The organism is Paenibacillus amylolyticus (assembly GCF_003719335.1).
Classification (GTDB): domain Bacteria; phylum Bacillota; class Bacilli; order Paenibacillales; family Paenibacillaceae; genus Paenibacillus; species Paenibacillus amylolyticus_D.
The window spans coordinates 1-49,343 of record NZ_RIAS01000026.1 but is presented as its reverse complement, the minus strand read 5'-3'; the positions used below and the strand labels follow the sequence as shown (position 1 = coordinate 49,343).

At 45.4% G+C, this 49,343-nt stretch carries 64 protein-coding genes, 1 pseudogene and 1 other annotated feature; of the genes and pseudogenes, 2 read left to right on the top strand and 63 right to left on the bottom strand.

The window, feature by feature from the left end:
* Positions 1-450: 450 nt before the first annotated feature.
* Both EC604_RS28120 and EC604_RS28115 read right to left on the bottom strand, forming a co-directional pair.
* Positions 451-681 (bottom strand): hypothetical protein, encoded by a 231-nt coding sequence (locus EC604_RS28120; RefSeq protein WP_090924652.1) that lies wholly within the window; start codon positions 679-681, stop codon positions 451-453.
* 172 nt (positions 682-853) lie between these two features.
* Positions 854-1,471 carry a stage II sporulation protein M gene (locus tag EC604_RS28115; protein WP_123067267.1) on the bottom strand — a complete coding sequence of 206 codons (618 nt, stop codon included), beginning with the start codon at positions 1,469-1,471 and terminating at the stop codon, positions 854-856.
* A 122-nt stretch (positions 1,472-1,593) separates the two neighbouring features.
* Between EC604_RS28115 and pdaB the strand changes: the two genes are divergently transcribed.
* Complete coding sequence (gene pdaB, locus EC604_RS28110) at positions 1,594-2,370, top strand: polysaccharide deacetylase family sporulation protein PdaB (RefSeq protein WP_123067266.1); 777 nt, start codon at positions 1,594-1,596, stop codon at positions 2,368-2,370.
* Positions 2,371-2,491: 121 nt separating this feature from the next.
* Here the strand turns inward: pdaB and EC604_RS28105 are convergent, their stop codons facing one another.
* Positions 2,492-3,106 (bottom strand): KinB-signaling pathway activation protein, encoded by a 615-nt coding sequence (locus EC604_RS28105; protein ID WP_123067265.1) that lies wholly within the window; start codon positions 3,104-3,106, stop codon positions 2,492-2,494.
* Between the two features lie 125 nt (positions 3,107-3,231).
* On the opposite strand from EC604_RS28105, the gene gerD reads away from it, so the two are divergent.
* On the top strand, positions 3,232-3,969 hold the full coding sequence (gerD, locus tag EC604_RS28100; RefSeq protein ID WP_123067264.1) for a spore germination lipoprotein GerD: 738 nt from the start codon (positions 3,232-3,234) through the stop codon (positions 3,967-3,969).
* Between the two features lie 149 nt (positions 3,970-4,118).
* On the opposite strand, the gene EC604_RS28095 is transcribed toward gerD, so the two are convergent.
* From EC604_RS28095 to EC604_RS27800, 60 genes and pseudogenes are all read right to left on the bottom strand, one after another.
* Positions 4,119-5,222, bottom strand: a complete 1,104-nt coding sequence (locus EC604_RS28095; RefSeq protein WP_123067263.1) for an Mrp/NBP35 family ATP-binding protein — start codon at positions 5,220-5,222, stop codon at positions 4,119-4,121.
* A 78-nt stretch (positions 5,223-5,300) separates the two neighbouring features.
* Complete coding sequence (gene cwlD, locus EC604_RS28090; RefSeq protein ID WP_123067262.1) at positions 5,301-6,056, bottom strand: N-acetylmuramoyl-L-alanine amidase CwlD; 756 nt, start codon at positions 6,054-6,056, stop codon at positions 5,301-5,303.
* Between the two features lie 68 nt (positions 6,057-6,124).
* The gene (sat, locus tag EC604_RS28085; RefSeq protein WP_123067261.1) at positions 6,125-7,294 is read right to left on the bottom strand and encodes a sulfate adenylyltransferase; all 1,170 of its coding nucleotides are present in this window, start codon (positions 7,292-7,294) and stop codon (positions 6,125-6,127) included.
* Between the two features lie 111 nt (positions 7,295-7,405).
* Positions 7,406-8,098 (bottom strand): phosphoadenylyl-sulfate reductase, encoded by a 693-nt coding sequence (locus tag EC604_RS28080; RefSeq protein ID WP_123067260.1) that lies wholly within the window; start codon positions 8,096-8,098, stop codon positions 7,406-7,408.
* A 790-nt stretch (positions 8,099-8,888) separates the two neighbouring features.
* The gene (gene rpsI, locus EC604_RS28075; protein WP_090924661.1) at positions 8,889-9,281 is read right to left on the bottom strand and encodes a 30S ribosomal protein S9; all 393 of its coding nucleotides are present in this window, start codon (positions 9,279-9,281) and stop codon (positions 8,889-8,891) included.
* A gap of 19 nt (positions 9,282-9,300) precedes the next feature.
* A complete protein-coding gene (gene rplM, locus EC604_RS28070; RefSeq protein ID WP_024633564.1) occupies positions 9,301-9,738 on the bottom strand; it encodes a 50S ribosomal protein L13 in 438 nt (145 codons plus the stop codon).
* A 204-nt stretch (positions 9,739-9,942) separates the two neighbouring features.
* On the bottom strand, positions 9,943-10,716 hold the full coding sequence (gene truA, locus EC604_RS28065) for a tRNA pseudouridine(38-40) synthase TruA (protein WP_123067259.1): 774 nt from the start codon (positions 10,714-10,716) through the stop codon (positions 9,943-9,945).
* A gap of 160 nt (positions 10,717-10,876) precedes the next feature.
* On the bottom strand, positions 10,877-11,242 hold the full coding sequence (gene rplQ / locus EC604_RS28060) for a 50S ribosomal protein L17 (RefSeq protein WP_017692102.1): 366 nt from the start codon (positions 11,240-11,242) through the stop codon (positions 10,877-10,879).
* A gap of 34 nt (positions 11,243-11,276) precedes the next feature.
* The gene (locus EC604_RS28055; RefSeq protein WP_024633566.1) at positions 11,277-12,221 is read right to left on the bottom strand and encodes a DNA-directed RNA polymerase subunit alpha; all 945 of its coding nucleotides are present in this window, start codon (positions 12,219-12,221) and stop codon (positions 11,277-11,279) included.
* A gap of 136 nt (positions 12,222-12,357) precedes the next feature.
* Positions 12,358-12,753, bottom strand: coding sequence for a 30S ribosomal protein S11 (gene rpsK, locus EC604_RS28050; protein WP_123067258.1), 396 nt, complete (start codon positions 12,751-12,753; stop codon positions 12,358-12,360).
* A gap of 19 nt (positions 12,754-12,772) precedes the next feature.
* Positions 12,773-13,141, bottom strand: coding sequence for a 30S ribosomal protein S13 (rpsM, locus tag EC604_RS28045; RefSeq protein ID WP_095293406.1), 369 nt, complete (start codon positions 13,139-13,141; stop codon positions 12,773-12,775).
* 20 nt (positions 13,142-13,161) lie between these two features.
* Complete coding sequence (gene rpmJ / locus EC604_RS28040) at positions 13,162-13,275, bottom strand: 50S ribosomal protein L36 (RefSeq protein ID WP_003333770.1); 114 nt, start codon at positions 13,273-13,275, stop codon at positions 13,162-13,164.
* 152 nt (positions 13,276-13,427) lie between these two features.
* Complete coding sequence (gene infA / locus EC604_RS28035) at positions 13,428-13,643, bottom strand: translation initiation factor IF-1 (RefSeq protein WP_017692098.1); 216 nt, start codon at positions 13,641-13,643, stop codon at positions 13,428-13,430.
* A gap of 3 nt (positions 13,644-13,646) precedes the next feature.
* Complete coding sequence (locus tag EC604_RS28030) at positions 13,647-13,955, bottom strand: KOW domain-containing RNA-binding protein (protein WP_123067257.1); 309 nt, start codon at positions 13,953-13,955, stop codon at positions 13,647-13,649.
* Positions 13,956-13,965: 10 nt separating this feature from the next.
* Complete coding sequence (gene map / locus EC604_RS28025; RefSeq protein WP_123067256.1) at positions 13,966-14,718, bottom strand: type I methionyl aminopeptidase; 753 nt, start codon at positions 14,716-14,718, stop codon at positions 13,966-13,968.
* A gap of 3 nt (positions 14,719-14,721) precedes the next feature.
* Positions 14,722-15,366 carry an adenylate kinase gene (locus EC604_RS28020; RefSeq protein WP_090924665.1) on the bottom strand — a complete coding sequence of 215 codons (645 nt, stop codon included), beginning with the start codon at positions 15,364-15,366 and terminating at the stop codon, positions 14,722-14,724.
* Positions 15,367-15,456: 90 nt separating this feature from the next.
* A complete protein-coding gene (secY, locus tag EC604_RS28015) occupies positions 15,457-16,755 on the bottom strand; it encodes a preprotein translocase subunit SecY (protein ID WP_090924666.1) in 1,299 nt (432 codons plus the stop codon).
* On the bottom strand, positions 16,755-17,195 hold the full coding sequence (gene rplO / locus EC604_RS28010; RefSeq protein WP_123067255.1) for a 50S ribosomal protein L15: 441 nt from the start codon (positions 17,193-17,195) through the stop codon (positions 16,755-16,757). The genes secY and rplO overlap by 1 nt, the downstream gene beginning before the upstream one ends.
* 45 nt (positions 17,196-17,240) lie before the next feature.
* A complete protein-coding gene (rpmD, locus tag EC604_RS28005) occupies positions 17,241-17,426 on the bottom strand; it encodes a 50S ribosomal protein L30 (protein WP_090924668.1) in 186 nt (61 codons plus the stop codon).
* Between the two features lie 12 nt (positions 17,427-17,438).
* Positions 17,439-17,936, bottom strand: coding sequence for a 30S ribosomal protein S5 (rpsE, locus tag EC604_RS28000; protein WP_024633574.1), 498 nt, complete (start codon positions 17,934-17,936; stop codon positions 17,439-17,441).
* A gap of 27 nt (positions 17,937-17,963) precedes the next feature.
* Positions 17,964-18,332 carry a 50S ribosomal protein L18 gene (gene rplR / locus EC604_RS27995; protein ID WP_017692090.1) on the bottom strand — a complete coding sequence of 123 codons (369 nt, stop codon included), beginning with the start codon at positions 18,330-18,332 and terminating at the stop codon, positions 17,964-17,966.
* A gap of 117 nt (positions 18,333-18,449) precedes the next feature.
* The gene (gene rplF, locus EC604_RS27990) at positions 18,450-18,992 is read right to left on the bottom strand and encodes a 50S ribosomal protein L6 (protein ID WP_090924669.1); all 543 of its coding nucleotides are present in this window, start codon (positions 18,990-18,992) and stop codon (positions 18,450-18,452) included.
* Between the two features lie 30 nt (positions 18,993-19,022).
* Positions 19,023-19,421, bottom strand: a complete 399-nt coding sequence (gene rpsH, locus EC604_RS27985; RefSeq protein WP_123067254.1) for a 30S ribosomal protein S8 — start codon at positions 19,419-19,421, stop codon at positions 19,023-19,025.
* 32 nt (positions 19,422-19,453) lie between these two features.
* The gene (locus EC604_RS27980) at positions 19,454-19,639 is read right to left on the bottom strand and encodes a type Z 30S ribosomal protein S14 (protein ID WP_013312154.1); all 186 of its coding nucleotides are present in this window, start codon (positions 19,637-19,639) and stop codon (positions 19,454-19,456) included.
* Between the two features lie 74 nt (positions 19,640-19,713).
* On the bottom strand, positions 19,714-20,256 hold the full coding sequence (gene rplE / locus EC604_RS27975; RefSeq protein ID WP_111271027.1) for a 50S ribosomal protein L5: 543 nt from the start codon (positions 20,254-20,256) through the stop codon (positions 19,714-19,716).
* Between the two features lie 32 nt (positions 20,257-20,288).
* Complete coding sequence (gene rplX / locus EC604_RS27970; RefSeq protein WP_017692086.1) at positions 20,289-20,642, bottom strand: 50S ribosomal protein L24; 354 nt, start codon at positions 20,640-20,642, stop codon at positions 20,289-20,291.
* 41 nt (positions 20,643-20,683) lie between these two features.
* Positions 20,684-21,052 carry a 50S ribosomal protein L14 gene (gene rplN, locus EC604_RS27965; protein ID WP_024633579.1) on the bottom strand — a complete coding sequence of 123 codons (369 nt, stop codon included), beginning with the start codon at positions 21,050-21,052 and terminating at the stop codon, positions 20,684-20,686.
* A 36-nt stretch (positions 21,053-21,088) separates the two neighbouring features.
* A complete protein-coding gene (gene rpsQ / locus EC604_RS27960; protein WP_056697701.1) occupies positions 21,089-21,355 on the bottom strand; it encodes a 30S ribosomal protein S17 in 267 nt (88 codons plus the stop codon).
* A 48-nt stretch (positions 21,356-21,403) separates the two neighbouring features.
* Positions 21,404-21,601, bottom strand: coding sequence for a 50S ribosomal protein L29 (gene rpmC, locus EC604_RS27955; protein ID WP_017692083.1), 198 nt, complete (start codon positions 21,599-21,601; stop codon positions 21,404-21,406).
* Entirely contained in the window at positions 21,591-22,025 is a 435-nt protein-coding gene (gene rplP / locus EC604_RS27950) for a 50S ribosomal protein L16 (RefSeq protein ID WP_076292170.1), read from the bottom strand. Before rplP ends, rpmC begins: the two co-directional genes overlap by 11 nt.
* 2 nt (positions 22,026-22,027) lie before the next feature.
* Positions 22,028-22,693: a 30S ribosomal protein S3 gene (gene rpsC, locus EC604_RS27945; protein ID WP_090924673.1), complete on the bottom strand. Its 666-nt coding sequence runs from the start codon at positions 22,691-22,693 to the stop codon at positions 22,028-22,030.
* A 15-nt stretch (positions 22,694-22,708) separates the two neighbouring features.
* Positions 22,709-23,041, bottom strand: coding sequence for a 50S ribosomal protein L22 (gene rplV / locus EC604_RS27940; protein ID WP_090924674.1), 333 nt, complete (start codon positions 23,039-23,041; stop codon positions 22,709-22,711).
* 35 nt (positions 23,042-23,076) lie between these two features.
* Positions 23,077-23,355, bottom strand: a complete 279-nt coding sequence (rpsS, locus tag EC604_RS27935) for a 30S ribosomal protein S19 (RefSeq protein WP_056697694.1) — start codon at positions 23,353-23,355, stop codon at positions 23,077-23,079.
* A gap of 71 nt (positions 23,356-23,426) precedes the next feature.
* Positions 23,427-24,257, bottom strand: a complete 831-nt coding sequence (gene rplB, locus EC604_RS27930) for a 50S ribosomal protein L2 (protein WP_111271026.1) — start codon at positions 24,255-24,257, stop codon at positions 23,427-23,429.
* 31 nt (positions 24,258-24,288) lie between these two features.
* Positions 24,289-24,579 (bottom strand): 50S ribosomal protein L23, encoded by a 291-nt coding sequence (gene rplW / locus EC604_RS27925; RefSeq protein WP_090924675.1) that lies wholly within the window; start codon positions 24,577-24,579, stop codon positions 24,289-24,291.
* The gene (rplD, locus tag EC604_RS27920; protein ID WP_110899280.1) at positions 24,579-25,202 is read right to left on the bottom strand and encodes a 50S ribosomal protein L4; all 624 of its coding nucleotides are present in this window, start codon (positions 25,200-25,202) and stop codon (positions 24,579-24,581) included. The genes rplW and rplD overlap by 1 nt, the downstream gene beginning before the upstream one ends.
* 26 nt (positions 25,203-25,228) lie before the next feature.
* On the bottom strand, positions 25,229-25,852 hold the full coding sequence (gene rplC, locus EC604_RS27915; protein WP_123067253.1) for a 50S ribosomal protein L3: 624 nt from the start codon (positions 25,850-25,852) through the stop codon (positions 25,229-25,231).
* A 48-nt stretch (positions 25,853-25,900) separates the two neighbouring features.
* Complete coding sequence (gene rpsJ, locus EC604_RS27910) at positions 25,901-26,209, bottom strand: 30S ribosomal protein S10 (RefSeq protein WP_017692074.1); 309 nt, start codon at positions 26,207-26,209, stop codon at positions 25,901-25,903.
* Between the two features lie 433 nt (positions 26,210-26,642).
* Positions 26,643-27,833, bottom strand: a complete 1,191-nt coding sequence (gene tuf / locus EC604_RS27905) for an elongation factor Tu (protein WP_123067252.1) — start codon at positions 27,831-27,833, stop codon at positions 26,643-26,645.
* Between the two features lie 95 nt (positions 27,834-27,928).
* Positions 27,929-30,007, bottom strand: coding sequence for an elongation factor G (gene fusA / locus EC604_RS27900; protein ID WP_123067251.1), 2,079 nt, complete (start codon positions 30,005-30,007; stop codon positions 27,929-27,931).
* Positions 30,008-30,055: 48 nt separating this feature from the next.
* Complete coding sequence (gene rpsG, locus EC604_RS27895) at positions 30,056-30,526, bottom strand: 30S ribosomal protein S7 (protein WP_123067250.1); 471 nt, start codon at positions 30,524-30,526, stop codon at positions 30,056-30,058.
* A gap of 86 nt (positions 30,527-30,612) precedes the next feature.
* Positions 30,613-31,035 carry a 30S ribosomal protein S12 gene (rpsL, locus tag EC604_RS27890; RefSeq protein ID WP_017692070.1) on the bottom strand — a complete coding sequence of 141 codons (423 nt, stop codon included), beginning with the start codon at positions 31,033-31,035 and terminating at the stop codon, positions 30,613-30,615.
* A gap of 150 nt (positions 31,036-31,185) precedes the next feature.
* On the bottom strand, positions 31,186-31,434 hold the full coding sequence (locus EC604_RS27885; RefSeq protein ID WP_090924680.1) for a ribosomal L7Ae/L30e/S12e/Gadd45 family protein: 249 nt from the start codon (positions 31,432-31,434) through the stop codon (positions 31,186-31,188).
* Between the two features lie 202 nt (positions 31,435-31,636).
* Complete coding sequence (gene rpoC, locus EC604_RS27880; protein WP_123067249.1) at positions 31,637-35,251, bottom strand: DNA-directed RNA polymerase subunit beta'; 3,615 nt, start codon at positions 35,249-35,251, stop codon at positions 31,637-31,639.
* Positions 35,252-35,364: 113 nt separating this feature from the next.
* Complete coding sequence (gene rpoB, locus EC604_RS27875; protein WP_123067248.1) at positions 35,365-38,910, bottom strand: DNA-directed RNA polymerase subunit beta; 3,546 nt, start codon at positions 38,908-38,910, stop codon at positions 35,365-35,367.
* 413 nt (positions 38,911-39,323) lie between these two features.
* Positions 39,324-39,926 (bottom strand): class I SAM-dependent methyltransferase, encoded by a 603-nt coding sequence (locus EC604_RS27870; protein ID WP_123067247.1) that lies wholly within the window; start codon positions 39,924-39,926, stop codon positions 39,324-39,326.
* A 98-nt stretch (positions 39,927-40,024) separates the two neighbouring features.
* Positions 40,025-40,387 (bottom strand): 50S ribosomal protein L7/L12, encoded by a 363-nt coding sequence (gene rplL / locus EC604_RS27865; RefSeq protein ID WP_090924684.1) that lies wholly within the window; start codon positions 40,385-40,387, stop codon positions 40,025-40,027.
* A gap of 70 nt (positions 40,388-40,457) precedes the next feature.
* Positions 40,458-40,961 carry a 50S ribosomal protein L10 gene (gene rplJ / locus EC604_RS27860; RefSeq protein WP_123067246.1) on the bottom strand — a complete coding sequence of 168 codons (504 nt, stop codon included), beginning with the start codon at positions 40,959-40,961 and terminating at the stop codon, positions 40,458-40,460.
* A gap of 23 nt (positions 40,962-40,984) precedes the next feature.
* Positions 40,985-41,131, bottom strand: a sequence feature (ribosomal protein L10 leader region).
* 68 nt (positions 41,132-41,199) lie between these two features.
* Entirely contained in the window at positions 41,200-41,892 is a 693-nt protein-coding gene (rplA, locus tag EC604_RS27855; protein WP_123067245.1) for a 50S ribosomal protein L1, read from the bottom strand.
* Between the two features lie 94 nt (positions 41,893-41,986).
* Positions 41,987-42,412, bottom strand: coding sequence for a 50S ribosomal protein L11 (gene rplK / locus EC604_RS27850; protein ID WP_017692062.1), 426 nt, complete (start codon positions 42,410-42,412; stop codon positions 41,987-41,989).
* Positions 42,413-42,480: 68 nt separating this feature from the next.
* Positions 42,481-43,014 carry a transcription termination/antitermination protein NusG gene (gene nusG / locus EC604_RS27845; protein ID WP_024633599.1) on the bottom strand — a complete coding sequence of 178 codons (534 nt, stop codon included), beginning with the start codon at positions 43,012-43,014 and terminating at the stop codon, positions 42,481-42,483.
* Positions 43,015-43,036: 22 nt separating this feature from the next.
* Complete coding sequence (secE, locus tag EC604_RS27840) at positions 43,037-43,228, bottom strand: preprotein translocase subunit SecE (protein ID WP_024633600.1); 192 nt, start codon at positions 43,226-43,228, stop codon at positions 43,037-43,039.
* A gap of 21 nt (positions 43,229-43,249) precedes the next feature.
* Positions 43,250-43,399: a 50S ribosomal protein L33 gene (gene rpmG / locus EC604_RS27835; protein ID WP_072735843.1), complete on the bottom strand. Its 150-nt coding sequence runs from the start codon at positions 43,397-43,399 to the stop codon at positions 43,250-43,252.
* A gap of 310 nt (positions 43,400-43,709) precedes the next feature.
* Positions 43,710-44,354: an RNA polymerase sporulation sigma factor SigH gene (sigH, locus tag EC604_RS27830; protein WP_024633601.1), complete on the bottom strand. Its 645-nt coding sequence runs from the start codon at positions 44,352-44,354 to the stop codon at positions 43,710-43,712.
* 172 nt (positions 44,355-44,526) lie between these two features.
* Positions 44,527-45,048, bottom strand: a complete 522-nt coding sequence (locus EC604_RS27825) for an NYN domain-containing protein (RefSeq protein WP_123067244.1) — start codon at positions 45,046-45,048, stop codon at positions 44,527-44,529.
* Positions 45,049-45,053: 5 nt separating this feature from the next.
* Positions 45,054-45,800: a 23S rRNA (guanosine(2251)-2'-O)-methyltransferase RlmB gene (rlmB, locus tag EC604_RS27820; RefSeq protein ID WP_123067243.1), complete on the bottom strand. Its 747-nt coding sequence runs from the start codon at positions 45,798-45,800 to the stop codon at positions 45,054-45,056.
* A 52-nt stretch (positions 45,801-45,852) separates the two neighbouring features.
* Positions 45,853-46,374 carry a Mini-ribonuclease 3 gene (locus tag EC604_RS27815; protein ID WP_240037267.1) on the bottom strand — a complete coding sequence of 174 codons (522 nt, stop codon included), beginning with the start codon at positions 46,372-46,374 and terminating at the stop codon, positions 45,853-45,855.
* Positions 46,371-47,771 (bottom strand): cysteine--tRNA ligase, encoded by a 1,401-nt coding sequence (cysS, locus tag EC604_RS27810; RefSeq protein WP_123067242.1) that lies wholly within the window; start codon positions 47,769-47,771, stop codon positions 46,371-46,373. Before cysS ends, EC604_RS27815 begins: the two co-directional genes overlap by 4 nt.
* A gap of 65 nt (positions 47,772-47,836) precedes the next feature.
* Positions 47,837-48,490, bottom strand: a complete 654-nt coding sequence (gene cysE, locus EC604_RS27805; RefSeq protein ID WP_090924690.1) for a serine O-acetyltransferase — start codon at positions 48,488-48,490, stop codon at positions 47,837-47,839.
* A 529-nt stretch (positions 48,491-49,019) separates the two neighbouring features.
* Positions 49,020-49,343: pseudogene (locus EC604_RS27800) on the bottom strand (glutamate--tRNA ligase); the annotation flags it as partial.

Below are 49,343 nucleotides of genomic sequence, written 5' to 3'. Positions count from 1 at the left end.
AGGATCAAACTCTCCAATAAAGTTATTGAAAAGAGCGATAAGCTCATTTTGAATCTGACGAGATTAAAAATCTCATTTGTTCATTCTGCAAGCAGAATGTTTACTCACTCGTTGTTCAGTTTTCAAAGATCAAACTTAATTGATTTATTATTTTTCATGTTGTCGTCATTTCAGCGGCGACTTTTATAATGTAACACATTCACGTTTTCTTTGCAAGCATTTTTTTAACTGTTTTAAATCAAGTCTTATAAATATGCTTGTTCTTGTCAAACGGCTCCTTAAAACGGAACGAAAATTAATTTACCATATAGAGTCGAAAAGGTCAACCCTATTTCGACAAATAGGTAGATCATTCCCTTTAACAACAGGCGAATACAATTAGAGGTGCACGCTCTATCTAGAGAGTACACCTCTAATCCTAATCTTTAAAAATATATGTTCAGCCCAATTTCATAGCTTGGAGTTCTTTAACTTACCGCCTCTTGCATACTTGGATAACTCTTTAGGGGGGGCGAACCTTGCATACATGCGGAATACTGTTTTATACCGACTCGCTATTGCATACTTAATCTCCTGGTCAAGACGATGGTCACTCAGATCGAACAGCATTTCATCCAACTCTTTGCGTAATACATAGTCCAGTTCCTTGCATTCCTTCTCGTTAAATAGCATACCCAGCATTAAGAGTTCTCCTTTTTGTGCATAGCATCTATAGTCACACTCGTCTTTCAGCATCATCTTTTGTTGAACATATCTCTTTTTTTTTCTGCGCTGCTGAAACCCGTTTTATTGTTATGGTCAAATTATTGGGAAATTATGAATGCTGGGTATCACAAAATTTCCACAAAGAATTTTAACCTCTCACAAGTGCATATGTGAGTGTGCTCTCAATAACCGCTGCAACGAGAAGTAAGATGACTACCCAAAAGCTTGCCGTTAACGTCATATTCATAAACTCTTTCCACCGGGATCCGATCATAGCTCGTTTATCGCTTCCCAGTTGTGCCAAGCTCCGCACTACTAACCCGCCGAACTTCAATCCAAATGCACAGGCAATAATAATAACCGGGATTTCGATAATGCCATGTGGAAGCAGCCCCTTCACGACAATATCAAAAAAGCTTGCCCCATAATTCATCGTGGTGTGCACTACAAAGCCGAGCACCATCCCGTTAATTATCAGAAAGATGATGGGTAATATCCCGAAAATAACTCCTGCATAGATAACCAGCACACTTTTGATCGCATTGTTAAAAAAGATGAACAAAAAGAAATTCCATTGCACATTACCACCTTGCTCCAACTGTTGACTGACTTGGCGAAGCCCTTCAATCTGGCCTAATAATAACTCTTCCAAGGGGCCTGTACTCAACCAACCTGCTCCTATACCCACTGCAAACAACAAGAATGACCAAATTAAAGCTCCTCTAATCTTACCCATATCACTTATAAATGTACTGAATTTTAGCATAACAACCTCCTACAAACCGAAATGATGGACAAACAAAGATGTAAAACGAATAACTGGACGGTACGAGCATACATTGAAAAGTAAACAAGCATTTCTTTATTGGGAGAGGGGCGCTTAACGAAATGAACTCGTTCTATGTATTCAGCGGCAAAAAGATCAAACGTAATCTGATTGTGCTCGTTGCTGCCATTTTTGCGATTGGTATTATTTATTTGGAAAGTGGCAACGTGTCAGTGTTCTCGGAAGAAGCACCTTCCGCCGTCTACAGTGTGCCAACTGACAAGAAGGTCATTGCACTTACCTTTGACATTAGCTGGGGTGATAAACGAACTGAACCGATTCTTAAAGTTCTTCAGGAGAATAAAGTGCAGAAGGCCACCTTCTTTCTCTCCTCGCCATGGAGCAAGACCCATCCGGAAATTGTTAACGCCATTAAAGATGCAGGATATGAGATTGGTAGTCATGGACATCGGCACGAGAACTATACTAGCCTGACTGAAGAGCAAATCCGCAAGGAAATTTCGACAGCTCACAGCATTTTAACCGATTTAACGGGAAAAGAACCTAATTTGCTGCGATTACCTAATGGAGATTTTGATAAACGCGTGCTTCAGGTTGCGAACAGTCTAAACTATCAGGTTGTACAATGGGATACGGATTCTCTGGATTGGAAAAACCCCGGCGTACAGACCATTGTTGATCGTGTCGTCAGCAAAGCACATCCCGGTGACATTGTCCTGCTGCATGCCAGCGACTCATCGAAGCAAACCCATGAGGCACTTCCAGCCATCATCGACAAATTAAAAAATCAGGGCTATGAATTCGTGACCGTATCCGAGTTGCTCAATCATTCCAGTGTAGAGGGTAAGGAAGTCCGCGATCAAGCCAGCGGCCAATAATACGCAAACAGTTGAAAAAGAGCTAACCTAGTTAGCTCTTTTTGTATTTTTCACAGTTATGGAAACCTTGGGAACCTCGTCCATGAGTATGACCCTTAACTCTTTTATGCCCAACGTTCGTTCAACGACTCGGAGCAGGAGTCACAGCCCCTTCTTTTGAACTATCGACCAGTTTGTGCAGGATTAGCATCTGATATGCATTACACAACAGCAAAGGGATAACAATAAAGATCGTGGCTGCATTAACGTCAATACGGAGTACACCGATCGTTTCCACTGCAGTCACGGCGATCATGAAAAAGAGCGTTGGCACCAGCGCAGAGATATGTGTCTGTTTCACTTTCACGTAAGCGGTAACAATTGCAGTCGCCAAAATGATCAGTCCCAGCACAATGTCCGAGATACGCTCTCGTCCTCCTCCGACAAATAAACGCAAAAACATGATGTCCAGCAAAGCCAGCACAGTCAGCACAATCTGCACAATCTGCCATCCGCGTCTTGGGAATACACCCTTGCCCATATAATTCAAGATGAGATATGCAAAGAAACCCATTTGTGAATATACGCTAATCATCACTCCTGAGCCAAACAGAATCAGAAGATACAACATAAAGTCTGCAATTCCGTTCGTTTTCTCCCCGTTGACCAGCATCATAATCAGTCCCGTTCCTAACGCTCCTGCGGCGCCAATAAGCAAGGCTGTCCAAAACAGGAAAAACCATCTACGTAAATTCAAATGTTTTCCACCCCCGAGAGTTTATTTTACCAACCTTCACAGCAAAAAACCATCATTGCTCAACATATTTCCCCCTTTCCCATCACATACTACATCCAGTATCTAATCAAGGAGGGATTGTACACATGAAACGGCCTATGTGGCAGCTATGCTGCGTTGTATTGGGGCTATCCGTCATGCTTGCCGGCTGCGGTTCAGATCAGAGTTCTTCGCCTCCTCAGGGCAGTTATAAAGAGATGAAAACGATGGTCGTAGATATTTTAAAAAGTGATGAAGGAAAGAAAGCCGTTGAAGAAGCTCTAACGGGTCAAAGCTCCTCTGGAGGCGGTGGAGGCAGCGGGTCAGAAGCAGGCGGCAGCTCTGGTGGTGGATCGGGAACGGTGGGTATGAAAATGTTAATGCCAATGCAATCTTCGGAACAAATACGTATTGCTGTAAAAGATACCATAACCGCTCCGGAATACCAGAAGGAATTCGAGAAAATCATGACCGATCCGCAATTTGCTGGTGAATTCGCCAAAGCGATCAACGGACAAAGTAAACAATTGCATATGCAGCTGATCAAAGATCCGACGTACCAGAAGTCGATTGGGGATATCATGAAATCACCTGAGGTATCCAAAATGTTTATGGATATGACCAAAACCCCGGAATACCGAAAACAAACGATGACCGTTATGCAGGAAGTGATGCAAAATCCTTTGTTTCGTATGGAAGTTCTTACTTTGCTGAAAAAAGTGGTACAAGAAGAACTCCAGCCTAAGACGGAAAGTGGTGGTGGGCAAAAGGGTCAGGACGGGGGAGATGGTGGCAATGGTGATTCTGGAGGTGGAGACTCAGGTGGTGGTGGTGGAAGTTCATAAGACTATGGGCTGATACAAATTCCCCAACAAATAAAATCTTGATGTTGATGCTCCTCCATTTTTAAATTAGAGATGATGTCAAAAAGCCTGCATCCAAAGGACGCAGGCTTTATTTATAAGCACATTAAATTTTAATCACATAAAAAATCTCATTCAAACTTAGACTCCATCGACTTGGCAACCTCGTCATATATTGCCCCTATGGTTGTCTCTGCCTTGTACACAGATGGTGAGAAATCCGGCTCGGAAGGATGGTTATCCGGAGCACCTAATGGAATCTGGGCAAGTAGCACCGTGTGCAAGCTTTCGGCAAGACGTCCGCCCCCTCCACGACCAAAGACATACTCCTTCTCCCCACATTTACCACATTCGTAGTAAGCCATGTTCTCAACTACACCTAATAGCTCATGTTCCGTTTGAATGGCCATCGCTCCAGCACGCGCCGCTACAAAGGCTGCAGTGGCATGTGGAGTCGTCACAATGATCTCTTTGCTCTGTGGTAACATCTGATGCACATCAAGCGCAACATCCCCCGTGCCTGGTGGCAGATCCAGTAGCATATAATCCAGCTCGCCCCACTGAACATCGGTGAAGAACTGACGCAGCATCCGGCCAAGCATTGGTCCACGCCAAATCACCGGATTATTTTCCCGAATGAAGAACCCCATTGACATCACTTTGACGCCAAAACGTTCGACGGGTTGAATCACCCCATCCTCAACGACAGGGTATTCCTCGATCCCCATCATATCCGGGACACTGAAACCATAAATATCAGCATCAATGAGTCCGACTTTCTTTCCTTGACGTGCCAAAGCAGCAGCTAGATTAACGGTGACCGTTGACTTACCTACGCCCCCTTTACCACTAGCTACGGCGATAAAACGAACTCCCGACTCAGGACTTAACAGCTCATGTCCATCCAAACCCGCTGCATGACCTTTTACAAGCACTTCATCCTGATCTTGCTCTTGTTCCACTTGTCCCATGTTTAGGCTCTGACGGTCATGCTCAGACGCTACTCGTGTGCGGATATGTACATCCTTCACTCCATGCTGGGAAAGCAAGTTACGTGCGGCATCCGTTAAAGCGGTTGCATCTTCTGGCCGATTCTCCAGTGTCACCATGCTTAATGCCACATGATGCTCTTTCACCATAATGTCACGAATCCATCCCAGTTCCGTCAAGCTTTGTCCTAGCTGCGGTTCCTGTAATGGCTGTAAAAGTTCAAGTATCTGTTCTTTTGATAACATCAGACAGCACCTCGGTTTTATCTATTGGCATGTGTTAGGTATGCTGTTCCAATTATAGCACTACCTTTCTTCTTATGACTAACTTTTCGGACGTTCACCTGCAGCATATCGGAGAATACCGTTATAAATAGACGCAGCTACTTTCCGTTGATACGTTTCTTCAGCGAGAAGACGAGCCTCTTCGGGATGGGACAAAAAGCCGACCTCGACGAGTGATGACGGGATTTTCAGAGCCTGAAGCAGATAAACGGTACTCACTGTTTTCGCTATACGGTCTGTATTTTCTAAATTCCGAATCATTTCGGCTTGTAACAGATTTGCAAGACCTTCGTTATCAGGATGATTAGGCGTGTAGAAGACTTGTGCGCCACTCCAGCGGTTAGATGGCACACTGTTCATGTGAATGCTGATAAATAAATCCGCCTGTTTATCTTCAATCTGCCTCACTCTCTGTTTGAGATCCTCTGTCTTGCGTCTGGAGTATCCTCTCGTTCCCTCGTCAGCCAAATCCTTATCGATCTCACGAGTCATCACAACAAGAGCTCCTGCCTGTTGCAAATAGTCTCTAACATACAGCGCAATGGACAAGTTGATATCCTTCTCAATAACTCCCTGCCTGCTCACTGCTCCCCCATCTGGCCCTCCATGACCTGCATCAATAGCGATCACCTTACCAGCCAGAGGCAGACTCCAATATCCTGACGTTTTGGCCGAGGGCATTTCATACGAAACTACCGCTACAAACATAGCCAACAAACACAGGCTCAGCATAACCCTCTTCACTGTTTTTAACCGGATCCAGACTACCAGATGTTTCCCCATGTTTTTGCGCATAAAAAAACCACCTCGTCCCTATAAATGACTCTAATCATCTATATGGGACAAGATGGACAAATATAACCTTAGGAATGGACTTGCTCTGCCATACCCTCAATCAACACTTCAGCAACCTCAGGACGTGTAAATTCTGGCGGTGGACATTCACCATTGCGCAACAATCCACGTACCTTGGTTCCCGACAGAGTCATATGATGTTCTTTGTCATGAGGGCAGGTTTTGCTGGAAGCCATATTTCCGCATTTGGTGCAGAAGAAACTGTGTTCGAAGAACAGTGGTGTAATACCCAGTTCCTCCGCCGTAAAATTAGAGAATATCTCTTGTGCTTCATAGGTTCCATAATAATCACCTACACCCGCATGATCACGCCCTACGATAAAGTGGGTGCAGCCATAATTTTTACGTACCATTGCATGGAAAATGGCTTCACGAGGTCCCGCATACCGCATTGCAGCCGGGAATACACCCAGAAACGCACGATCCGCCGGATAATAGTTCTCCAGCAATACCAAGTAGCTCTTCATACGCACATTCGCAGGGACATCATCAGACTTAGTCTCACCCACAAGTGGATTCAAGAAAAGTGCATCAACGATTTCCATTGCACTTTTCTGAATATATTCATGAGCCCGGTGTACAGGGTTACGTGTCTGAAAACCAACCACGGTTCTCCATCCTTTATCCTGGAAAATCTTACGCGTCTGAGCCGGATCATAATAGAAATCTTCAAACTTGGCCGGTTTCGGACGGTTCAACACTTGAATTGGACCTCCTACATATGTTGCAGGACGCTCCAGCAGTTTATTTACACCAGGATGTTCAGGATCATCGGTTTTGAAAACACGGCGTGCTTCCTCTCCCTGATCCACCTTATAGATGCTTTGAACCTCAAGCAGACCGTACGTTACTCCATCCGCTTCACCAACAAGAGCTACCGTTTCACCTTTACGAAGTGAGGCAGCCTGTTGATCATTTACAGCCAGTGTAATCGGTATACTCCATACGGTGCCATCTGCCAAACGCATTCCGGATACGACAGATAGATAATCTTCCTCATTCATGAATCCTTGAAGCGGTGAAAAAGCCCCTACGCCAATCAAATCCAAATCTGAGATTGTCCAGGTATTAATCTGTAATGAGTTCAGGTTTTTGCTTTTCTGCAATAATTGCTCACGTTCTTCTCCTTGTACGATACGCTGCACCAGCGTACCTCCATGAGGCAGAATCGAAGTCATCTTGTCAGCTCCTTATTAAAACATCCGATATTTTAGTGAAAACCACTTTATAATTTTAAAAATGGTTTAATGTAAAAAAACATTTGCACAGTCATTACTCTATTTTATAGCTTATTTATGCAATCCGCACTCCGTTTTATCATTACCAGACCAACGCCCCGCACGAGGATCTTCCCCAGGCATAACTTGACGTGTGCAATGCTCGCATCCGATACTCGGGTAGTTCTGATCATGCAACGGATTGTATGTCACGTTATTGGCACGGATGTACTCCCATACATCCTCATTCGTCCAATGTGCAATAGGATTAAATTTCATCAGACCAAACTTCGTATCATATTCAACCTTCTTGGCATTGGCACGAGTCGGTGCCTGATCTCTACGAATTCCCGTAATCCATGCATCATACTGCGATAGAATACGTGTCAGAGGCTCTACCTTACGAATGTTACAACAAGCATTGGGATCGGATTTCCACAGTTCTTCCCCATGCTGAGCAGCTTGTTCTTCAGGTGTAATTTTTGGCGACACTCTTACAAACTCAAGATTGTACTTTTCTTGCATCCGATCACGGGTATCATATGTTTCCTGGAAATGAAAATCTGTATCCAGATAAAAAACATCAGTAGACGGGCTAATTTTTTGCAACATATCTACAAGTACAACATCTTCTGCACCAAAGCTGCAGGCAAATGTGATATTAGGAAATGTTTCAACCGCGTAGCGAATAATATCCTCTGGACTAGCGTGCTCCAGTTCCTCTGCTTTTGTACGAGCCAGTTCTTCCTTTTCTAACAAGTTCATTGTTCTATTTCCCCCATTCATGATCTACAAACTACAAAAAGCCGACTAATCTAATATGAATTATGTATAGTATAAATCTTTCACTCGGGATGTCAATGCCTGCCATCTGGTAAATTACATCAGTTATACTCACAAAAAAACAACATAATAGCGCACAATTTTTAGTGTTTATTAGGCTTTCAGATGAAATATAGGCAAAACTATACAAAATCTCATGAATGCAACTTTCAAGTGCTCGAGTTCTTAAAGAGCGAAAATCGTTGCTATTGTTGGATTCTTGGGATGAACGATGGAATATTTTTCATCACTAGGAAGCGTATCCTGTCAAAGGAACGTCCTCAATCGGGAATATTGAAAGCCTGAGACTGCAACTCCATCAAATAGCAAAAGTAAGAACCCTTTATCGTATCCATAAAAAAGACTGATAACTCAGACATGAGAAAAATGATATCGATCTGGAGTAATAGTATTAGTGATGAACACAGATAAGATTTTTGCTAACCATAGTTAAGACTAGATTATACAGAGAATCAAGCCATGGAAGGGGATTTGAGGATGGAGGTGTATTAATGAATTTGAATCTCATATGGATTAAGGAGTTAACATAGATATGTATTAGATCATAATTCATGTAAATACAAAACTTTTGTTACATCTATTCTCTTGATTCCCTGTCCGTCTCATCGGGATTCAAGTTGCCTGCCGTAGAGTAAGCAAATGCGCTGGGCAGCCTAGTTAGTTTGTAAAACATAAAAAAGTCCCTGGCCGAAGCCAAGGACTTTGAAAAATCTTAACGTTTGGAGAACTGAGGAGCGCGACGAGCCGCTTTAAGACCGTATTTTTTACGTTCTTTCATACGTGGGTCACGAGTCAGGAATCCTGCTTTTTTCAGGGAAGCACGGTATTCTGGATCTGCCTTAAGCAGAGCGCGGGAGATACCGTGACGGATTGCGCCGGCTTGACCGGAGATTCCGCCACCATGAGCGATAACCAAAACGTCATAGTTAGTGAGCGTTTCTGTCAAAGTCAGTGGTTGTTTTACGATCAGTTTGAGTGTTTCCAAACCAAAGTATTCATTAATATCACGTTTATTGATGACAATGCGTCCTTCACCCGGTACAAGGCGAACACGTGCTACCGAATGTTTACGACGACCTGTCCCATAGTATTGTACTTGTGCCATGAAACTGTCCTCCTTTTAATTAACCGCGAAGTTCGTAAACTTCTGGTTTTTGTGCTGCGTGTGGATGCTCAGTGCCTCTGTACGCTTTAAGTCTCAGCTTCATTTTCTCGCCCATGCGAGTTTTAGGAAGCATACCGCGAACTGCCAATTCCAACATACGTTCAGGTTTGTTTTTAACCATCTCTTCTGCAGTAGTTACTTTCAAACCACCTGGGTGCATCGAGTGACGGTAGTATTTTTTACCTTGCATTTTTTTACCAGTCAATACAATTTTCTCTGCATTGATGATAACAACGAAATCGCCAGTGTCCACATGTGGAGTGAATTGTGGCTTATGTTTGCCGCGGATCAAAGCAGCTGCTTCGCTCGCCAAACGTCCGAGGGTTTTGCCTTCAGCATCAATGATGTGCCATTGGCGCTCAACTTCGTTAGGCTTCGCCATGTACGTAGTACGCATGAAAAGTTCCTCCTTAAATGTTCAAAATCATCATTTTCATTTATCTTCGTTCGTTAAGTGATAACTTTAGGTGTTGATGGATAGTTGTTGCGATGTGAACATCTTAATTGGGGCTGTGGGAAAGCCATTAAGAAAACACAACTTTTATATTACATGATAGGAGACCAAATCGCAAGTATAATTTAAGCATTTTACTCATCAAATTTAATCTTTTTTGTATTCAAGATCCCAGAGCATTAAACCGCAACTAACTGCAGTAGGTCCTGCAGCAGAACGATTGCATGCAGCAATCATATTCGGCACATCAGAGGCTTTCCGTTTGCCCTCTCCGATCTCCAGCAACGTCCCGACAATAATACGCACCATATGTTGCAAAAAGCCGTTACCACTCACATAAATGTGAATGACACCTTGATCGCGAGGATGGTCCCTGCACATTGAACGGTCCACTTCTATCCATGCTTCGTATACCGAACGTACATGATTCTCTTTCTGAGACTTGCGTGAAGCAAAGGAAGTAAAGTCATATGTGCCTATGAAATGACGCAGGCCCTCCTCCATAGCAGTGATGTCCAGCTTGGCATGATGATGATGCTGCAGTCTTCTGTTAAAGACATCCGGGAATTGGTTTGCATTGACCGTATATCGATAGGTTTTCTTTTTCGCCGCATAACGAGAATGAAAATCTAGCGGTACCTCCATTGCATCAATAACAACAATGTCAGATGGCAATCTGGAGTTGAGTGCAATACACCAACGTTCCACTGGAATCTGGGACGCTGTAGGAAAATTGAAGATTTGTCTGCGGGCATGAACGCCTGCATCTGTTCGGCCTGAACCCGTGATTTTCACCGTCTCACCAGTCAACGCACGAATGGCATCCTCAAGGTGGTCCTGAATGGTGTTACCTCCTGGCTGTACTTGAAAGCCGTAGTAGGCCGTGCCATCGTAAGTTACCGTCATACATAAGTTGCGCATATTACCACACCTTTGTTCCATACTATACATAAGCCTATCCCGAACAGCAAAAGAAGCCCCTTACGGAGCTTCATTTACAGCACGAATTCCGGAATGAAGAGAAAAAAAGGGTTTACCCAGAATCTTGGACTCTGTCCCCTTTCCTCATCTCACATCTGTATTACGCGCGGTCTACCAGTTCCAAGTAAACCATAGGCGCTGCGTCACCACGACGAGGTCCCAGTTTCAGGATACGTGTGTATCCGCCTGGACGCTCAGCGTAACGACCGGACAATTCGCTAAACAGTTTTTGGATTGCATCTTGCTCACCATCGATAGTTTCGCGGCGAACATATGCTGCCACTTGGCGACGGGCATGAAGATCTCCCTTTTTCGCTTTAGTGATCAGTTTTTCAGCAATAGAGCGAACCTCTTTTGCTTTCGCTTCAGTTGTCTGAATGCGCTCGTATAAGAACAGGTCGGTTACCAGGTCACGGAACAAAGCTTTACGTGCGCTGGAATTACGGCCCAACTTTTGGTATGCCATTGTTTTCCCTCCTTCACTTCAAGCACTCAGCTGTCTATTCTTCTGTACGTAATCCCAAACCAAGTTCCTCAAGCTTCTCTTGAACTTCTTCCAAAGACTTGCGTCCGAGGTTACGGACTTTCATCATGTCTTCTTCCGTTTTCGTAGTCAGCTCTTGTACGGTATTAATACCAGCACGTTTGAGGCAGTTGTAGGAACGAACAGAGAGATCCAGCTCTTCGATCGTCATTTCGAGTACTTTTTCTTTTTTGTCTTCTTCTTTTTCAACCATGATCTCTGCATCCTTCGCTTCGTCTGTAAGACCCACGAAGAGCATCAGATGCTCGGTCAAAATTTTAGCGCCAAGGCTTACAGCCTCTTCAGGACGAATACTTCCGTCAGTCCAAACTTCCAACGTGAGCTTGTCATAGTTGGTTACTTGGCCTACACGCGTATTTTCCACAGCGTAGTTAACGCGGCTGATCGGGGTGAAGATGGAATCGACAGGGATGACGCCGATCGGCTGGTCATCGCGTTTATTCCGATCTGCCTGGACGTAGCCGCGACCGCGATTGGCAAAAATACGCATGTGAAGTCTCGAACCTGGTCCAAGCGTAGCAATGTGAAGATCCGGGTTAAGGATTTCCACATCGGAATCAGCACGAATGTCTCCAGCCGTGATTGCTCCTTCGCCTTCAGCATCAATCTCGAGCACTTTCTCCTCGTCAGAATGAATTTTGAGCGACAAAGCTTTCAGGTTAAGGATAATCTCTGTAACGTCTTCCATTACGCCAGGAACTGTAGCAAATTCATGCAGAACGCCATCGATTTGAACCGAAGACACTGCCGCACCCGGCAGTGATGAGAGCAGGATTCGGCGAAGCGAGTTTCCAAGCGTCGTACCGTATCCGCGCTCCAGCGGTTCTACTACGAATTTCCCATAGGTGCCATCATCGTTGACGTCTACCGTCTCAATTTTCGGCTTTTCGATTTCTATCACTGCAATACCCCTCCTTCAAAACGTCGGTCCTTTATGAAACATTTACCTTCTCTTGCGAAAACATGTAGTAGTATGCCTAAACAACCATTATTAGCAGATTGTGCCGGAAGTATACCACACGCAGGGGCAAATCTCATTAGACACGACGACGTTTTGGAGGACGGCATCCGTTATGCGGGACTGGAGTTACGTCTTTGATCAGGTTAACTTCAAGACCAGCAGCTTGCAAAGAGCGGATCGCTGCTTCACGGCCTGCGCCTGGTCCTTTAACCATAACCTCAACGGATTTCATCCCATGCTCCATTGCAGCTTTGGCAGCAGCTTCAGCAGCCATTTGTGCAGCAAACGGAGTCGATTTACGGGAACCTCTGTACCCGAGGCCGCCGGAGCTTGCCCACGAAATTGCATTTCCGTGAGGATCCGTAATAGTAACGATAGTGTTATTGAAAGTGGAACGGATATGTGCCACGCCAGATTCAATATTTTTACGGTCACGACGTTTAGTACGTACGACTTTTTTCGGTTTAGCCATTTTCTCTTATCCCCCCTTATTATTTCTTCTTGTTTGCTACAGTACGACGAGGACCTTTACGAGTACGAGCATTCGTTTTCGTACGTTGTCCACGAACAGGCAGACCACGACGATGACGAACTCCACGGTAACAACCGATCTCCGTCAAACGTTTAATATTCAAAGAGATTTCACGACGCAGGTCACCTTCTACTTTGACCTCTTTGTCGATACTTTCACGCAATTTGCTGACTTCATCTTCCGTCAAATCGCGAACACGAGTGTCCGGATTGATGCCTGTAGAGCTCAGAATTTTCTGGGAAGTCGTTTTACCGATTCCGAAAATATAAGTTAAGGCGATCTCAACGCGCTTATCACGTGGCAAATCCACACCAGCTATACGTGCCATTTTACGCTACACCCCCTTCATTAACCTTGTTTTTGTTTGTGTTTTGGATTTTCACAGATAACCATTACATTCCCTTTGCGGCGAATGACTTTGCATTTTTCGCAAATCGGCTTGACCGAAGGTCTTACCTTCATGTGAATTACCTCCTCAAAGTTCTGCTTAGCAAAACCCTCTTCGTAAGCATTGACCTCGTTCTACTATTGTAAAACCGGCTTCGAAGCTTTCGCAAGTTTTGCCGGGCAAAACCCGCTTCATAAGCTTCACAGTTCATTGCAACTGTCTACTACTATTTACGGTAAGTTATACGACCTTTTGTTAGATCATAAGGCGATAACTGAACAACTACTTTGTCTCCAGTCAGGATACGGATGAAGTGCATCCGCAATTTTCCGGAAACGTGAGCGAGAATTTGATGACCATTCTCAAGCTCAACCTTGAACGTTGCATTCGGCAGTGGTTCAAGAACCGTGCCTTCCACTTCAATGACATCTTCCTTGGCCATTAGTCAGTCTCCTTTCTCTTCAGCTTGAATGTTGGTGGATTCCAGAAACGAATGAACCGCATAGCGGAGCTTTCCGTTTGTCACCCGACCACTCTCGTTTAAACTGTTTACAACCTCGCTGCTAATCATCGGTTGAAGTTCAAGATGAAGAACATTCTTCTTCTTGGGTTGGTCAAACTTACGTTTGTCTCCATCCGCGATATATACGAACCTATTGTCTACTATAGCAACAATTACTGCGGCTTGGTCCGCATTGCGGCCTTTACGGATCTTCACAAGTTGACCGAGCTGCGGATTCGACGGATTGTTCATGCCTAATCACCTACGCATTCAGTTTTGTGAAAATTTCCATACCTTCAGGTGTAACTGCTACGGTGTGTTCAAAGTGGGCACATAACGATCCATCAGCTGTAACGACAGTCCAGTTATCTTCCAACGTTTTCACATACCGTCTGCCTGCGTTAACCATTGGCTCAATAGCCAGCACCATACCAGCCTTTAGCCTTGGTCCACGATCAGGAAGACCATAGTTCGGAATCGATGGTTCTTCGTGCAGATTCGCTCCAATGCCGTGACCGACATATTCACGAACGACGGAAAACCCTTCATCTTCGATATATTTCTGAATTGCATGAGATATTGTAAACAAGCGAACGTCTGGTTTTACCAGCGCTAGTCCTGCGTATAATGAAGCCTCGGTAACGTCCAGAAGACGACGAGCTTCTTCGGAAATACGACCGACTGGATAGGTCCAGGCAGAATCTCCATGATACCCTTGGTACTGCGCGCCAATGTCAAACGTAACGATATCGCCCTCGTTCAACTTGCGTTTGCCGGGAAATCCATGTACCAACTCTTCATTCACTGAAGCGCACACACTGGCAGGGAAACCGTTATAACCTTTGAAAGACGGCACAGCTCCTTGACTGCGGATAAATTGATCAGCCATATGGTCAAGTTCACCAGTCGTAATACCAGGAACAATGTGCTCTGCCAAAAGACGATGCGTTTCTGCAACAATTCTCCCAGCTTCCCTCATCAAACCCAGTTCCGTTTCGGACTTACCAATGATCATCAATTAACCTCTCAACAAGGACACGATTTCTTGAGAAACTTGATCGATATCCTGTTCTCCGTCGATTTGACGAAGAAGGCCTTTAGTTTCATAGAACGTGAGGAGTGGTGCTGTTTTGTTGATATATTCGTCCAAACGAGTGCCTACGCTCTCTTCGTTATCATCAGAGCGCTGGTACAACTCGCCGCCGCATTTATCACAGATACCATCCTGCTTCGGTGGATTAAATACGACATGATAAGTCGAACCACAGTTTTTACAAATACGACGCCCCGTCAAACGAGCGAGCAATTTGTTGCGATCCACTTTCAGGTTGATCACATGATCAAGACCTGAGTTCAGTCGTTCCAGGATGCCATCCAGTGCTTCTGCCTGAGACAGAGTTCTTGGAAATCCATCCAAGAGGAATCCTTCTCTGCAGTCCGACTGTTGCAAACGTTCTTCAACGATGCCGATGGTTACATCATCTGGTACAAGTAATCCTTGATCCATATATTCCTTGGCTTTCAGGCCAATGGGAGTTCCCTGTTTAATCGCAAGGCGAAATGCATCGCCTGTTGAAATATGGGGAATACCGAACTCTTTCACAATGACGTCTGCTTGCGTACCTTTTCCTGCCCCCGGAGGGCCCATGAATAGGATGTTCACGTTATGTCACTCCCTCCAAGACTACCCTACATCAACAAACAGCACAATAGGTGCCGGCAAGTAAATCTTTACTCAACCGGAACCTATTGCCTATTTATTGATAAAACCTTTGTAGTGGCGTTTGATCAATTGGCTTTCGATTTGCTTCATCGTATCCAGCGCAACACCGATAACGATCAGGAGGGAAGTTCCTCCAATTTGCGCTGATTGAGGCAAACCAGAAAGTGCCCCTAAGAATACAGGCAGAACGGAAATGACTGCCAAGAAGATGGCTCCGGCCATTGTCAAACGAGTCATGACACGGGTCAGATATTTCTCGGTTGCTTTACCTGGGCGAATACCCGGAATGTAACCGCCGTTCTTTTTCATATTATCAGCCATCTGCTGTGGATTCATCTGTACAAAAGTATAGAAGAATGTGAATCCGAAGATCATCACGACATACAGCACCATACCAAGTGGTTTGTGTGTAGTCAAGTTTTGACCGATCCACTGTGCCCAACCATGATTAGCCCAGAAGTTGGCAATAATCGTTGGGAACATCAACAGCGATGATGCGAAGATGACAGGGATAACACCAGCTGCATTAATCTTCAGCGGGATATGTGTATTCTGTCCACCGTACATTTTGTTTCCTACGACACGTTTTGCGTACTGAACAGGAATCTTCCGAATCGCCTGTTGAATGTAAATGACCCCGATGATAATCAGCACGATGACAATCGCGATGATTACACCTTTAAGGATGTTCATGAACAATTGATCAGGTTGGATGAAGTCGGACTCGATCGTTTGTTTGATAATGTTAGGCACTGTTGACAGGATACCCGCAAAGATCAAAATCGAGATTCCGTTTCCGATGCCTTTCTCGGTGATCTGCTCACCAAGCCACATCAGGAATGACGTACCGGCCGTAAGTACAATCGCGATCAAGATATAATCAGCAAACGTAGCATTAGGGATCATGTCTGTATTGTACAAGCGGTTAAATCCGATCGACGTACCAAACGCTTGAATCAATGCCAGCCCGATCGTTAAATAACGAGTCAGTTGTGCCGATTTCTTCTTACCTTGTTCACCTTGCTTTGCCCACTCCGCTAATTTAGGAATAACGTCCATGGAAAGCAACTGTACTATGATAGACGCAGTGATGTAAGGAACGATCCCGAGTGCAAATATCGAGAACTGGAACAGTGCTCCACCCGAGAACGTATTGAGAAGTCCAAAAACTTCTTTACCCGCAGAATTTGTCGCTTCGAACACATCTTTGTTAACACCTGGAACGGGAACAAAGGAGCCGATGCGGTAAATGATCAGTACAAAAAGGGTAAATAATACCCTTTTGCGCAGATCCTCAACCCGCCAGATATTCTTTAGGGTCTTGAACATTAAATCACCTCGGTTGTACCGCCGGCAGCTTCAATTTTCTCTACCGCAGATTGAGAAAACTTGTTAGCTTTAACAGTCAGCTTCACAGTGACTTCACCGTTACCCAGGACTTTGATTCCGGATTTAGCGTTTTTAACAACGCCGCTCGTCATCAAGAATTCTGGAGTTACTTCAGTACCCGCAGGCAAACTATTCAGGTCTTCGATATTAACAACTGCATATTCTTTGCGAGTTGGGTTTACGAAACCGCGTTTTGGCAAGCGACGATACAATGGATTTTGTCCACCTTCGAAGCCTGGACGAACACCACCGCCCGAACGAGCGTTTTGTCCTTTATGACCGCGACCTGATGTTTTACCTGTACCACTACTTGGACCGCGACCAACACGTTTGCGTTCTTTACGCGATCCAGGAGATGGTGAGAGCTCATGTAACTTCATCGTTCGTTGCACCTCCTTAAAGATTTGTGGGTGTATACCCGTTTATTAAGCTTCTACTTCTTTGACAGCTACCAAGTGACTTACTTTGTTAATCATACCACGGATGGCAGGATTATCGTTTTGGATCACTTTGCTGTTGATTTTGCGCAATCCCAATGTTTTCACAGTTGTTCTTTGCGTCTCCGGACGTCCGATCAAGCTACGGACGAGGGTAATTTCTAATTTAGCCATGAGAATTCCCTCCTAACCCAGAAGCTCTTCGACGGATTTTCCGCGCAGTTTAGCCACGTCTTCAGCACGCTTCAAACGGGACAAACCTTCCAAAGTCGCATTGACCATGTTCATGGAATTCGAAGAACCCAGAGATTTTGTCAAAATGTCACCTACACCAGCAAGTTCGAGAACCGCACGTACAGGACCACCAGCGATAACACCAGTACCTTCAGATGCTGGTTTCAACAGAACGCGTCCTGCACCGAACTTACCTGTTACCAAGTGAGGAATCGAAGTTCCTACGAGTGGAACGTGTACAAGGTTTTTCTTAGCATCTTCAATACCTTTGCGAATTGCATCAGGTACTTCGCCCGCTTTACCGATACCCGCTCCAACCCAGCCGTTGCCGTCGCCGACTACAACCAGTGCGCTAAAGCTGAAACGGCGTCCGCCTTTTACTACTTTAGCTACGCGATTAATGTTTACTACTCTTTCAGACAGTTCCAAAGTATTCGGATCTACACGCAAGTCGTTAACCTCCTTTTGAAAAATATCTTAAAACTCAAGTCCTGCTTCACGCGCCGCTTCAGCCAAGGCTGCAATACGACCATGATACAGATATCCGCTACGGTCAAATACGATATTGGAAACACCTTTATCTTTTGCACGTTTAGCAACGAGTTCGCCAACTTTACGAGCAGATTCAACAGATGCACCATTTTTGATGTCAGTGCTCAATTCTTTGTCTACAGTAGACGCGGAAGCGATTGTTACACCAGCTACATCATCGATGATTTGAGCGTACATATGTTTACCAGAACGGAAAACGTTCAAACGAGGACGTGCAGCCGTTCCTTGGATTTTCTTACGAACACGAAGGTGTCTTTTCAGACGAGCCTTGTTTTTATCTGGTTTCGTAATCATCTCAGGGATTCACTCCTTTCAGGTTACCTCGCTGGCTTCATAACAGAAGCCACGGGGTATATTAGAAACAAACGAAGCAAGCAAGCCGAAAGCCGCGAAAAGGCGGTAAGAGAAATCTTATTTCTTCTTACCGGCTTTACCTTCCTTACGGATGATACGCTCGCCTTCATATTTAATACCTTTACCTTTGTACGGCTCAGGTTCACGAACGGAACGAATTTTAGCAGCGTAAGCACCTACGCGCTCTTTATCGATACCGCGAACAATGATTTTCGTATTCGAAGGTACTTCGAATTCGATTCCCGCTTCCGGTGTAATTTCAACCGGGTGAGAGTAACCAACGTTCAGAACGATTTTATCTCCGGATTTGCTTGCACGATATCCGACCCCAACCAACTCCAGAGATTTAGCGAATCCTTCAGTTACGCCACTTACCATGTTGCTGACAACGCTACGTGTTGTGCCATGCAAAGAACGGTGAGTTTTGTTATCGGAAGGACGCACAACTGTAATTTCGTTGTTTTCAACTGTAACCTTCATGTCTTTGTGAAGTTCACGAGTCAAAGTTCCTTTAGGTCCTTTTACCGTGATAACGGTATTGTCCAAAGTGATGTCTACACCACTTGGTACTGTAATTGGTTTGCGACCAATACGAGACATATGTTGCACCTCCTATCTTGTGACGTTATATTACCAAACGTAGCAGACGACTTCTCCGCCGGATTTCGATTGACGAGCTTCTTTATCCGTCATAACACCTTTGGATGTCGAGATAATCGCGATTCCAAGGCCGCCAAGTACACGAGGTACTTCATTGCTTTTCGTGTAAACACGAAGACCTGGTTTACTGATTCTTTTCAGACCAGTGATAACACGCTCGTTATTTTGACCGTATTTCAAGAAAACACGGATAATCCCTTGTTTGTTATCTTCGATAAATTCAGCGTCACGGATGAAACCTTCACGCTTCAGGATATCGGCGATTTGTTTTTTCATTGTCGAAGCAGGCATTTCTACCGTTTCGTGACGAACAGTGTTCGCGTTACGAATACGAGTAAGCATATCTGCAATTGGATCAGACATAGTCATTGTGAGTTAACCTCCTTCCCGTTCAGGACTTTTTACCAGCTTGCTTTTTTCACGCCAGGGATCTGGCCTTTATAAGCTAATTCACGGAAGCAAATTCTGCAAATTTTGAACTTTTGCAGTACCGAATGTGGACGACCGCAACGCTCACAGCGTGTATAAGCACGTACTTTAAACTTTGGTGTACGTTGTTGTTTAACTTTCATCGAAGTTTTTGCCACTTTAGCCTGACACCTCCTAAATAATTTCGGAGAAAAGGGAGTCTTTCCAGACACCCGGAACGTTTATGCCAACATTATTTAACGAAAGGCATTCCCAGTTGCGTAAGCAATTCGCGGGACTCTTCGTCTGTTTTCGCCGTTGTTACGATGACAATATCCATACCGCGGACTTTGTCTACTTTATCATACTCGATCTCTGGGAAGATCAATTGCTCTTTCAGACCCAGAGTGTAGTTACCACGACCATCGAACGCTTTGCTCGATACACCGCGGAAGTCACGTACACGTGGAAGTGTAACGTTGAACAATTTATCGAGGAAGTAATACATACGCTCACCGCGCAATGTTACTTTCACACCGATAGGCATGTTCTCACGCAGTTTGAAACCTGCGATTGATTTTTTCGCACGAGTGATTACAGGTTTTTGACCTGCGATCAGTTGCAAATCGTTTACTGCGGAATCCAACACTTTCGAGTTTTGGACAGCGTCGCCCACACCCATGTTGATAACGATTTTCTCGATTTTCGGCACTTGCATTACCGTTGTATAGTTAAACTTCTGCATCAAAGCAGGAGCGATTTCTTGCAGGTAACGTTCTTTCATTCTTGATGCCATGAATCATAGCCCTCCTTTCTCATTCGGTTCAATTAGTCGATAATTTCTCCGGAACGTTTTGCAACGCGCACTTTCTTACCGTTATCCAACACTTTGTAACCAACACGGGTTACTTTTCCGCTCTTTGGATCGATGTGCATCACGTTGGAAACGTGAATCGGAGCTTCCTTCTCGATAATGCCGCCTTGCGGGTTTTGCTGGTTAGGCTTCTGGTGTTTTTTCACCATGTTAACACCTTCCACAAGGACGCGGTTTTCACGAGGATAAGCAGCGATGACACGGCCTTTTTTACCTTTGTCTTTACCGCTGATCACCATAACCGTATCTTCCTTTTTAACGTGAAGTTTGTTGTTATGGGATTCCAGAACTTTTTTCACTCTTGGCATTTCGTACACCTCCTGTTTCTAAACATCACGAGCTTAATCTATTAGATAACCTCTGGGGCCAAGGAAACGATTTTCATGAAATCTTTCTCGCGAAGTTCACGAGCAACAGGTCCGAAAATACGTGTTCCACGCGGGCTTCTGTCGTCTTTTACAACAACAGCTGCATTTTCATCAAAACCGATGTAGGAACCGTCTTTACGACGTACAGAACGTTTAGTACGAACGACAACCGCTCTAACTACATCACCTTTTTTGACAACGCCGCCTGGTGTTGCTTGTTTTACAGAACAAACGATCAGATCACCGATTTGAGCTGTACGACGTCCCGTACCGCCGAGTACGCGGATACACATCAGTTCCTTCGCACCGGAGTTGTCGGCTACAGTCAAACGTGTAAATGGTTGAATCATTTAGTATTCCTCCTTCCAGCTATGCTGATCATGCAATTAGATGATAACCGCTTTTTCAACGACTTCAGTAAGTCTCCAGCGTTTATCTTTCGAAAGCGGACGAGTCTCCATGATTTTCACCGTGTCACCGATTTTCGCAGTGTTTTCTTCGTCATGCGCTTTGAACTTTTTAGTAACTTTAATGCGTTTATGATACAATTTGTGGTTTTTGTAGGTTTCTACAGCAACAACAATCGTTTTGTCCATTTTATCACTGACAACTTTACCAGTTTGAACTTTACGTGCATTACGCTCTTCGCTCATTGTTGGCCTCCTTCCTGATTACAGACGGAATGTACATCCGACCTCTAATTAACCGATTCCCAGTTCTCTTTCACGGATGATGGTTTTAGCACGAGCTATTTCTTTCCGCACATCACGGATTCGAGTCGGGTTATCCAGCTGACCGGTAGCGAGTTGAAAGCGGAGATTAAAGAGTTCTTCTTTAAATCCGGCAATCTTTTGCTCGATTTCAGCAGAGGTTAGGTTGCGAAATTCACTAGCTTTCATTTGCTTCACCACCCAATTCTTCACGTTTCACGAACTTCGTTTTGATTGGCAGTTTGTGAGCGGCAAGACGCATCGCTTCGCGAGCAATATCCTCCGGTACACCAGCAAGTTCAAACATGATCTTACCTGGTTTCACTACTGCAACCCATTTTTCTACGTTACCTTTACCGCTACCCATCCGAACCTCGAGAGGCTTTTGAGTGATTGGTTTGTCAGGGAAAATTTTGATCCAGACTTTACCACCACGTTTGATGTAACGAGTCATCGCAATACGAGCCGCTTCGATCTGACGGTTCGTAATCCAAGCCGGTTCCGTAGCTTGCAGACCGTATTCGCCAAAGTTCAGCGTAGTTCCGCCTTTTGCTTGGCCTTTCATATGTCCACGTTGTTGCTTACGGTGTTTTACACGTTTTGGTACCAACATGATTAGTTGCCTCCTTCCTTAGCAGCTTGTTTCTTAGCCGTAGGAAGAACCTCTCCACGATAGATCCATACTTTTACGCCGATACGTCCGTAAGTAGTATGAGCCTCTGCAGTACCATAGTCAATGTCAGCACGCAGTGTGTGCAGTGGAACAGTTCCTTCGCTGTAGCCTTCAGAACGTGCAATCTCAGCACCGCCAAGACGTCCGCCTACTTGAGTTTTAATACCTTTAGCACCGGAGCGCATAGTTCTTTGAATAGCTTGTTTCAGAGCACGACGGAAAGAAACACGACGTTCCAATTGTTGTGCAATGCTTTCTGCTACCAGGATCGCGTCCAGGTCTTGGTTCTTAATTTCAGAAATATTGATGTGTACTTTTTTACCGCCAGCAATTTTCGTAATTTGGTTACGAAGATTCTCAACTTCAGATCCACCTTTACCGATTACCATACCTGGTTTCGCTGTGTGAATCGTTACGTTTACGCGGTTAGCCGCTCTCTCAATCTCAACACGAGACATAGCGGAGTCTTTCAATTTATTTTTCAGGAATTCACGAATTTTCACGTCTTCCATCAAAAGATCGCCGAAGTCTTTGCCTGCATACCACTTAGATTCCCAGTCACGGATAACTCCGACACGAAGTCCGACTGGATTTACCTTTTGGCCCACACGTTTTCCCTCCTTCTACTTTTCAGATACCACCAAAGTAATGTGGCTAGTACGTTTGTTAATACGACTTGCACGTCCCATTGCACGAGGGCGGAAACGTTTCATCGTTGGTCCTTGGTTTACGTAAGCTTGCGAGATCACCAAGTTATTAACATCCAAAGAATAATTGTGTTCCGCATTCGCAATAGCGGAGTTAAGCAACTTCTCAACAACTGGAGAAGCGGATTTCGGAGTGTGACGGAGAATGGCAACCGCCTCACCTACTTGCTTGCCGCGAATCAAGTCAACAACGAGTTGAACTTTACGAGGAGCAATCCGGATAAACTTAGCATGTGCTTTTGCTTCCATTGTGTAACCTCCTCTCAAACATTAGAGATGTTCATTTATCTTCTTGTTTTCTTGTCATCATCAGTATGGCCTTTGTACGTACGGGTTGGAGCGAACTCACCCAGTTTGTGTCCGACCATGTCCTCAGTTACATACACTGGCACGTGTTTACGACCGTCGTAAACGCCAAATGTGTGTCCGATGAATTGTGGGAAAATTGTAGAGCGACGGGACCAGGTTTTGATAACGTTCTTCTTGCCTGATGCTTCCATCTCTTCTACCTTCTTGAGCATGTAGCCATCAATGAATGGCCCTTTTTTCAAACTGCGACTCATGTGGAGATCCTCCCTTCAAACATAGCTTTTATGCATCCGTAGATGCCTCACGAAGTTATGCACAGTGTGTATTACTTCGTGCGGCGACGGATGATGTATTTATCAGAAGCTTTATTTTTCTTACGCGTTTTGAAACCAAGAGTAGGTTTACCCCATGGTGACATTGGCGATTTACGTCCGATTGGAGCACGACCTTCACCACCACCGTGAGGGTGATCGTTAGGGTTCATTACCACACCACGAACCTCAGGACGTTGTCCCAACCAACGGCTACGACCGGCTTTACCGATTTTGATAAGCTCGTGGTCTTGGTTACCAACGGATCCGATTGTTGCGCGGCAAACTTTCAAAATACGACGAACTTCTCCGGAAGAGAGACGAACAGAAACGTATTTTTCTTCTTTACCAAGCAATTGAGCTTCTGTACCAGCAGCACGGACCAATTGTCCGCCTTTACCTGGTTTCAACTCGATGTTGTGGATAACGGTACCTACTGGAATGTTTTCAAGCGGCAGTGCGTTACCAATTTTAATGTCTGCGTCAGGACCAGAGAATACTTGATCTCCAACTTTCAGACCTTTAGGTGCGATGATGTAACGTTTCTCACCATCAGCATAGTGAATCAATGCAATGTTGGAAGTACGGTTCGGGTCATACTCAATTGTAGCAACGCGGCCCGGTATTCCATCTTTAGTACGTTTGAAGTCGATGATACGGTATTTACGTTTGTGTCCACCACCGTGGTGACGAACTGTAATTTTACCTTGGTTGTTGCGGCCTGCTTGTTTGCTCAGCGGGGCCAACAACGATTTCTCCGGCTTATCTGTTGTAATTTCCTCAAATGTAGAAACGGACATGTTCCGTCTTGCCGGGGATGTTGGTTTATACTTTTTGATTGGCACTAGTTTTCCCTCCTTACTTCAAAGATTTCAATTATACAGTTTCAAAGAACTCAAGCGATTTGCTGTCTTGCGTCAGTGTTACAAACGCTTTTTTCCATTCGCTTGTATATCCGGAATAACGTCCGTACCGTTTCGGTTTAGCTGGAACACGAAGTGTGTTCACGTTTTTCACTTTCACGCCGAAAATAGCTTCTACCGCTTTTTTGATCTCGGTTTTGTTTGCGCGGATATCGACTTCAAATACATATTTCAAGTCGTTCATCATGTCAGCAGTACGTTCCGTAATAATCGGACGTTTTACAATATCACGAGGATCCTTCATTACGCGAGCACCTCCTCTACCTTCTGAACTGCTTCTTTCGTAATGATCAGTTTGTCGTGCCCAAGCACGTCAAGAACATTAATGCCGTCAGCAGCTACGAATTTCACGCCAGGAATATTCCGTGCGGAAAGAGCTACATTATCATCATAGCTAGGTGCTACGATCAAAGCTTTGCGGCCTACTTTAAGATTATTCAAGATAGCTGCAAATTCTTTAGTTTTAGGCGAGCTCAATGTCAGAGCGTCCAAAACGATAATGTCATTGTCTTGCACTTTGGATGAAAGGGCAGATTTGATCGCCAGACGGCGAACTTTCTTAGGCAGTTTGTACGCATAGCTCCGTGGAGTTGGACCAAATACGATACCGCCGCCTTTCCATTGTGGAGAACGAATCGAACCTTGACGAGCGCGACCTGTACCTTTTTGTTTCCAAGGCTTACGTCCACCGCCACGTACTTCAGAACGTCCTTTTACTTTGTGGGTACCTTGACGAAGGGAAGCGCGTTGCATAAGAACTGCATCGTACAGAACGTGTTGATTCGGCTCAATACCGAATACCGCATCATTCAGTTCAACTTCACCTACTTGGCTACCATCTACATTGTAAACTGATACTTTTGGCATTTTGTGTTCCTCCTTTCTTCTAGTGGTTATTTTTTCACCGTTTCTTTGACTTTTACAAGACTGTTCTTCGGTCCAGGAATGGAACCTTTCACGAGGATCACGTTACGTTCAGCGTCTACTTTAACAACCTCAAGACGTTGGATTGTAACCGTATCATGTCCCATGTGTCCTGGCAGGCGTTTGCCTTTAGGAACGCGGTTAGCTTGGATCGAACCCATCGAACCTGGGCCACGGTGGTAACGCGAACCGTGTGACATAGGTCCAGTGCTTTGTCCCCAACGTTTGATAACGCCGGCAAAACCTTTACCCTTAGAAATACCTGTTACGTCAACGAACTCGCCTTCAGCGAAAATGTCAGCTTTCAATTCTTGGCCAACTTCATATTCCGCGATGTTGATGCCGCGAAGCTCACGAACGTAGCGCTTAGGTGCAGTATTCGCTTTTTTAGCGTGTCCTGCTTCTGGCTTGTTAGCATTTTTCTCTTTCTTATCGGAGAAACCGATTTGAACTGCTTCGTAGCCATCGTTCTCAATATCTTTCTTTTGTAAAACAACACAAGGACCTGCTTCGATAACCGTTACTGGAACTACGTTACCTTCAGCGGTAAACACTTGAGTCATTCCAAGTTTTTTTCCTAAGATACCTTTCATGTTGACACCTCTTTTCCTTTATACGTGGTCTTGTTTTATTGCTATATATTACAATTTAATTTCGATATCTACACCGGACGGCAGATCCAAGCGCATCAAGGCATCCACAGTTTGTGGAGTCGGGTTAACGATATCGATCAAACGCTTATGAGTGCGTTGCTCGAATTGCTCCCGAGAATCCTTGTACTTGTGCACCGCACGAAGAATAGTAATGATTTGTTTTTCAGTAGGAAGCGGAATCGGACCGGATACACCTGCACCCGAACGTTTTGCTGTTTCAACGATTTTCTCCGCGGATTGATCAAGAATTCTGTGGTCGTAAGCTTTCAAACGAATACGAATTTTTTGCTTTGCCATTTTAGTCCCTCCTTCTATCGCCCAATTTTTTATCGGACATACTCCGTGAAAATTTTCTAACCACTCTCCCATGGCAAAGGGGCCGGGTGTGTCAGTAACCTCTCACATCATCGCAACGTCACAAGAACAACATTCATTATTATATAGAAAAGATGGGCATATTGCAAGCATATTTAAAAAAAACATTTAAACTGGTCTTTTCAAAAGAATTGACTCTGTTTAGTACAATGTTCTCCCCAATATCCAGGCTGCCTAACCTATCAATCTATAAGATGAATTTTGTTCATTTTAGATGACGCAGGTTCCGAAACGTTAACATAATAAAAGAGTTCTTTATCCGATGTCGGATAAAGAACTCTTCCGAAGCTTCGTTACAATACAATGTTACTCGTTACAGTACACTGTTGCTTATACTCATTTGGCAAAAGCCAAATTATTTTTGGATCGATGCTACGGAACCCGCACCAACTGTACGTCCACCTTCACGAATAGAGAACTTAGTTCCTTCTTCGATCGCGATAGGAGAAATCAGTTGAACAGTAACCGTGATGTTGTCACCAGGCATTACCATTTCAGTGCCTTCTGGCAAGTTGATGATACCCGTTACGTCAGTTGTACGGAAGTAGAACTGTGGACGGTATCCAGTGAAGAAAGGCTTGTGACGGCCACCCTCTTCTTTAGTCAAAACGTAGATTTGAGCAGTGAATTCTGTGTGTGGTTTAACAGATGCTGGTTTAGCAAGTACTTGACCACGCTCGATTTGAGTACGGTCAACACCACGCAACAATGCACCGATGTTGTCACCCGCTTGTGCGGAATCCAACAATTTACGGAACATCTCAACGCCCGTAACTACGGATTTTTTAGTTTCTTCAGTGATACCAACGATCTCGATCTCTTCGCCGACTTTAACAGTACCACGCTCTACACGACCTGTAGCAACGGTACCACGACCAGTGATGGAGAATACGTCCTCGACAGGCATCAAGAAAGGCTTGTCAGTTTGACGTTCAGGCAGTGGGATGTAAGTGTCGATTTCTTTGAACATCTCAACGATTTTTTGAGCCCACTCACCATCAGGGTTTTGCAGAGCTTCACGAGCGGATCCACGAGTGATTGGAGTGTCATCACCTGGGAACTCGTATTCGTTAAGAAGGTCGCGAACTTCCATCTCAACCAGTTCCAACAACTCTTCGTCTTCAACCATATCACATTTGTTCAAGAAAACAACAATGTAAGGTACGCCTACTTGACGGGAGAGCAAGATGTGCTCACGAGTTTGTGGCATTGGGCCGTCAGCTGCGGATACTACCAGGATAGCTCCGTCCATTTGTGCCGCGCCAGTGATCATGTTTTTAACATAGTCGGCGTGACCTGGGCAGTCTACGTGAGCGTAGTGACGAGTGTCAGTTTCATACTCAACGTGTGAAGTTGAGATTGTGATACCGCGCTCGCGCTCTTCTGGAGCTTTATCGATTTGATCAAAAGCAATTGCCGCACCACCGTAAGTTTTAGACAATACAGTTGTGATTGCAGCAGTCAGAGTTGTTTTACCATGATCGACGTGACCAATAGTACCAATGTTAACGTGTGGTTTATTACGTTCGTATTTAGCCTTTGCCATTTGAACGTGGCCTCCTTAAAATTTATAATTTTATGTTTTCACTGAATGCAGTGCTTCAAACCAGGTTTCAAGCACAAGCATTCAGTGTGAGAAAACTACTCGGTGCCTTTTGTTTTGGCAACGATCTCTTCAGCGATGCTCTTAGGGACTTCTTCATAGTGAGAGAGTTCCATGGAGAACACGCCGCGTCCTTGAGTACCGGAACGAAGAGTTGTAGAGTAACCAAACATCTCAGAGAGAGGTACCTTAGCACGGATGATTTGAGCTCCACTACGGGAATCCATACCTTCAATGCGGCCACGACGGGAATTCAACATACCCATTACGTCACCCATGTACTCTTCTGGAACAGTTACTTCTACTTTCATGATAGGCTCAAGCAGAACTGGACTACATTTGTCTTTCGCTGCTTTCAGCGCCATTGATCCGGCAATTTTAAATGCCATCTCGTTGGAATCGACATCATGGTAAGATCCGTCTACGATAGTAGCCTTAACGTCTACAAGCGGAAAGCCTGCGATAACGCCGTTTTTCATTTGCTCTTCAATCCCTGCCAGTGCAGGTTGAATGTATTCTCTTGGTACGGAACCACCGACAACCTTACTTTCGAACTGGCTGCCTGTACCCGGCTCGAGAGGTTCGAATTCAACCCATACGTGACCGTATTGGCCACGACCACCGGATTGACGTACGAATTTACCTTCAACGCGCGCTGGAGCACGGAATGTTTCGCGGTAAGCTACTTGTGGTTTACCCACAGTAGTGTCCACCTTGAACTCACGACGCATACGGTCGATGATGATATCAAGGTGAAGCTCACCCATACCCGCCAAGATTGTTTGGCCTGTTTCTTCGTCAGTATGAGCGCGAAGAGTTGGATCCTCTTCCGTCAACTTACCGAGAGCTACACCCATTTTATCTTGGTCAGCTTTGGTTTTAGGTTCAACAGCGATTTCGATTACCGGATCAGGGAAATTCATCGATTCCAGGATAACCGGGTGTTTCTCATCACATAGTGTATCACCTGTACCTGTATCTTTCAAACCAACCGCTGCTGCGATATCACCAGAGTAAACTTCAGTGATTTCTTGACGGCTGTTTGCGTGCATTTGAAGGATACGACCGATACGCTCACGTTTGTTTTTAGTTGCATTCAATACATAAGATCCGGATTGAAGTACGCCGGAATATACGCGGAAGAATGTCAATTTACCAACGTAAGGGTCAGTCATGATTTTGAAGGCCAATGCAGAGAATGGCTCTTCATCGGAAGACTTACGAACCGTTTCAGTTCCATCTTCAAGGTGTCCAGTGATAGAAGGAACATCGGTTGGAGCTGGCAAGTAATCGATAACAGCGTCCAACATCAGTTGAACACCTTTGTTACGGTATGATGAACCACAGATAACTGGGAAAATTTTAACTTCTACTACACCTTTACGGAGAGCGCCTTTGATCTCATCAACTGTGATCTCTTCGCCTTCCAGGTATTTCATTGTCAATTCTTCATCCAGCTCTGCAACGCGCTCAATGAGCTCGTTACGCAGTTCTTCAACTTGGTCTGCAAACTCTGCAGGAATTTCGGTTTCTTCAATATCTTGTCCCAGGTCATCTTTGTACATATGAGCCCGTTGTGCAACGATATCGATGATACCTTTGAAATCATTTTCAGCACCGATTGGAAGTTGAATCGCAACAGCGTTCGCTTGAAGGCGATCACGCATGTCAGATACAACGTTCAAGAAGTCAGCACCGATGATATCCATTTTGTTTACATATGCGATACGAGGTACGCCGTACTTATCAGCCTGTCTCCATACAGTTTCAGACTGAGGCTCAACGCCTTCTTTCGCACTGAATACACCTACTGCTCCGTCCAATACACGAAGGGAACGTTCAACTTCAACAGTGAAGTCAACGTGTCCCGGGGTATCAATGATATTTACGCGGTGACCTTTCCAAGCAGCGGTAGTCGCAGCGGATGTAATCGTAATTCCGCGCTCCTGCTCCTGTTCCATCCAGTCCATTGTCGCAGCGCCTTCGTGAACTTCACCGATTTTGTGCGTACGTCCTGTGTAAAACAAGATCCGCTCAGTTGTCGTGGTTTTACCCGCATCAATATGAGCCATGATCCCGATATTACGTGTATTTTTCAAGGAGAACTCTCTAGCCATGAAATGGGTCTCCCTTCAAAATTGAAGTTTATTTTTGTGAACTGAATCCTACCAACGGTAGTGAGCAAACGCTTTGTTCGCTTCAGCCATTTTGTGCGTATCTTCACGTTTTTTAACGGAAGCGCCTGTGTTGTTGGAAGCGTCGATGATCTCAGCCGCCAAACGCTCTTCCATTGTTTTCTCACCGCGGTTGCGGGAGTAGTTCACGAGCCAACGTAATCCCAAAGAAGTACGTCTCTCTGGTTTTACCTCGATTGGTACTTGGTAGTTGGAACCGCCGACACGGCGAGCTTTAACTTCCAGGACTGGCATGATATTTTTAATTGCTGCTTCAAATACTTCCATCGGGTCATTACCCGTACGTTCTTGAATCAACTTGAACGCATTATACAGAATACTTTGAGCAACACCGCGTTTTCCGTCGAGCATGATGCGGTTGATCAAACGAGTAACCAACTTGGAGTTGTATACCGGATCTGGCAACACGTCTCTTTTCGTAACTGGACCTTTGCGTGGCATGGATATCCCCCTTTCTTTCTTGTTCAGCAGTTCCTGTACCTTCTAGACCTAAGCCAGAAGGCTTTCAGGCAATCTGCTTATCATAATTAGGCTTTTTTAGCTTTTGGACGTTTCGCGCCGTATTTAGAACGAGCTTGCATACGGTTGTTAACACCTGCAGTATCGAGAGCTCCACGAACGATGTGATAACGAACCCCTGCAAGGTCTTTTACTTTACCTCCACGGATCAATACCACACTGTGCTCTTGAAGGTTATGTCCAATTCCCGGGATATAAGCAGTTACCTCGAGACGGTTCGTCAAACGAACACGGGCATATTTACGAAGTGCAGAGTTCGGTTTACGAGGCGTCATTGTACCTACACGAGTGCAGACACCACGTTTTTGTGGGGCACTGATGTTAGTGGATTCACGTTTCAAAGCGTTGAACCCTTTTTGCAAAGCTGGTGATTTTGACTTTTCAACTTTAGCTTGACGTCCTTTACGAACCAGTTGGTTAATAGTTGGCATGTGATTGCCACCCCCTTCCTCAATTATTAATGTTTCTTTACAAACCTTTATCTAAGCCCACAGACCCAGGCGGTTCATAAAAAGACAAATGAAAAGTTTTTGCCTTGGAGAATCCTTAAATGTTCTCGGACAAAAACGTTCCTTACCGTATCATTTTACGACAGCAGCCATCGCTGCTCCCACTCCAATCCCGCACGCTTTGCCGAGATTTTTCATAGTGTCCACTTTCGTGTACTTCACATTGTGTTGTTCACACAAAGCAATGATTTTGGAAGTGAGCTGCGGATCACTATCTTCTGCGACATAGACTTCTGAAGCCATCCCTGTCTGCACTGTCCGCATGGTCTGTTTGGTACCAATCTTGACATGAGCATCTTGCAAGCCTTTTTCATTAGACATCATACATTCCTCCGAATAGGACCAATTACAATCAGCTGCCCACGCACCTTTGATATATTATCATCTAGCGCAAGCATTTGTCAATGTTATTTCAAAAAGTTTTTATAAAGTTTGTGTACATCAGGATTCGTCCGCTTGGATATTACAAACGTCGCTTCCTGACATACACATTCTTTAATTCCTAAGAAAGAGGAAATCTATCTTAGTCTACCGAAACTGGCTCCAATTCTTCTACAGAAGATTGGCCATCTTCAGGCTCAGCAAATTTGATACTGCGGTAACGGTTCATACCCGTACCAGCAGGGATCAACTTACCGATGATAACATTTTCCTTTAGACCGAGCAACTGATCGACTTTACCTTTGATCGCTGCATCTGTCAGTACACGTGTTGTCTCTTGGAACGATGCCGCAGAGAGGAAGGAGTCTGTTTCAAGGGATGCTTTTGTAATACCGAGCAAGATTGGTTTTGCAACCGCAGGCTCTTTATCACTCAGAATCGCAATTTTGTTCGCTCTTTCATACTCATGCGTATCTACAAATGATCCCGGCAACAGCGTTGTATCTCCCGCATCAACGATACGGATTTTACGCAACATTTGACGGATCATAACTTCAACGTGTTTGTCATTGATTTCTACGCCCTGGTTACGGTATACGCGCTGTACTTCCTGCAAAATGTAGTTCTGTACGCCACGTACGCCTTTAATGCGCAACATTTCTTTCGGGTCGATAGAACCGTCTGTCAACTCGTCACCCGCTTCAATTTCCATGCCTTCGCTTACGCGGACACGGGAACCGTAAGTAACAGAGTACACTTTGGATTCTGCTTCGCCTTGAATTTCGATTTCACGACGATCTTTCGCTTCGCGAATCTCTTTAACCACACCGTCAATCTCACTGATCGTTGCTTGACCTTTAGGATTACGGGCCTCAAACAACTCCTGAATACGCGGCAAACCTTGCGTGATGTCGTCTCCGGCTACACCGCCGGTATGGAACGTACGCATTGTAAGCTGTGTTCCTGGCTCACCAATGGATTGTGCAGCAATGATACCAACCGCTTCACCAATTTCCACGTGTTTACCTGTCGCAAGGTTGCGACCATAACACTTCTTGCAGACACCATGACTTGCACGGCAGCTGAGAACGGAACGGATTTGCAATTTAGTTACGCCAGCTTTGATAATCGCTTCTGCTTTGTCAGAGTCGATCAACTCATTGCGGCCAGCGATAATTTCTTTTGTTTCCGGATGACGGACAGTTTCGAAGCAGTATCTGCCTTCAATACGGTCGTAGAGATCTTCAATAACCTCTTTACCATCCTGGATACGACTAACTGTAAAGCCTTTATCTGTACCACAATCGTCTTCACGCACAATTACGTCTTGGGCTACGTCTACGAGACGACGAGTCAGATAACCTGAGTCGGCTGTACGCAGGGCTGTATCCGCGAGACCTTTACGCGCACCGTGAGTGGAAATAAAGTACTCGAGTACTGTCAGTCCTTCACGGAAGTTCGATTTGATTGGGAGTTCGATAATACGACCAGACGGGTTGGCCATCAGACCACGCATACCACCCAATTGAGTGATTTGTGATTTGTTACCCCGTGCTTTGGAGTCAACCATCATCATAATCGAGTTGTAGCGATCCATGGATTTCATCAGGATATCCGTGATGTCGTCTTTAGATTTTGACCAGATATCAATGATACGGTCATAGCGCTCTTCATTCGTAATCAAACCACGACGATACTGGTTTGTAACGATCTGAGCTTTATCTTCGGACTGTCTGAGGATTTCAAATTTCTCAGGTGGAACGACAACGTCGGACACGGCTACGGTAATACCAGCACGCGTCGAGTACGTGAATCCAAGTTGTTTGATCTTATCCAAAATAACCGCAGTTTCGGTTGTATGATAAATTTCAAAACAACGAGCGATGATGGAACCGAGGTATTCTTTGCCGACACCGCCAGCTTGAGGAGCATTCATAATAGCTTCTCTCAAGTCAGCACCTTTCTCATAAACAAATGAATGATCCGCTGTACCTTGATACAGGTTTGCGCGAGTCGCATCATTGATATAAGGGAAGCTTGCCGGGAAAATTTCATTAAAGATAATTTTGCCGACCGTTGTCAACAACATACCTTTTTGTTGCTCTTCCGTGAAGCTTGTTTTACCAAGTGCTCTAACCGGAATAGCGACACGCGCATGCAGTCCAGCAGTACCCCGTTGGTATGCAGATACAGCCTCATTGACTGTACGCAGAACCATACCTGTACCCTTCTCTTCTTTGTTGTCCATCGTTAGATAGTACGAACCAAGAACCATATCCTGGGAAGGAGTTACAACCGGTTTGCCGTCTTTCGGGTTCAAAATGTTACCTGATGCAAGCATCAGGATACGTGCTTCCGCTTGAGCTTCAGCGGACAATGGAACGTGCACGGCCATTTGGTCACCGTCAAAGTCGGCATTGTATGCCGTACATACGAGCGGGTGAAGACGAATCGCTTTACCTTCAACCAGAATCGGTTCAAACGCCTGAATACCGAGACGGTGAAGCGTAGGGGCACGGTTCAGGAGAACTGGATGCTCCTTAATTACTTCTTCAAGAACATCCCATACTTCAGGACTTACACGCTCAACTTTACGTTTTGCGCTTTTGATGTTGTGGGCTAGCCCTTTATTCACAAGCTCTTTCATCACAAAAGGCTTGAACAGTTCCAGTGCCATGTCTTTAGGCAGACCGCACTGATACATTTTCAGGTAAGGTCCGACAACGATAACGGAACGGCCGGAGTAGTCAACACGTTTACCGAGCAAGTTTTGACGGAAACGTCCTTGTTTACCTTTCAGCATGTGGCTGAGAGATTTCAAAGGACGGTTACCCGGACCTGTAACAGGACGTCCACGACGACCGTTATCGATCAAAGCGTCAACTGCTTCCTGCAACATCCGTTTTTCGTTTTGCACGATGATATCTGGCGCGCCCAGGTCAAGCAGACGTTTCAGACGGTTGTTCCGGTTAATTACACGGCGGTACAGGTCGTTCAAGTCAGACGTAGCAAAACGTCCACCATCCAGTTGTACCATCGGACGAAGTTCCGGCGGAATGACAGGAAGTACATCCATGATCATCCACTCTGGGTTGTTGCCAGAGTTGCGGAATGCTTCGATTACTTCCAAACGTTTAATTGCACGGTTACGACGTTGTCCTTGTGCAGTGCGGAGCTCTTCCTTCAGGAATTCAAGCTCTTTCTCTACATCAAGGTCTTGAAGCAATTTTTTAACTGCTTCTGCACCCATGCCGGCTTGGAAGCCGTATCCGTATTTTTCACGGTAGCTGCGATATTCCTTCTCGGACAACAGCTGTTTTTTCTCCAGTGGAGTTTCTCCTGGATCAGTTACTACATATGATGCAAAATAAATGATCTCTTCGAGAGATCTTGGAGACATATCCAATGCGAGACCCATACGGCTCGGAATACCTTTGAAGTACCAGATATGCGATACCGGAGCAGCAAGCTCAATATGGCCCATCCGTTCACGACGGACTTTCGCACGTGTTACTTCAACGCCACAGCGATCACAGACAACGCCTTTATAACGAACGCGTTTGTATTTACCGCAATGACATTCCCAGTCTTTTGTAGGGCCAAAAATCTTTTCGCAGAACAGCCCTTCTTTTTCCGGTTTCAACGTACGATAGTTGATCGTTTCCGGTTTTTTCACTTCTCCGCGGGACCAAGAACGAATTTTCTCTGGGGAAGCAAGCCCGATCTTCATGTATTCGAAATTGTTGACGTCCAACAAGGAGCAACCCTCCTTAACCTAATTCCTGTATTCTAGGTTACGCTTGCTCCAGCCGAAGCCGGAGCAAAACGTGAGCCTGATGAAAAACGCCGGTCATCATGCGCCCGAAGCGATTATTCCGCTCCGACCTCTGTACCCTCAAGGTTGAGGCTGAGCTTATCGCTCGCAGCGTCATCTTCATCGTCCATTTCTTTCATTTCAATCTCTTGCTCATCTTCACTCAAAATCTTAACGTCCATACCCAAGCTTTGCAGCTCTTTGATCAATACTTTGAACGACTCAGGAACACCTGGTTCCGGTACGTTCTCACCTTTGACAATGGACTCGTACGTTTTCACCCGACCAACAACGTCATCGGATTTAACCGTCAAGATTTCTTGCAGAGTATAAGCGGCACCATATGCCTCAAGCGCCCATACTTCCATCTCTCCGAAACGCTGTCCACCAAATTGGGCTTTACCACCCAGCGGCTGTTGCGTAACAAGTGAGTAAGGACCTGTGGAACGGGCATGGATTTTATCGTCAACCATGTGTGCCAGTTTGATCATGTGCATGACACCAACGGTAACTTCACGTTCAAACTCTTCACCAGTACGGCCATCATACAGGACGGTTTTACCGTTACGTTGCATACCTGCTTCTTCCATTGTATCGAAGACGTCATACTCCTTCGCACCGTCGAATACAGGTGTTGCTACGTGGATACCCAGCTGCATTGCTGCCATACCCAAGTGAACTTCAAGCACTTGACCGATGTTCATACGGGAAGGTACGCCCAGTGGGTTAAGGACGATTTGAACCGGTGTACCGTCTGGCAGGAAAGGCATATCCTCTTCTGGCAAGATGCGGGCCACGACCCCTTTGTTACCATGACGTCCGGCCATCTTATCACCCTCGGAAATTTTCCGTTTTTGGGCAATATAAACACGAACGAGCTGGTTCACACCTGGTGGCAGTTCATCTCCGTTTTCACGGGTAAATACTTTCACGTCAACGACGATACCATCGGTACCGTGAGGTACACGCAAGGATGTATCACGTACTTCACGTGCTTTTTCACCAAAGATTGCATGCAAGAGACGTTCTTCTGCAGTCAGTTCGGTTACGCCTTTTGGTGTAACTTTACCAACGAGAATGTCGCCAGCAGCAATTTCAGCACCGATGCGGATAATACCGCGCTCATCCAGATTACGCAACGCTTCTTCCCCAACGTTAGGGATATCACGTGTGATCTCTTCTGGTCCGAGCTTGGTATCACGAGCTTCCGACTCATATTCCTCGATGTGGATGGATGTGTATACATCTTCTTTAACGAGTTTTTCGCTGAGTAGGATCGCATCCTCATAGTTGTAACCTTCCCATGTCATGAAGGCAACTACTACGTTGCGCCCAAGAGCAAGTTCACCCATTTCCGTCGAAGGACCGTCAGCAAGGATGTCGCCAGCTTTAACAGCAGCGCCTCTTTTTACGATCGGACGTTGGTTGATGCATGTTCCTTGGTTCGAACGCATAAATTTGTGTAATTTATATTTAACGATATCGCCTTTGACTTCTTGACCGTCTACCTCTTCAACACGACGAAGCCAGATCTCGTTCGCGGAGGAACGTTCAATAATTCCGTCATAATCGGCAACAATACATACACCGGAGTCTTTCGCAGCTTTGTGCTCCATACCTGTTCCTACAAGCGGAGCTTTAGGAATCAAGAGTGGAACCGCCTGCCGTTGCATGTTTGATCCCATGAGGGCACGGTTGGAGTCATCGTTCTCAAGGAACGGAATGAGCGCTGTAGCGACCGATACAACCTGCTTAGGTGATACGTCCATGTAGTCCACTCGTTCACTCGGCATCGTAAGGATGTTATCCGACTGTTTGTTGTAACGTACAATGATCGCGTCTTCTGCAAAAGTGCTATCTTCGTTCAGCTTCGCATTCGCCTGAGCGATAACATAGTTGTCCTCTTCGTCTGCTGTCAGGTAATCAATTTGCTCAGTGACAACACCCGTCTTCGGATCAACCCAACGATATGGAGCTTCAATGAAGCCATATTCGTTCACACGCGCAAACGTCGACAAGGAGTTGATCAAACCGATGTTTGGTCCCTCTGGTGTCTCGATCGGGCACATCCGTCCATAGTGGGATGGATGGACGTCACGGACTTCCATGCCGGCACGCTCACGAGTCAAACCGCCCGGTCCGAGTGCGGACAGACGACGTTTATGCGTCAACTCGCCCAGTGGGTTCGTTTGATCCATAAACTGTGACAATTGGGAGCTACCGAAGAACTCTTTAATCGATGCGATTACCGGACGGATGTTGATCAATGCCTGTGGTGTAATGACATTTGCATCCTGGATGGACATTCTTTCACGAACCACACGCTCCATACGGGATAGACCGATACGGAACTGGTTTTGCAAAAGTTCACCCACAGAACGCAGACGACGGTTACCCAGGTGGTCGATATCATCCGTGCTTCCGATGCCGTGCAACAAGTTCAGGAAGTAACTGATGGAAGAGATGATATCCGCTGGCGTGATGTTTTTCACGGACTTGTCAATGTCGCCATTGGCAATCAGCTTAACCACTTTACCATCTTCAATTGGTGAAAACACATCAATGGTTTGCATCGGGATATCATTGGCATCCAAAACGCCGTTGCCCACGTGATATGTGCGGAAGCCGACGCTTTTCTCCAGGTAAGGCATGATTTCGTCGAGCAAACGACGGTCTACCATTTGACCTGCTTCTGCAATGATTTCGCCTGTTTCAGCGTCGATCAAAGACTCAGCCAAACGCTGATTAAACAAACGGTTTTTGATGTGAAGTTTTTTGTTGATTTTGTAACGACCTACGTTTGCAAGGTCATAACGTTTTGGATCAAAGAAACGTGCAACGAGCAAGCTTTTCGCGTTATCCAGCGTTGGTGGCTCGCCTGGACGAAGGCGCTCATAGATCTCGATGAGAGCTTTCTCGGTGGAATCCGTGTTGTCTTTGTCCAGTGTGTTACGGATATATTCGTCATTACCGAGCAAATCCAGAATCTCAGCGTCTGTGCCAAAACCAAGGGAACGCAGGAGAACCGTAACCGGAATTTTACGTGTACGGTCGATCCGGACATAAACAACATCCTTCGCGTCCATCTCCAGCTCCAACCAAGCGCCGCGGTTAGGAATTACTGTAGCGGTATACGTTTTTTTCGCGTTCTTATCTACTTTGGTACTGAAGTAAACGCTAGGAGAGCGAACCAACTGGCTGACAATAACCCGTTCAGCACCATTAATAATAAATGTGCCGGTGCTGGTCATCAGCGGGAAATCTCCCATGAATACTTCCTGCTCTTTGACTTCTCCGGTTTCCTTATTAATGAGCCGGACTTTCACCCGAAGTGGTGCTGCATAAGTAACGTCACGCTCTTTCGCGTCGTCTACTGTATACTTCGGTTCTCCGAGACTGTAATCGATAAATTCCAAAATCAAGTTACCTGTAAAATCCTGGATCGGCGAGATATCCTGGAACATTTCGCGCAACCCTTCCTCCAAAAACCAATCATACGATTTTTGTTGGATTTCAATCAGGTTCGGAACTTCGAGTATCTCGTTAATTCGTGCATAACTGCGCCGAGTGCGTCGACCATATTGAACAAGATGTCCTGCCAACTTAAACTCACCCCTCAATGTCTACTCACTTTAAAAATTTCGTTGCGAACCTCTGTTTGTAACCTTATAATGGTACACATACAGAGCAAAGCAATGCACCCGCAAATAAAGAAAAGCCCTTACTCGAAATGTCGTTCGATAAAAGAGCAACTTTGATCGGCGGATGTCTTTCCAAATCATTCTTATCCCCAGTTTGCCCAAAATGTACATATTATACGCCAAACATAGGCATAATAAGCCCGGTTCGGCGTAAAAAAAGGTTGACATTTTTAGTTAGCTAAAGCCAAGTAGGGCATCTTAATACTGACATTTTACAACTATACCACGGCTTGAATTTCAAGTCAATAGTCCTATTGCAAAAAAAATGATCCCCTGCTTACTTTACAAATTCGAATGAACCTCTCACAGTTCCTCTACTCTTCTTTCACCGCTTTGAAAATTCGGTAGCCCTTATCCTTCGTCACTTCTTCCACTCGTGTAAACAACGATTCCAACTTCGCTTTCGCAGAAGGTGCACCTTGTTTCTTTTGAATAACAATCCATAACGATCCGCCTACCTTCAAATGGTCATACGCCTGCTCAAAGATCGTGTGAACCGTTTCTTTGCCAGCTCGAATTGGAGGATTAGTTAAGATCACATCGAAATCCTGCTGCTTTACTTCAGTCAGTAGATTGCTCTGCAGTATAGTAACATTGGCAATGCCATTCCCTCTGGCATTTTCTTTGGAAAGCTCAATCGCTCTTTCGTTGATGTCGATCATGGTGACATGCCCATCCGGTACAAGTTTTGCCGCTGTAAGCCCGATTGGCCCGTAACCACATCCCACATCGAGAACATGAGCGCCTGACGGCAGTTCCATCGCATCAATCAATACCCTGCTGCCATAATCGATTCCATTTTTGGAAAAAACACCAGCATCCGTCACCAATCGCAGACTCATTCCGCGAAGTACCGTTTCCGCAGCCTTGCGATCATGTGCTACTTGTGGTTTGTCCGAATAATAATGATTGGACATGCACTCACTCACTTTCCACAGTTACATTTACAGCAACAAACCCCTTGATATAAGTCAAGGGGTTTGTTGTTTTATTCATTCAGCTTGGATAAGCTAAATTATTTAACTTCGATTGTAGCGCCAGCTTCTTCAAGCTTAGCTTTGATTGTTTCTGCTTCTTCTTTAGAAACTTTTTCTTTCAATGCTTTTGGAGCGTTGTCAACTACTTCTTTAGCTTCTTTCAAGCCAAGACCAGTGATTTCGCGAACTGCTTTGATAACGTTGATTTTGGAAGCGCCAGCGCTTGCCAAGATTACGTCGAACTCGGATTGCTCAGCTTCAGCTGCAGCAGCGCCGCCACCTACAGCAGCTACTGGAGCTGCAGCAGTTACGCCGAATTCTTCTTCGATTGCTTTAACAAGATCGTTCAGTTCCAGTACAGTCATGCCTTTGATTGCTTCCAAGATTTGCTCTTTACTCATGATTGAACCTCCATATATAATTTTATTTTTTGTATTCCATTACTGTTAGGCAGTATTCAGATCAAGTAGCTTATGCGCCTTGTTCTTCTTTGTCTGCAACAGCTTTAACCGCAAGCGCGAAGTTGCGCACTGGCGCTTGAAGCACGCTGAGGAGCATAGAGAGGAGACCTTCGCGTGATGGCAGTTCTGCCAACGCTTTAACTTCTTCTTCTCCAATTACGCGACCTTCTACGACAGCACCTTTCAATTTCAGTGCATCGTTCTTTTTCGCGAAGTCGTTCAGAATTTTGGCTGGAGCTACAGCATCTTCTCCGCTGAATGCAATCGCAGTAGGACCTGTCAGAACGCTATCGAGTTCTGTCAATTCTGCTGCTGCAGTTGCACGGCGAAGCAATGTGTTTTTCAGCACTTGGAATTCGATTCCGGCTTCACGAAGCTGCTTGCGCAGTTCAGTAGCTTGGGCAACGTTCAATCCGCGGTAGTCAACAACAACGGTTGTCACGCTTTCGCGCAATTTTGCTGTTACAACATCAACGGACTCTTGTTTTGCTTGAATCACTTTTGCGTTTGCCAATCTGTACACCTCCTGATCAAATTTATCCCATTAAGAAAAGCCTCCGTAGAATCACGAAGGCTTGATATATACTCGCAACCGATTTGCATCGTTCAAGTTGTATAATCACACCTCGGTAGGAAATTAAGCCACAGGGCACCTACTGTCTACGGCAAGCATATTCAAATGTCAACGGTCAGTCACTCGGACTCACAACTTTTATAGAATATCAGAACAGGGCGAACCTGTCAAGAACATTTTATCTAAAAGCTGCTGCGTTCACGCGTGCGCCAGGGCCCATCGTAGAAGAAAGACTTACGTTCTTCAGATAAACACCTTTAGATGCCGCCGGTTTAGCACGGTTCAGAGCATCCATGAGAGCTTTGAGGTTCTCATTCAATTGCTCGGAAGAGAAAGAAGCTTTACCGATCGGTGCATGAATTTGACCTGCACGATCCAGACGATATTCGATTTTACCGGCTTTGATTTCTTGAACAGCCTTAGTTACATCGAAAGTTACCGTTCCGGCTTTAGGGTTAGGCATCAGGCCTTTACCGCCGAGCAGACGGCCCAATTTACCTACTTCACTCATCATATCCGGTGTCGCTACGCAGACGTCGAATTCGAACCAGCCTTGTTGGATTTTGTTGATCATGTCTGCATCACCAACATAGTCCGCGCCAGCCGCTTCCGCTTCTTTCGCTTTGTCACCTTTTGCAAATACCAATACGCGTTGTGTTTTACCTGTACCGTGTGGCAAGACAACAACACCACGTACTGCCTGGTCTTGCTTACGAGGGTCTACACCCAAACGAACTGCTGCTTCGATAGTCTCATCGAATTTTGCAGTAGCTGCCTTTTTCACAAGCTCTACAGCTTCTGAAGGCTCGTAAGTCGCTTCGCTGTCGATCAGCTTAGCAGCTTCCAGGTATTTTTTACCGTGTTTAGCCATGTTTTATTCCTCCTTTGTGGTTTTAGCGGATATACCTCCCACATTGACCGGCCGCGAATCGGCCGGCTTTACGAAGCCATGTTTCGTGTGAAAATTAGTCTTCGATGGTGATACCCATGCTGCGGGCAGTACCTTCAACCATACGCATTGCGGACTCAACGTCAGCAGCATTCAGGTCAGGCATTTTTGTTTCCGCGATTTGACGTACCGCATCACGTTTAACGGTAGCAACTTTTTTCTTATTCGGCTCGCCGGATCCTTTTTCAACTTTCGCTGCCACTTTCAACAGAACTGCTGCAGGTGGAGTTTTAGTGATGAATGTAAAGGAACGGTCCTCGAATACAGAAATTTCAACTGGAATGATCAATCCTGCTTGATCAGCTGTACGAGCGTTGAATTCTTTACAGAATGCCATGATGTTGACACCTGCTTGACCCAATGCCGGACCTACTGGTGGTGCTGGATTTGCTTTACCTGCTGGAATCTGCAGTTTTACCATTTTGATTACCTTTTTTGCCATGATAGACACCTCCTTGCAAAATAGTGGTTAACGGGCCTCACAGCCCTCCCACAAGAAACTTGAAGAAACTATATCTTCTCCACTTGGGTGTATTCCAACTCAAGCGGTGTTTCCCGTCCAAACATGTTAACGTGTACCTTGAGCTTGCTCTTGTCTACCAAAATCTCTTCCACGGAGCCCACAAAATTCGCAAAAGGACCGACTTTAATGCGTACGGATTCCTTAATATCGAATTCAATTTTAGGCTTAGGTTCAACCATACCCATGTGCTTCAGAATTTGTTCCACTTCTTCTGGCAACAAGGCTGTTGGTTTGGAACCGGAACCTGTCGAACCGACAAAGCCGGTAACACCTGGTGTATTGCGAACAACATACCAAGAATCATCCGTCTGAACCATTTCGACCAAGACATAACCGGGGTAAACTTTACGCATAACGGTCTTTTTCTTACCGTCTTTGTTTACCACTTCTTCTTCCATCGGAACAAGAACGCGGAAAATCTTGTCTTCCATGCCCATGGACTCTACGCGTTTTTCCAAATTGGCTTTGACCTTATTTTCATACCCTGAGTAGGTATGAACGACGTACCATCTTTTTTCCATATCAAGCCACCTGGGACCCTTCTTAAATAATCGCTTCGATCACAGCGGAGATGCCGATATCTACGACCCAAAAAAACAGCGTCATAACCACAACAGTACCAAGTACGATTAACGTGTAGTTCGTCAGCTCTTTACGATTAGGCCAGCGAACCTTTTTAAGTTCAGCCCAGCTTTCAGAGAAAAAGGAAATCAGAGATTTGAAACTACGTTTCACGCCGACTACACCTCCAAAAAACTATCTGGTTTCGCGATGAGAAGTCTGCTCGTTACAAAACTTGCAAAATTTCTTCATCTCCATGCGGTCGGGGTGATTACGCTTGTTTTTTGTCGTAGTGTAATTTCTTTGTTTGCAGTTCGTACAAGCCAAAGTAATAATTACCCGCATGATGTACACCTCCCGAAGACTTCCACATTGAAGCAGAGTCTCTAAATTGATCCTGAAAAAAAAGCCGTAAAATAGGCCTACCTAAAACACTTTATCACAAGGGTATAAGCATGTCAACGAAAGAATAACCTTTCGTAGATGGGTATTAATTCCGCACAAAACGCAACGTATCTCTCATCTCTGATTTTTTCACTGCTCCAGTATGAACCGAGCGATTACTATTATTTATCAAACCTTAACAATATAAACTACAGACAATAAAAAAAGACTCAAACACCGAGCCTTTTCCATCAACGACAACAACCTTTGTTCAATTATCTCGAACTTCCAGGTACTTTTCAAGTTTGCGCTTTACACGCTGCAATGCATTATCGATAGATTTTACATGACGATCCAAATCCACTGCAATCTCTTGATAAGATCTCCCGTCAAGGTACAACATCAGTACTTTACGTTCCAGGTCACTCAAAATCTCGGACATTTTATCTTCCAGGCCTACGAACTCCTCCTGGTTAATAATCAATTCTTCCGGATCACTGACCTGAGTTCCACAAATCACATCGAGTAACGTACGATCAGACTCTTCATCATAAATGGGCTTGTCCAGAGATACATAAGAATTAAGCGGAATATGCTTCTGACGTGTGGCTGTCTTGATCGCCGTAATAATCTGTCGCGTAATGCACAGTTCGGCAAATGCCTTGAAAGAAGCAAGCTTGTCCCCTTTGAAATCACGAATGGATTTGTAAAGGCCAATCATTCCTTCTTGAATAATATCTTCCCGGTCAGCTCCGATCAAAAAATAAGATCTTGCCTTGGCGCGTACAAAGTTGCGATACTTGTTGATCAAAAACTCCAGCGCTTCGCTCTCGCCTTCACGGACCGCTTCGACAATGTCTTCGTCACTTTGGTAATCATACTTGGATAACATGATATCTTTGAGGTCGACACTCACAGACAATCCCTCCGGCTGCAACGCAAGGTACCCCGTTACTCTACTCTATGAAATATACGAACAGTATATATGATGGTACCTCCCACCGTCAACCACGGCATCCCTAAAAAAGAATAGCTATAACATAATTGTCAATAGTTTCAATATTGTAAAATTTGTAAGAAACCCGCTGTCAGCCTCTTCTCCAGCGTTCAAATTGCTTTAATACATCCGGGCTTAATTTGCCCCCGATTGTATTCCGTGTCGATCTTGCCCGATCCTCTGCAACCCGTTGTTGCAATTCTTTTTCATTTTGTTCCACTTCAATCAGCAGTTCTCTGGCAGATATACGCAGTGCTCCCTGTCCAAAGATGACATGTTGCTCTACCATATCGCTGGTTGCTACATAGATTTGGCGTCTTCGCATGCTTAGTTCCCGAACGAGTCTCTCGATACATTCGTCTGCCGTCTCTTTTTCCTTCGTAAAATGAACTTGAACTTTGCTCTGTGTAAAGGATTTACCGAGTCCTGGCACAAGGTAGGCGTCAAACACAACAATGACTCGGCGACCGGAGAAAGCCTGATAGTCCGCAAGCCGGAAGAGTAGCCTATTCCGCGCCTCTTCCAACCCACTTTCGGCTAGTTTGGATAATTCCGGCCAGCCGCCAATCATGTTATACCCGTCTACAAGAAGCACATCACGGGAATCAGCCATATCATCTATTCCTGCTCTTGGCGAGCACGAAGCACCTCATACATAACAACACCAGCTGCCACAGAGGCATTCAGGGAATTAATCTGACCTTGCATAGGCAATTTAACCAGCACATCGCATTTCTCGCGAATAAGTCGTCCCATACCTTTATTTTCATTCCCGATGACGAGTGCAACCGGCCCTGTAAATACCCCATTGCCAAATACACCTTCACGCGCGGTAACATCCGTACCTACAACCCATACGCCTTCTTCCTTCAAACGATCAATTGTCTGCGCCAGATTGCTTACACGAGCGACTGGAACATACTCTGCTGCACCTGCCGATGTCTTAGACACCGTTGCAGTGACAGAGGCTGAACGCCGTTTAGGAACAATGACGCCGTGAGCTCCTGTGCAATCCGCTGTACGCAAGATGGAACCCAAATTATGAGGGTCTTCAATCTCATCCAGCAAAATTAAAAACGGATGTTCATTTTTAGATTTGGCTGCTTCCAGAATATCTTCAACCTCAGCATAGGCATAAGGTGCTGCCTGAGCAACTACACCTTGATGTTGGATACCAGGAACCGTCTGATCCAGCTTGCGCTTGTCCACATGCTGAATGACAATCCCTTGTTTTTTGGCTTCCGCAATAATCGGTTGCGTCAAATGTTTCTGAGCCGTATCAGCAATCCATATTTTATTAATGGTCCGGCCTGATCGCAACGCCTCCGTTACGGAGTGTTTACCGGCAATCCATTCTTCTTCCATCCTCATTCGTTCCTCTCTGTATTGCTTATTATATATATTTCAACCCCTGAAGCTATTTTGACGTTGATGCAGATGCTTGCTCCGCCATCTCAATGCCCAGCCCGATCAGTTGAATCATGCGATCATGCTGACTACTGCTATACAGATAACCGATCAGACATTCAAACGCCGTTGCATGTCTGTACTCCAGCACATCTGCATTTTTGGGAACACTGCCCGATTTGGCATTCCGCCCTTGCCGCACCACATCCTGCTCTTCTTCTGACAGTTCAGCCTCAATACTTGTCAGTATGCGGCTTTGTGCTTTGGCAGATACCAGTTTGGTTGCACTGCGGTGCAGATGGTTAGGACGCATGTTCGCTTTGGATAACAGATACTGTCTCACGGCAACCTCATATACCGCATCACCGATGTAAGCCAGTGCGATTGGCGGAATCAATCGTGCAGGTCTGGAAGGTGGATAAGGAAACCATCCCCCCTCCAGTTCATTAACCTGATTATTAATTACACGTCGCTCGGCCTGTTCACCCCGCTCGACAGAACCAGACAAAACATTCTCTTTTTCTTCACTCATTTGCGCCGCCATCTCATTCCCTGTGCGGTATCCTCCAGCAGAATCCCTTGAGCAGATAGTTCATCACGAATTTCATCTGCACGAGCCCAGTTCTTCGACTTACGTGCCTCCACACGCTCCTGGATCAAGCGTTCAATGTCCTCATCCAGAAGCTCTGGTTCAACGTCCGTGTAGATTCGAAGCACAGCATTGAGTTCTCCGAACAGCTCAAGCAGTGCCTGAATTTCAGCGGCATTGACCACATCTTGCTGCAACAACTGGTTCGCTTCCGCAGCCCACTCGAACAACGCCGTGATTGCATCCGGTGTATTAAAATCATCCTGCATTTTTTCATGATATTGCTGTCGAATCTGGTCTAGTCTTGCTGAAAATTCCGGTGTAAGCTCCTGATTAACAGACACAGCTCCTAGGCGATGTTTCAGGTTACCTACTGCATTCGCAATCCGATCCACACTGTTTTGCGCCTGTTCCATCGTATCTTCCGTGAAATTTAGCGGGTTACGATAATGGGTAGACAACATAAAGTAACGAATCGCTTCACGTTTGTACTGATTACGCAGATCTTTTACCAGAACACCGTTACCGAGAGATTTCGACATTTTTTCGTTATCAATACGAATAAAACCGTTATGCATCCAGTAATTCGCCAAAGGTGAACCTGTGATTGCCTCAGACTGCGCGCATTCGCATTCATGGTGAGGGAACTGCAAATCCTGTCCTCCCCCGTGAATATCAAGCGTGTCGCCAAGGTATTCTCTCGCCATGGCAGAGCACTCAATATGCCAGCCTGGACGACCGTCTCCCCAAGGGCTGGACCAGAAAATCTCGCCTGGTTTGGCCGCTTTCCAAAGCACAAAATCTTCCGGATGTTCCTTCCGTTCATCTACACCGATCCGAATACCGAATTGCAACTCCTGCAGGTTCTGTTTCGACAATTGACCGTATTTTTCGAACTTTCCTGTTCGATAATATACGTCACCGCCATTTTCATATGCGAAACCTTTTTCAACGAGTTCACCGATAAAATCGATAATAAGCGGCATATTCTCTGTTACCCGTGGATTACTGCTGGCTTTAGGAATCCCGAGTCCTTCCAGATCCGCGTAATAAGCGGCAATAAATGTTTCAGCCACATGCGGAACGTCGGTGCCCAGTTGCTCTGCTTTGCGAATCAGTTTGTCATCGACATCGGTGAAGTTCACGACATAATTCACTTCATGTCCGGTCTGCTCCAGATATCCACGAACTGTGTCGAAAAAGATCACCGGACGTGCATTGCCGATATGAATGTAGTCATAAACGGTTGGTCCGCATACATACATTTTCACTTTGCCAGGCTCTTGCGGAACAAACTCCTCTTTGGTGCGACTCATCGTATTATAAATCTGAAGCGTCATAGTCACTTTTCCTTTCGTTCTAAACTACTTTTACTTGATTCCATGGTTTATGTTGATCGATGGAGTTATGTGCATTTCTCAGATTCTCGCGTATTTTGCAAAGTTCGCACTTCTTCCTGCAGCCGTTCAATCTCGCGCTGCATGCTGCGCAATGAATCAATGACCGGATCGGGCAATTGTTGATTAAGACGATCCACCCTCCGTCCATCCTGTTTGACGATTCTACCTGGAATCCCTACCACCGTGCTATTTGCAGGGACTTCTTTCAGTACAACGGAGTTTGCTCCGATGTTGCTTTGATCCCCAACACGAAATGATCCCAGCACCTTTGCACCAGATGAGATAACCACATTATTACCAATCGTGGGGTGTCTCTTTCCTTTTTCTTTCCCTGTTCCGCCAAGAGTTACCCCCTGATAGATCACGACATCGTCACCAATCTCACAGGTTTCTCCAATAACAACGCCCATTCCGTGGTCAATGAACAAACGTTCCCCAATCGTAGCTCCAGGATGAATCTCTATCCCTGTCATAAACCGACTAACCTGTGATACGAACCGGGCAAGCGAGTACCATCTTCGTTTGTATAGATTGTGAGCAAATCGATGGGCCCATATGGCATGCAGCCCTGAATACGTAAATACGACTTCAAACCAACTCCGGGCGGCCGGATCATTTTCAAAGACCGTCTGGATATCGGATCTGATCTTTTTGAACATGCTCGTTCCCCTCTTGTTCCGGTTCTCGTCCTCCGGGTTCGCCGGACGGCGTGTTCCTTGGTAGTATACTTGCGCACTCGCATAAACAAAAAACGCCCCTGCAGCACGAAGCTGCAGAGGCGTTAGTCGCGGTCCCACTCTGCTTGGCTCATTCCTCATTCTTGAATAAAATGAATGAACCCTCTGGCGGCTCGGTAACGGGAACCAGTCGTCGCCATCTATCCTGACGTTTTCCTCTATTCTATGAATAGAAGCGGGGCCGGATTCGACGGTGCAGCTCACGGGTGCATTTCAGACTGCTGGACAGTGGATGGCTTGCAGCCACCACTCATTTGAACAGATATAATCTCTGTACATGTGTGGGGCCATCCTCTCTGGATCTGTCCAAATCAGCTTACTTCTCCCGGTCTTTGCTGTTCTATATGAACGTATTATGACAATTCAACCTTGTGTTGCTATTATAGCGAAAAGCCTTCTCACTGACAACCGGCAGAATCCAATTACATAGGTTGAACTAATGGATAGATAGTTACACTCGTGCCAGCAAACGCTGGGTGACAGTATCGCGGCCCAGTAGCACAATGGTCTGATTGAGATCACGTCCATGTGTCTGTCCAGTCAAAGCAACACGGATTGGCATAAAGAGCTGTTTGCCCTTGAAGCCTGTTTCCTTCTGCACTTCCTTGATCAATGCAGCCATTTTACTCGGCGTAAATTCGTCACTTGCCTGCACTTTATCCGCAAATGCCTTCAATACGGTTGGAACCTGCTCTTCAGCAAGCACCGCAGCGCCTTCGCTTTCCAGTTCAACTTCGGAACGGAAGAACACTTCCGACAGTTCTACGATATCGGA

Bases quoted from the DNA above. Each gene is read 5' to 3' on its own strand.
- EC604_RS28120 (WP_090924652.1), bottom strand. From the start codon at position 681: ATGCTGGGTATGCTATTTAACGAGAAGGAATGCAAGGAACTGGACTAT.
- EC604_RS28115 (WP_123067267.1), bottom strand. From the start codon at position 1,471: ATGCTAAAATTCAGTACATTTATAAGTGATATGGGTAAGATTAGAGGA.
- pdaB (WP_123067266.1), top strand. From the start codon at position 1,594: ATGAACTCGTTCTATGTATTCAGCGGCAAAAAGATCAAACGTAATCTG.
- gerD (WP_123067264.1), top strand. From the start codon at position 3,232: ATGAAACGGCCTATGTGGCAGCTATGCTGCGTTGTATTGGGGCTATCC.
- EC604_RS28095 (WP_123067263.1), bottom strand. From the start codon at position 5,222: ATGTTATCAAAAGAACAGATACTTGAACTTTTACAGCCATTACAGGAA.
- cwlD (WP_123067262.1), bottom strand. From the start codon at position 6,056: ATGCGCAAAAACATGGGGAAACATCTGGTAGTCTGGATCCGGTTAAAA.
- sat (WP_123067261.1), bottom strand. From the start codon at position 7,294: ATGACTTCGATTCTGCCTCATGGAGGTACGCTGGTGCAGCGTATCGTA.
- EC604_RS28080 (WP_123067260.1), bottom strand. From the start codon at position 8,098: ATGAACTTGTTAGAAAAGGAAGAACTGGCTCGTACAAAAGCAGAGGAA.
- rpsI (WP_090924661.1), bottom strand. From the start codon at position 9,281: ATGGCACAAGTACAATACTATGGGACAGGTCGTCGTAAACATTCGGTA.
- rplM (WP_024633564.1), bottom strand. From the start codon at position 9,738: ATGCGTACTACGTACATGGCGAAGCCTAACGAAGTTGAGCGCCAATGG.
- truA (WP_123067259.1), bottom strand. From the start codon at position 10,716: ATGCGCAACTTATGTATGACGGTAACTTACGATGGCACGGCCTACTAC.
- rplQ (WP_017692102.1), bottom strand. From the start codon at position 11,242: ATGGCATACCAAAAGTTGGGCCGTAATTCCAGCGCACGTAAAGCTTTG.
- rpsK (WP_123067258.1), bottom strand. From the start codon at position 12,753: ATGGCTAAACCGAAAAAAGTCGTACGTACTAAACGTCGTGACCGTAAA.
- rpsM (WP_095293406.1), bottom strand. From the start codon at position 13,141: ATGGCACGTATAGCTGGTGTGGATTTGCCACGTGATAAGCGCGTTGAG.
- rpmJ (WP_003333770.1), bottom strand. From the start codon at position 13,275: ATGAAGGTAAGACCTTCGGTCAAGCCGATTTGCGAAAAATGCAAAGTC.
- infA (WP_017692098.1), bottom strand. From the start codon at position 13,643: ATGGCCAAGGAAGATGTCATTGAAGTGGAAGGCACGGTTCTTGAACCA.
- EC604_RS28030 (WP_123067257.1), bottom strand. From the start codon at position 13,955: ATGAACAATCCGTCGAATCCGCAGCTCGGTCAACTTGTGAAGATCCGT.
- map (WP_123067256.1), bottom strand. From the start codon at position 14,718: ATGATCATTGGTAAGTCCGAAACGGAACTGGGTTTGATGAGGGAAGCT.
- secY (WP_090924666.1), bottom strand. From the start codon at position 16,755: ATGTTCAAGACCCTAAAGAATATCTGGCGGGTTGAGGATCTGCGCAAA.
- rplO (WP_123067255.1), bottom strand. From the start codon at position 17,195: ATGAAGTTACATGAGCTCTCACCATCTCCTGGATCGCGTAAAGAACGC.
- rpmD (WP_090924668.1), bottom strand. From the start codon at position 17,426: ATGGCTAAATTAGAAATTACCCTCGTCCGTAGCTTGATCGGACGTCCG.
- rplR (WP_017692090.1), bottom strand. From the start codon at position 18,332: ATGATTACGAAACCAGATAAAAACAAGGCTCGTCTGAAAAGACACCTT.
- rplF (WP_090924669.1), bottom strand. From the start codon at position 18,992: ATGTCTCGTATTGGTCGCAAACCAATTACAGTACCAAGTGGTGTAGAC.
- rpsH (WP_123067254.1), bottom strand. From the start codon at position 19,421: ATGACTATGTCTGATCCAATTGCAGATATGCTTACTCGTATTCGTAAC.
- rplE (WP_111271027.1), bottom strand. From the start codon at position 20,256: ATGGCATCAAGAATGAAAGAACGTTACCTGCAAGAAATCGCTCCTGCT.
- rplX (WP_017692086.1), bottom strand. From the start codon at position 20,642: ATGCCAAGAGTGAAAAAAGTTCTGGAATCCCATAACAACAAACTTCAC.
- rplN (WP_024633579.1), bottom strand. From the start codon at position 21,052: ATGATTCAACCATTTACACGTTTGACTGTAGCCGACAACTCCGGTGCG.
- rpsQ (WP_056697701.1), bottom strand. From the start codon at position 21,355: ATGAGCGAAGAGCGTAATGCACGTAAAGTTCAAACTGGTAAAGTTGTC.
- rpmC (WP_017692083.1), bottom strand. From the start codon at position 21,601: ATGAAAGCTAGTGAATTTCGCAACCTAACCTCTGCTGAAATCGAGCAA.
- rplP (WP_076292170.1), bottom strand. From the start codon at position 22,025: ATGTTGGTACCAAAACGTGTAAAACACCGTAAGCAACAACGTGGACAT.
- rplV (WP_090924674.1), bottom strand. From the start codon at position 23,041: ATGGAAGCAAAAGCACATGCTAAGTTTATCCGGATTGCTCCTCGTAAA.
- rpsS (WP_056697694.1), bottom strand. From the start codon at position 23,355: ATGAGTCGCAGTTTGAAAAAAGGGCCATTCATTGATGGCTACATGCTC.
- rplW (WP_090924675.1), bottom strand. From the start codon at position 24,579: ATGAAGGATCCTCGTGATATTGTAAAACGTCCGATTATTACGGAACGT.
- rplD (WP_110899280.1), bottom strand. From the start codon at position 25,202: ATGCCAAAAGTATCAGTTTACAATGTAGATGGTAGCCAAGTAGGTGAA.
- rplC (WP_123067253.1), bottom strand. From the start codon at position 25,852: ATGAAAGGTATCTTAGGAAAAAAACTTGGAATGACTCAAGTGTTTACC.
- rpsJ (WP_017692074.1), bottom strand. From the start codon at position 26,209: ATGGCAAAGCAAAAAATTCGTATTCGTTTGAAAGCTTACGACCACAGA.
- tuf (WP_123067252.1), bottom strand. From the start codon at position 27,833: ATGGCAAAGGCTAAATACGAACGTAATAAACCACACGTTAACATTGGT.
- fusA (WP_123067251.1), bottom strand. From the start codon at position 30,007: ATGGCTAGAGAGTTCTCCTTGAAAAATACACGTAATATCGGGATCATG.
- rpsG (WP_123067250.1), bottom strand. From the start codon at position 30,526: ATGCCACGCAAAGGTCCAGTTACGAAAAGAGACGTGTTGCCAGATCCG.
- rpsL (WP_017692070.1), bottom strand. From the start codon at position 31,035: ATGCCAACTATTAACCAACTGGTTCGTAAAGGACGTCAAGCTAAAGTT.
- EC604_RS27885 (WP_090924680.1), bottom strand. From the start codon at position 31,434: ATGTCTAATGAAAAAGGCTTGCAAGATGCTCATGTCAAGATTGGTACC.
- EC604_RS27870 (WP_123067247.1), bottom strand. From the start codon at position 39,926: ATGTCCAATCATTATTATTCGGACAAACCACAAGTAGCACATGATCGC.
- rplL (WP_090924684.1), bottom strand. From the start codon at position 40,387: ATGAGTAAAGAGCAAATCTTGGAAGCAATCAAAGGCATGACTGTACTG.
- rplA (WP_123067245.1), bottom strand. From the start codon at position 41,892: ATGGCTAAACACGGTAAAAAATACCTGGAAGCTGCTAAGCTGATCGAC.
- rplK (WP_017692062.1), bottom strand. From the start codon at position 42,412: ATGGCAAAAAAGGTAATCAAAATGGTAAAACTGCAGATTCCAGCAGGT.
- nusG (WP_024633599.1), bottom strand. From the start codon at position 43,014: ATGGAAAAAAGATGGTACGTCGTTCATACCTACTCAGGGTATGAAAAT.
- rpmG (WP_072735843.1), bottom strand. From the start codon at position 43,399: ATGCGGGTAATTATTACTTTGGCTTGTACGAACTGCAAACAAAGAAAT.
- EC604_RS27825 (WP_123067244.1), bottom strand. From the start codon at position 45,048: ATGGCTGATTCCCGTGATGTGCTTCTTGTAGACGGGTATAACATGATT.
- rlmB (WP_123067243.1), bottom strand. From the start codon at position 45,800: ATGGAAGAAGAATGGATTGCCGGTAAACACTCCGTAACGGAGGCGTTG.
- EC604_RS27815 (WP_240037267.1), bottom strand. From the start codon at position 46,374: ATGAGTGAAGAAAAAGAGAATGTTTTGTCTGGTTCTGTCGAGCGGGGT.
- cysS (WP_123067242.1), bottom strand. From the start codon at position 47,771: ATGACGCTTCAGATTTATAATACGATGAGTCGCACCAAAGAGGAGTTT.
- cysE (WP_090924690.1), bottom strand. From the start codon at position 48,490: ATGTTCAAAAAGATCAGATCCGATATCCAGACGGTCTTTGAAAATGAT.